50 protein-coding genes and 2 pseudogenes (1 of these 52 only partly in view) are annotated in these 56,706 nt (G+C 64.9%); 26 read left to right on the top strand and 26 right to left on the bottom strand.

From position 1 onward, the window contains the following. Window positions 1-895, top strand: a pseudogene (gene hsdR, locus ACVJ19_RS11915) (EcoAI/FtnUII family type I restriction enzme subunit R) (its annotated part extends 1,400 nt beyond the left edge of the window); the annotation flags it as partial. A 79-nt stretch (window positions 896-974) separates the two neighbouring features. Next, window positions 975-1,757 (top strand): DMT family transporter, encoded by a 783-nt coding sequence (locus tag ACVJ19_RS11910; protein WP_453948968.1) that lies wholly within the window; start codon window positions 975-977, stop codon window positions 1,755-1,757. 11 nt (window positions 1,758-1,768) lie between these two features. Here ACVJ19_RS11910 and ACVJ19_RS11905 read toward each other — a convergent pair whose 3' ends face one another. From ACVJ19_RS11905 to ACVJ19_RS11895, 3 genes are all read right to left on the bottom strand, one after another. Further along, window positions 1,769-2,983 (bottom strand): EAL domain-containing protein, encoded by a 1,215-nt coding sequence (locus ACVJ19_RS11905; protein ID WP_453948969.1) that lies wholly within the window; start codon window positions 2,981-2,983, stop codon window positions 1,769-1,771. Window positions 2,984-3,268: 285 nt separating this feature from the next. Further along, entirely contained in the window at window positions 3,269-3,694 is a 426-nt protein-coding gene (locus ACVJ19_RS11900; RefSeq protein WP_453948970.1) for a hypothetical protein, read from the bottom strand. Between the two features lie 353 nt (window positions 3,695-4,047). Further along, window positions 4,048-5,211, bottom strand: a complete 1,164-nt coding sequence (locus ACVJ19_RS11895) for a hypothetical protein (RefSeq protein WP_453948971.1) — start codon at window positions 5,209-5,211, stop codon at window positions 4,048-4,050. Window positions 5,212-5,548: 337 nt separating this feature from the next. Between ACVJ19_RS11895 and ACVJ19_RS11890 the strand changes: the two genes are divergently transcribed. Beyond that, on the top strand, window positions 5,549-6,172 hold the full coding sequence (locus tag ACVJ19_RS11890) for a LuxR C-terminal-related transcriptional regulator (protein ID WP_453948972.1): 624 nt from the start codon (window positions 5,549-5,551) through the stop codon (window positions 6,170-6,172). Between the two features lie 57 nt (window positions 6,173-6,229). Here ACVJ19_RS11890 and ACVJ19_RS11885 read toward each other — a convergent pair whose 3' ends face one another. The 5 genes from ACVJ19_RS11885 to ACVJ19_RS11865 all read right to left on the bottom strand — a co-directional run bounded on the left by ACVJ19_RS11885 (window position 6,230) and on the right by ACVJ19_RS11865 (window position 9,197). Further along, window positions 6,230-6,478: a hypothetical protein gene (locus ACVJ19_RS11885; RefSeq protein WP_453948973.1), complete on the bottom strand. Its 249-nt coding sequence runs from the start codon at window positions 6,476-6,478 to the stop codon at window positions 6,230-6,232. A 194-nt stretch (window positions 6,479-6,672) separates the two neighbouring features. Continuing rightward, on the bottom strand, window positions 6,673-7,050 hold the full coding sequence (locus ACVJ19_RS11880; protein WP_453948974.1) for an Hpt domain-containing protein: 378 nt from the start codon (window positions 7,048-7,050) through the stop codon (window positions 6,673-6,675). Window positions 7,051-7,198: 148 nt separating this feature from the next. Next, complete coding sequence (locus tag ACVJ19_RS11875; protein ID WP_453955107.1) at window positions 7,199-7,897, bottom strand: Crp/Fnr family transcriptional regulator; 699 nt, start codon at window positions 7,895-7,897, stop codon at window positions 7,199-7,201. A 187-nt stretch (window positions 7,898-8,084) separates the two neighbouring features. Further along, complete coding sequence (locus ACVJ19_RS11870; RefSeq protein ID WP_453948975.1) at window positions 8,085-8,795, bottom strand: Crp/Fnr family transcriptional regulator; 711 nt, start codon at window positions 8,793-8,795, stop codon at window positions 8,085-8,087. A gap of 108 nt (window positions 8,796-8,903) precedes the next feature. Continuing rightward, window positions 8,904-9,197 carry a hypothetical protein gene (locus ACVJ19_RS11865; RefSeq protein ID WP_453948976.1) on the bottom strand — a complete coding sequence of 98 codons (294 nt, stop codon included), beginning with the start codon at window positions 9,195-9,197 and terminating at the stop codon, window positions 8,904-8,906. Between the two features lie 131 nt (window positions 9,198-9,328). Between ACVJ19_RS11865 and ACVJ19_RS11860 the strand changes: the two genes are divergently transcribed. From ACVJ19_RS11860 to ACVJ19_RS11830, 7 genes and pseudogenes are all read left to right on the top strand, one after another. After that, a complete protein-coding gene (locus tag ACVJ19_RS11860) occupies window positions 9,329-9,736 on the top strand; it encodes a response regulator (RefSeq protein ID WP_453948977.1) in 408 nt (135 codons plus the stop codon). Between the two features lie 380 nt (window positions 9,737-10,116). Further along, window positions 10,117-12,901: pseudogene (locus ACVJ19_RS11855) on the top strand (hybrid sensor histidine kinase/response regulator). A 27-nt stretch (window positions 12,902-12,928) separates the two neighbouring features. After that, entirely contained in the window at window positions 12,929-13,402 is a 474-nt protein-coding gene (locus ACVJ19_RS11850) for a chemotaxis protein CheW (protein WP_453948979.1), read from the top strand. Between the two features lie 32 nt (window positions 13,403-13,434). After that, on the top strand, window positions 13,435-13,809 hold the full coding sequence (locus tag ACVJ19_RS11845) for a response regulator (RefSeq protein ID WP_453948980.1): 375 nt from the start codon (window positions 13,435-13,437) through the stop codon (window positions 13,807-13,809). Between the two features lie 72 nt (window positions 13,810-13,881). After that, window positions 13,882-14,760 (top strand): CheR family methyltransferase, encoded by an 879-nt coding sequence (locus ACVJ19_RS11840; protein ID WP_453948981.1) that lies wholly within the window; start codon window positions 13,882-13,884, stop codon window positions 14,758-14,760. A 2-nt stretch (window positions 14,761-14,762) separates the two neighbouring features. Continuing rightward, window positions 14,763-15,080, top strand: coding sequence for a hypothetical protein (locus tag ACVJ19_RS11835; RefSeq protein WP_011083221.1), 318 nt, complete (start codon window positions 14,763-14,765; stop codon window positions 15,078-15,080). A gap of 138 nt (window positions 15,081-15,218) precedes the next feature. Next, window positions 15,219-15,722 (top strand): response regulator, encoded by a 504-nt coding sequence (locus ACVJ19_RS11830; RefSeq protein ID WP_453948982.1) that lies wholly within the window; start codon window positions 15,219-15,221, stop codon window positions 15,720-15,722. 51 nt (window positions 15,723-15,773) lie between these two features. Here ACVJ19_RS11830 and ACVJ19_RS11825 read toward each other — a convergent pair whose 3' ends face one another. After that, window positions 15,774-16,091 carry a hypothetical protein gene (locus ACVJ19_RS11825; RefSeq protein WP_453948983.1) on the bottom strand — a complete coding sequence of 106 codons (318 nt, stop codon included), beginning with the start codon at window positions 16,089-16,091 and terminating at the stop codon, window positions 15,774-15,776. Between the two features lie 150 nt (window positions 16,092-16,241). Here ACVJ19_RS11825 and ACVJ19_RS11820 point away from each other — a divergent pair, with 150 nt between their 5' ends. Next, window positions 16,242-16,877: a response regulator transcription factor gene (locus ACVJ19_RS11820; RefSeq protein WP_020608024.1), complete on the top strand. Its 636-nt coding sequence runs from the start codon at window positions 16,242-16,244 to the stop codon at window positions 16,875-16,877. Between the two features lie 133 nt (window positions 16,878-17,010). On the opposite strand, the gene ACVJ19_RS11815 is transcribed toward ACVJ19_RS11820, so the two are convergent. Then, on the bottom strand, window positions 17,011-20,607 hold the full coding sequence (locus ACVJ19_RS11815; protein WP_453948984.1) for a PAS domain S-box protein: 3,597 nt from the start codon (window positions 20,605-20,607) through the stop codon (window positions 17,011-17,013). Next, window positions 20,585-21,004, bottom strand: a complete 420-nt coding sequence (locus ACVJ19_RS11810; protein WP_453948985.1) for a response regulator — start codon at window positions 21,002-21,004, stop codon at window positions 20,585-20,587. Before ACVJ19_RS11810 ends, ACVJ19_RS11815 begins: the two co-directional genes overlap by 23 nt. Before the next feature lie 395 nt (window positions 21,005-21,399). On the opposite strand from ACVJ19_RS11810, the gene ACVJ19_RS11805 reads away from it, so the two are divergent. Then, window positions 21,400-23,541 carry a HAMP domain-containing methyl-accepting chemotaxis protein gene (locus tag ACVJ19_RS11805; protein ID WP_453948986.1) on the top strand — a complete coding sequence of 714 codons (2,142 nt, stop codon included), beginning with the start codon at window positions 21,400-21,402 and terminating at the stop codon, window positions 23,539-23,541. A 205-nt stretch (window positions 23,542-23,746) separates the two neighbouring features. Here ACVJ19_RS11805 and ACVJ19_RS11800 read toward each other — a convergent pair whose 3' ends face one another. Beyond that, window positions 23,747-24,460 carry a GntR family transcriptional regulator gene (locus tag ACVJ19_RS11800; protein ID WP_453948987.1) on the bottom strand — a complete coding sequence of 238 codons (714 nt, stop codon included), beginning with the start codon at window positions 24,458-24,460 and terminating at the stop codon, window positions 23,747-23,749. 97 nt (window positions 24,461-24,557) lie between these two features. Between ACVJ19_RS11800 and ACVJ19_RS11795 the strand changes: the two genes are divergently transcribed. The 6 genes from ACVJ19_RS11795 (at window position 24,558) to ACVJ19_RS11770 (ending at window position 30,934) form a co-directional block, all read left to right on the top strand. Further along, window positions 24,558-25,574 (top strand): ABC transporter substrate-binding protein, encoded by a 1,017-nt coding sequence (locus tag ACVJ19_RS11795; RefSeq protein WP_453948988.1) that lies wholly within the window; start codon window positions 24,558-24,560, stop codon window positions 25,572-25,574. Continuing rightward, entirely contained in the window at window positions 25,574-26,335 is a 762-nt protein-coding gene (locus ACVJ19_RS11790; protein ID WP_453948989.1) for an ABC transporter ATP-binding protein, read from the top strand. Before ACVJ19_RS11795 ends, ACVJ19_RS11790 begins: the two co-directional genes overlap by 1 nt. 11 nt (window positions 26,336-26,346) lie before the next feature. Next, window positions 26,347-27,210, top strand: coding sequence for an ABC transporter permease (locus tag ACVJ19_RS11785; RefSeq protein ID WP_453948990.1), 864 nt, complete (start codon window positions 26,347-26,349; stop codon window positions 27,208-27,210). Continuing rightward, the gene (gene araD / locus ACVJ19_RS11780) at window positions 27,207-28,946 is read left to right on the top strand and encodes an L-arabinonate dehydratase (RefSeq protein WP_453948991.1); all 1,740 of its coding nucleotides are present in this window, start codon (window positions 27,207-27,209) and stop codon (window positions 28,944-28,946) included. Before ACVJ19_RS11785 ends, araD begins: the two co-directional genes overlap by 4 nt. 102 nt (window positions 28,947-29,048) lie before the next feature. Then, on the top strand, window positions 29,049-29,768 hold the full coding sequence (locus tag ACVJ19_RS11775; RefSeq protein ID WP_453948992.1) for a ribonuclease activity regulator RraA: 720 nt from the start codon (window positions 29,049-29,051) through the stop codon (window positions 29,766-29,768). A gap of 74 nt (window positions 29,769-29,842) precedes the next feature. Next, window positions 29,843-30,934 (top strand): SMP-30/gluconolactonase/LRE family protein, encoded by a 1,092-nt coding sequence (locus tag ACVJ19_RS11770; RefSeq protein ID WP_453948993.1) that lies wholly within the window; start codon window positions 29,843-29,845, stop codon window positions 30,932-30,934. Window positions 30,935-31,153: 219 nt separating this feature from the next. Here ACVJ19_RS11770 and ACVJ19_RS11765 read toward each other — a convergent pair whose 3' ends face one another. Then, window positions 31,154-33,259, bottom strand: a complete 2,106-nt coding sequence (locus ACVJ19_RS11765; RefSeq protein ID WP_453948994.1) for a S9 family peptidase — start codon at window positions 33,257-33,259, stop codon at window positions 31,154-31,156. Between the two features lie 227 nt (window positions 33,260-33,486). On the opposite strand from ACVJ19_RS11765, the gene ACVJ19_RS11760 reads away from it, so the two are divergent. Next, window positions 33,487-34,923, top strand: coding sequence for an MBOAT family O-acyltransferase (locus ACVJ19_RS11760; RefSeq protein WP_453948995.1), 1,437 nt, complete (start codon window positions 33,487-33,489; stop codon window positions 34,921-34,923). Next, on the top strand, window positions 34,923-36,032 hold the full coding sequence (locus tag ACVJ19_RS11755) for a hypothetical protein (protein WP_453948996.1): 1,110 nt from the start codon (window positions 34,923-34,925) through the stop codon (window positions 36,030-36,032). The genes ACVJ19_RS11760 and ACVJ19_RS11755 overlap by 1 nt, the downstream gene beginning before the upstream one ends. Window positions 36,033-36,057: 25 nt before the next feature. Here the strand turns inward: ACVJ19_RS11755 and ACVJ19_RS11750 are convergent, their stop codons facing one another. From ACVJ19_RS11750 to ACVJ19_RS11735, 4 genes are all read right to left on the bottom strand, one after another. Then, entirely contained in the window at window positions 36,058-37,014 is a 957-nt protein-coding gene (locus ACVJ19_RS11750) for an IS481 family transposase (RefSeq protein ID WP_453948408.1), read from the bottom strand. A gap of 251 nt (window positions 37,015-37,265) precedes the next feature. After that, window positions 37,266-38,453, bottom strand: coding sequence for a pyridoxal-phosphate-dependent aminotransferase family protein (locus ACVJ19_RS11745; protein WP_453948997.1), 1,188 nt, complete (start codon window positions 38,451-38,453; stop codon window positions 37,266-37,268). A 105-nt stretch (window positions 38,454-38,558) separates the two neighbouring features. Then, entirely contained in the window at window positions 38,559-39,281 is a 723-nt protein-coding gene (locus ACVJ19_RS11740; protein WP_453948998.1) for a thermonuclease family protein, read from the bottom strand. Window positions 39,282-39,525: 244 nt separating this feature from the next. Then, a complete protein-coding gene (locus ACVJ19_RS11735) occupies window positions 39,526-41,253 on the bottom strand; it encodes a hypothetical protein (protein WP_453948999.1) in 1,728 nt (575 codons plus the stop codon). A gap of 421 nt (window positions 41,254-41,674) precedes the next feature. Between ACVJ19_RS11735 and ACVJ19_RS11730 the strand changes: the two genes are divergently transcribed. After that, a complete protein-coding gene (locus ACVJ19_RS11730; RefSeq protein ID WP_183248859.1) occupies window positions 41,675-42,526 on the top strand; it encodes a caspase family protein in 852 nt (283 codons plus the stop codon). 174 nt (window positions 42,527-42,700) lie between these two features. Here the strand turns inward: ACVJ19_RS11730 and ACVJ19_RS11725 are convergent, their stop codons facing one another. From ACVJ19_RS11725 to ACVJ19_RS11710, 4 genes are all read right to left on the bottom strand, one after another. Beyond that, entirely contained in the window at window positions 42,701-43,594 is an 894-nt protein-coding gene (locus tag ACVJ19_RS11725) for an efflux RND transporter periplasmic adaptor subunit (RefSeq protein ID WP_453949000.1), read from the bottom strand. Between the two features lie 179 nt (window positions 43,595-43,773). After that, a complete protein-coding gene (locus tag ACVJ19_RS11720) occupies window positions 43,774-43,944 on the bottom strand; it encodes a hypothetical protein (RefSeq protein ID WP_453949001.1) in 171 nt (56 codons plus the stop codon). Between the two features lie 69 nt (window positions 43,945-44,013). Next, on the bottom strand, window positions 44,014-45,138 hold the full coding sequence (locus ACVJ19_RS11715; protein WP_453949002.1) for a lactonase family protein: 1,125 nt from the start codon (window positions 45,136-45,138) through the stop codon (window positions 44,014-44,016). 127 nt (window positions 45,139-45,265) lie between these two features. Beyond that, window positions 45,266-45,403 carry a hypothetical protein gene (locus tag ACVJ19_RS11710; RefSeq protein ID WP_453949003.1) on the bottom strand — a complete coding sequence of 46 codons (138 nt, stop codon included), beginning with the start codon at window positions 45,401-45,403 and terminating at the stop codon, window positions 45,266-45,268. A gap of 161 nt (window positions 45,404-45,564) precedes the next feature. On the opposite strand from ACVJ19_RS11710, the gene ACVJ19_RS11705 reads away from it, so the two are divergent. Both ACVJ19_RS11705 and ACVJ19_RS11700 read left to right on the top strand, forming a co-directional pair. Beyond that, complete coding sequence (locus ACVJ19_RS11705) at window positions 45,565-45,741, top strand: hypothetical protein (protein WP_453949004.1); 177 nt, start codon at window positions 45,565-45,567, stop codon at window positions 45,739-45,741. 96 nt (window positions 45,742-45,837) lie between these two features. After that, on the top strand, window positions 45,838-45,960 hold the full coding sequence (locus ACVJ19_RS11700; protein ID WP_271580850.1) for a hypothetical protein: 123 nt from the start codon (window positions 45,838-45,840) through the stop codon (window positions 45,958-45,960). Between the two features lie 159 nt (window positions 45,961-46,119). Here ACVJ19_RS11700 and ACVJ19_RS11695 read toward each other — a convergent pair whose 3' ends face one another. Both ACVJ19_RS11695 and ACVJ19_RS11690 read right to left on the bottom strand, forming a co-directional pair. Continuing rightward, window positions 46,120-47,817 carry a GMC family oxidoreductase gene (locus ACVJ19_RS11695; RefSeq protein WP_453949005.1) on the bottom strand — a complete coding sequence of 566 codons (1,698 nt, stop codon included), beginning with the start codon at window positions 47,815-47,817 and terminating at the stop codon, window positions 46,120-46,122. A 123-nt stretch (window positions 47,818-47,940) separates the two neighbouring features. Beyond that, on the bottom strand, window positions 47,941-48,297 hold the full coding sequence (locus ACVJ19_RS11690) for a hypothetical protein (protein WP_453949006.1): 357 nt from the start codon (window positions 48,295-48,297) through the stop codon (window positions 47,941-47,943). A 317-nt stretch (window positions 48,298-48,614) separates the two neighbouring features. Between ACVJ19_RS11690 and ACVJ19_RS11685 the strand changes: the two genes are divergently transcribed. Further along, window positions 48,615-49,130: a Spy/CpxP family protein refolding chaperone gene (locus tag ACVJ19_RS11685; protein ID WP_453949007.1), complete on the top strand. Its 516-nt coding sequence runs from the start codon at window positions 48,615-48,617 to the stop codon at window positions 49,128-49,130. Window positions 49,131-49,394: 264 nt separating this feature from the next. On the opposite strand, the gene ACVJ19_RS11680 is transcribed toward ACVJ19_RS11685, so the two are convergent. Both ACVJ19_RS11680 and ACVJ19_RS11675 read right to left on the bottom strand, forming a co-directional pair. Beyond that, window positions 49,395-52,055, bottom strand: a complete 2,661-nt coding sequence (locus ACVJ19_RS11680; protein WP_453949008.1) for a bifunctional diguanylate cyclase/phosphodiesterase — start codon at window positions 52,053-52,055, stop codon at window positions 49,395-49,397. Window positions 52,056-52,314: 259 nt separating this feature from the next. Further along, on the bottom strand, window positions 52,315-53,007 hold the full coding sequence (locus tag ACVJ19_RS11675) for a hypothetical protein (protein WP_453949009.1): 693 nt from the start codon (window positions 53,005-53,007) through the stop codon (window positions 52,315-52,317). A gap of 183 nt (window positions 53,008-53,190) precedes the next feature. Between ACVJ19_RS11675 and ACVJ19_RS11670 the strand changes: the two genes are divergently transcribed. Next, entirely contained in the window at window positions 53,191-54,210 is a 1,020-nt protein-coding gene (locus tag ACVJ19_RS11670; RefSeq protein ID WP_453949010.1) for a LysM peptidoglycan-binding domain-containing protein, read from the top strand. A gap of 321 nt (window positions 54,211-54,531) precedes the next feature. Next, window positions 54,532-55,800 carry a Spy/CpxP family protein refolding chaperone gene (locus ACVJ19_RS11665; protein WP_453949011.1) on the top strand — a complete coding sequence of 423 codons (1,269 nt, stop codon included), beginning with the start codon at window positions 54,532-54,534 and terminating at the stop codon, window positions 55,798-55,800. Here ACVJ19_RS11665 and ACVJ19_RS11660 read toward each other — a convergent pair whose 3' ends face one another. After that, a complete protein-coding gene (locus ACVJ19_RS11660; protein ID WP_453949012.1) occupies window positions 55,801-56,628 on the bottom strand; it encodes a hypothetical protein in 828 nt (275 codons plus the stop codon). Between the last annotated feature and the right edge of the window lie 78 nt (window positions 56,629-56,706).

Raw genomic sequence — 56,706 nt, 5'->3', positions numbered from 1 at the left:
TGATCTGGTTGCCGAAAATCAACGCTACGTCATGCGCATCACTGGAAGCGACAAGGAGGGGCAGGATCAGCTCGGTAATTTCATCGATCCTGAATCGAGATATCCGGTGCTGGTCACAACCTCGCGGCTTCTCTCGACAGGCGTCGATGCCCAGACCTGCCGCCTGATTGTGCTCGACCGCGCCGTGGGTTCAATGACCGAGTTCAAGCAGATCGTCGGGCGCGGCACCCGCGTCCACGAGGATACCAAGAAGTTCTATTTCACGCTGATTGATTTTCGCGGCGCGACCGATCATTTCGCCGACCCCGATTTCGACGGCGAGCCAGTGCAAATCTATGAGCCGGGTGAAGGCGACCCAATTGCGCCGCCCGATGATGACGACATCGAAGACAATGACCAGTCATCCTACCGGTCGGATGGCGGCGAAGAGACCATTATTGATCAGCCAGCCTTGCGTGTTGTGCCCGGTGATCGCGCGCAAAAAATCTATGTCGATGGCGTTGGCGCTCGCATTTTGGCTGAGCGCGTCGAGTATCTCGACGAAAACGGCAAGCTTGTCACCGAATCGCTGCGCGATTTCACCAAGGCGGCTCTGAAGAGGCGCTTCGCAAGTCTCGACGATTTTCTCAAGCGCTGGAAAGCGGCCGAGCGCAAGCAAGCGATCATCGAGGAGCTGGAAGCTGGGGGTCTCGCGCTCGATATCGTCGCCGACGAGCTCGGCAAGAACCTGGATCCCTTTGATCTGATCTGCCATATCGCCTTCGACAGGAAACCGCTGACGCGGCGAGAGCGGGCCGATAATGTCAAGAAGCGCGATGTGTTCAGCAAGTATGGTGGGCAGGCCCGTGCGGTGCTCGACGCGTTGTTGGTGAAATACGCCGACGAAGGCGTGCTCAGGGCTCACATAGCCGAGAGTTTTCGGCAACGGGCTTCTCGGCGTCATTATCTTCAGCGGCTCGCTGCCGGCGACGCGCGTGGCCGTCGGCGGCTTCTCCGCGCTGTTCCTGACCTCGGCGCGCGCGGTCATTGCCGCGCTGATCGGTGCGGCCGTGCTCGGCCTGCTTCGTCAGGCGCGGCCGGAGCGGCGTGATCTCGCCTCGCTCGCCATCGTCTCGATCGGTGTCGTGGTCGGCTTTCCCTTGCTGACGGCGCTCGCGCTCCAGCACATCACCTCCGCGCATTCGATCGTGTTCATCGGCCTGTTGCCGCTGTCGACCGCCGTCTTCGCCGTGCTGCGCGGCGGCGAGCGGCCAAGGCCGCTGTTCTGGCTGTTCGCGATCCTCGGCAGCGCCACGGTGGCCGGCTTCGCCCTCTCCAGCGACGGCTCCGCCTCGCTCACCGGTGATCTCCTGATGGTCGCGGCGATCGTGCTGTGCGGGCTCGGCTATGCCGAGGGCGCCGCGCTGTCGCGCCGTCTCGGCGGCTGGCAGGTGATCTCATGGGCGCTGCTGCTGGCGCTGCCGCTGATGGTGCCGGTCGTGGCCCTGACCTGGCCGCCGGCATGGAGCGGCATTGATGCGCCCGCCTGGATCGGGCTCGCCTACGTCTCGATCTTCAGCATGTTCGTCGGCTTCATCTTCTGGTACCGCGGGCTTGCCATTGGCGGCATCGCCCGCGTCGGCCAGCTGCAGCAGCTGCAGCCGTTCTTCGGCCTCGCGCTCGCCGGCTTCCTGCTGCACGAGCCGGTCGCCTGGAGCATGATCGCCGCGACCGCGCTCGTGGTCGTCTGCGTCTTCTTCGCGCGGCGGTTCGCCTGAGGCTGAAAGCCTCAGGCCTGTCCCATCACCGTCCGTGCCAGCGCACTCTTCGCGAACTTCTTCAGCGGCATCGGCTTGCCGAACAGAAAACCCTGCACGAGGTCGAAGCCGAGCTCGTTGGCGGCGACGAGATCGGCGCGGCTCTCGACACCTTCGGCGATGGCGCCGACGCCGTAGCCTTGTGCAAGCTCGACGATGTGGCGGCACACCGTGCGCTTCAGCCGATCATCGCCGCTGCCGGTGACGAAGTGCCGGTCGGCCTGCAGCTTGATGAAGGGGATCTTGCCGAGGTCCATCAGCGAGGGCCAGTTGGCGCCGAGATTGGCGATCGACAGGCCGATATTGTGCAGGCGCACCTCGCGGGCGACCTCGACGAGGAGATCGAGGTCGCGGATCGCCTCCTCGCTGTCGATCTCGATCGTCAGTCCGCCGAAGGCCGGATGCGTCGGCACACGGCGGCAGAGATCGCGCACGGCCTGCGGCTCCTTCAGGTAGGAGGCCGGCAGGTTGATCGAAAGATCGACCGGGCCTTGCCGCTCCAGCAGATAGTGCCAGTCCTGGACGGCGCGCTCGATCACGAATTCCGAAAGGCTGCGCAGATGCGGATCGTCCGCTTCGGGAATGAAATAGGCGGGCGGCACCACGCCCCAGGTCGGATGCCGCATCCGCACCAGCGCTTCGGCGCCGCTGCGGATCAGCGTCCTCGCGTCGATCTTGGGCTGGTACCAGAGCTCGAGCCAGCCGGCATGCAGGGCCTCGCCGACATGCACGGCCGGGCTCGGCGCCGGCTCCTCCGGCAGCAGCATCGCGACGCGCTCGCGCAGCGTCTCCGCGGCAAAGGGCGTGGTCAGCGGCGGCAGCATCGCAAGGCCATATTCCTCGCCGACCTGCTGCACGGCCCTGACGATGATCGACTCGCGGGCGCCGACGGCGAGAACCTTGCCGTCGAAGGCCTCGCGCACCAGCGTCTCCAGGAATTTCCCGGGCTCGATGCCGTCGGCGGAGATGCCGAGCAGGATCAGGTCCGGCAATTCACTCGTGAGGATCGTTTGCAGCTCCTCCGCGCTGGCGCATTCGCTGGTGACGAAGCCAAGGTCCTCCAGCACTTCAGCGAGGAAGGCGCGCAGATGGCGCTTGCCGTCGGCGACGCAAGCGCGCGGCGTCATCTTTCGCCGGCCGAAGGTTTTGCGCCTTCGTCCGGCGAGCTCAACAATCTCATCGTTCATCTCAAGCCACTCCCGTTCCGCGACAGGTGTTAGCGACGGGAGCAGTTTCAAATATGGAGAGCTTCAGCCGATTGTTGAATTATCTGGGTAACGTTAAAGCGCGCACCACGACTAAAATTGTCCGGATCTCGTTGGAGAAGTTTTTACGTCTCACCGCACATGACGGCCGCGTGACACCGTCATCGCGGAAGAATCTCGAACGACGCGGCCAGTTGCTCGCGCGAAGTCGGTGTCCTGCAATAGGACGAAGCCGTTCGCGTTTCGCCCAATTGAATAACGGCGGTATCAGTTGCCGGTGGCCTTGTCGTGTTGAGCCATCCCAACCGCCTTGTAGTCGTAGGTCGGATAGAACTCGGTGCGGTAGGGACCCCACGCGGTGTCCTCGACGACGCGGTTGATCTCGCGCAGCCGCGAGGCCGGCAGGCGCAGCGTGACGACCTGGCCGATGCCCATCATCACGTACCAGCTCACGACCTCGATGCCGGGCGGCGGAAACGCCTTGCGGAAGCCCTGCTTGTCGAGCTGCGCATTCAATTCGCTCAGCGGGCGCGACTGGTCGTGCTTGAAGAAGATGGTGAGCAGCACCGCGTTATCAGCGGTGGGCGCCGCATCGCCCTGCGGCGGCGAGGTCTGCGCCATCGTCGTCGATGTCAGCGTCAGCGCGACCGTCAGCAGGGCGGCCATCGTCAATGCCCGTCGGTTCGATATCATCGTGGCTTCCTTCCCATGCTCGTGCGATGGACCGGAGCATAGAAGCGAGGCATGCGGCGGGAGAATTCATATTCGCGCGATGCGCGCATGTTCCGCCATCGCTCGTGACGGTTCTGCGACAATGCGCGCGGGCGCGACGGCGCAAATGTGAAGCACATCACATGTGGATTGCCGCACCTGCGCTATTGCTCCGCTCAGCCGGTGGTGGGCTGTGTTTAGGATTGCAGCTATGTCGATGCGGCGAATGATGTATTGGTGGTTCAGGTTCGTGCTGTCGGGGCGATTTATGGATCGCTTCCTGTGCCTGTCGCGTTAGCCGCGCTGCGCAACGGCCCTTTGCGGCCGGATGAGCACTAGCTCTGCCCGATCAATTTCCGAAACGCGGCCGCGCCGTCCTGCACGGCGTCACGGCCCTTCCAGGCGAGGTAGGAGAGCTTGCCGCCGAGCGTGTCGTGGCTGCGCAGCCGGCGCGAGCCGAGGATGTGGCCGACATTGGACGGGAAGCGGCTCACCTCGGCGGACACCAGCGCTGCGATCGCGTCCATCAATTGCTGCAGGCGGATGCCCCACTCGCTGGCCTCGATGCCGTCGACGCGGACCTTGAGCGCATATTCGGTGTCGTAGATCTCGGCGAGCAGGTCGCGGGCGACTAGCACCCGGTTGTGCCGGAGCGCGATCCGCAAGGCCAGGCGCTTGTCGTCGAGCCGGTCGAGCACCATGGGCACGACGCTGGAATAGGGCGTGGCGGCGACGTCGGCCGCGGTCTTGGTCGCGGCGGCCTTGGTGGCGAGGCGTACCAATTGCCAGGGCGTCTTCAGCCGCCGCGCCACCAGCGCCAGCGCAAAGGGCAGCGCCTCGGGATGTGACTTCCTGAAAGCATCGAGCTGAGCGGTGATCTGGGCCACCTGGCCGTCGTCGAATTTCGCGATCTTCTCGGGCAGCTTTTCGTTGAACTTCGGCAGCGCGTTGCCGGCGCGCAGCACATGCTGCATCTTCCTCACGTCATCGAAGGCGGTGCGCGAGGCCGTGTATTGCGCGAGCTTGCCGCGGGCGAGCTCGGTGCTCTCCACTGATGCGAGGGTGTTCTCGAGCACCTTGATGACCTTGGTCTGGAAGCTCGACGCGATCTTCTGCACTTCCTTCGGGTTGTTGGCGGCGACCTGGTCGTTGATCGCCTTGATGTAGTCGCGCGCCATGGTCGGCAGCAGGTCGCGGCAGATCCACTCCCAGATCGGGGTGAGGGTGTTGCGCGAGATGCGTCCCGCATTGGCGTGCTCGGGCGCGCCGTCGATCAGCAGCAGCTCGAGCGGTGCGAAGAAATAGCGCGAGGGGCTGGTGGCGCGCGCCTGGGTCGATCCGTCCTTGCGAAATTCGGCGCGCAGGTGCGCCTGGATCTCGGCCGAGCCGGGCATGTCGATGCCGCACAGCTCGAGGCGTTCGAGCTCGCTGAGCAGACAGCTGCGCGACAGCGGCGTCAGCCTCTGCAGGAATTCCGACAGCCGATCGATCTCGTTCATGGCACGCAATCTTCCGCAACGATTCCAGCTGGCCTACCGGCCCAATGCATGGAGGCATTTGCGCGCTCTCAATCGTGACCTAGAGAAGCAAGTCGCCGTTAATTAATCCGTAAAATCCGGGGGGCGGGCGTCCGGCTGGGGCGGCGGTTAAGCAGGCTCAGGCCTGTTTGCCCGGGATCTGGGCGAAGTTCTCAACCCTTGCATGGTCGAGACAAGCCTCGCGCAAGCATAAATTGTGCCGATGTCGACGTTTTAGCGCAAAACTGCCAAAATCACCGTAGTCATACGGAGCAAAAAGTTAACCACAGACCGGCCCCGGTTCCGCTAAACAGGTCACATGGGGTCACAGAATGATACGGCTGCCGATTCGCGGCCGTCGGAATGGTACGAAAGCAGCACCGCTCCAGCTGAAGAGCTCGATTTCGTCCGCCTGAACGCCGCCCGGGCCAGGGCGGCCGACGAAATGGCGGCCGCCATCGCCCGCGAGCTCAACGGTCCCCTGACTGCGCTCCTGCTCTATATGGGCGAGATCAAGCATCACAGCGATCAGCTCGCGCCTGTCACGGCCGACCGTGCCTATCTGCAGCGGGTGGTGGAGAATGCGCTGACGCAGACCGAGCGCGTCTGCGGCCTGGTCAAACAGCTTGCCGGTCCCCACAAGGGTGCCTCGCCGATTTCGTCCCGGATCGAAGACGCAGAACTGAGCGCCCCTCGGGCGCCGCAGCCGCAGCGCCTGCCGAGCGCCGAGCTGCTGGGCCTGTCGGGCCAGAAACGGTTGACCAAGCGCGAACGCGAGGTGCTCCGCCTGATTAGCGAGGGGTATTCGAACAAGCAGGGTGCGCTTCGGATGCAGATCAGCCCGCGCACCTTCGAGAGCCATCGCGCCGAGGCGATGCGCAAGCTCGGTGCGCGCAACACCGCGGATCTCGTCCGCGCGGCGCTGCTGCATTCGATCGATTGAGGTTCTCGTCTTGCGCCGCCGCCGGCGGCGCGGGGGGCCGGCGGAGCCCGATCGCGGTCAGAAATAATCTTCAGCGAAGGGACGCGCGCGCGATGAGGGCCGCAGCGGCTCGAGCTCTTCCTTCGGCGCGTTCGGGATGATCGTGATGGTCCAGCGCGGAGGGGTGCTCGATTCCTGCTCCAGCACCGAGCGTACGAAGCCAGTCACCGTCGACTCGCCGGATTTCACGGTCGCCATCCGACCGTTGAACTGGGCAATGCGGAAGCGACGGACCTCCTTCTGGTCCGCAGTCTCATAGGTGAACATGGAAACCCTCCTGGTTTCCCGCGACTATCGCCACCTATGATTAGCCATCTCTAAAAATCACCAACCGTAGAAGTACGGCGGGTTTAGCCCGCGCTGAAGCATGATCCGGAAAAGTGCGAAGCGGTTTTCTGGAAAGATCATGCGCAAACAACAACCTGAAGCGCGATGACGATTCGTTCAAATCTCATCGCGCTTTAGGTCTGCGGCTCCTGTGCGCGCGCGGCGGCGTAGGCGGCATCCATCCGGTCGAGGAGATCGCGGAATTCGGTCTCGCCGAGGCTCTCCGCGGTCTTCTCCAGCCGCAGCGCCAGCGCCGCTAGCCTGACATAGCCGAACGTCCCGGCCGCGCTCTTCAGCGAATGCGCCTCGCGCGCGATCTTGGCCTGCTGCTGCGCCAGCGAGAGCGCGCGGAACAGTTGCAGGCGCGCGCGGGTCTCGCTCCAGAATACGGCGCGCACTTCGCCGGCGCCGTCCTCGCCGATCTCGCGCACCAGCGCCGCGTACGCGCCCGGCTCGCGCACAGGCTCGGCATCGAAGGCTCCCTGCGCGGGCGCAAGGGTCGCGTCAAACATGGTCCCGCCTTGGTCACGGTTCGTTTGGTCCGCGCGGCGCATGCGGCGCGCGGCTCGCTCCGTGTCTACGGCACTTGCATTTCAGTTCCGGTAGCAGGACGGAAGGTGTTTGCTGGCCGTCATTAGCCGCAGGTTTACCACGTGCCGCTCAGCGCTGGCCGAGCAGCCGGTCGTACTGGGTCTTCACGGTGCCGTAGCACTCGCACGCCGTCTGGCGCAGGCCGTCCAGGTTCAGGATCTGGATGTGCCCGCGGCTGTAGTGGATGAAATTGGCATGCTGCAGGGTGTTGGCGACCAGCGACACGCTGTTGCGCCGCGCGCCGATCATCTGCGCCATCGCCTCCTGGGTTAGCAGCAGCCGGTAGTCGCCGGACAGATCATGGGTGTGCAACAGGCAGCGCGACAGCCGCGATTCCACCGGATGGGCGGCGTTGCAGCCCGCGGTCTGCTGGACCTGCGCATAGACCGCCAGCCCGTGGCGCGTGAGCAAGGTGCGCAGGGTCCCGCTCTGATCGGCCGCGAAGCGCAGCCGGTCGAGATCCATCACGGATGCGGTTCCGGGAACCAGCACGATCGCCGTATTCAGTGCGCATGCATCGCCCATGGTCGAGAGCGCGCCGAGCACGCTGTCGCGGCCGATCATGGCGACCTGCACATGCTCGCCCTTGGCGAGCTTCACCACCAGCGAGATGACGCCGCGATGGGGAAAGTAAGCGCGCTTGAGCGTCTCGCCGGTCTCGACCAGCACGGCCTCGTGCGGCAGCTCGATCGTGCGCAGGTGCGGGCGGAGCAGGTCAAAGTCGTCCGCCGACAGCGCGGACAGGAAACCGTTGGAAGGGCGCACGATCGTTTCCAAAGCTGCCTCCCATCTCCCGCATCGAGGAGTCGCGGCAAGCAAGATTGCTCCCGGCACGGGTAAGTTCCATCATGTTCACGTCGGGATATATTGGCAATTGGGACAAGTTGTCCGGGTGCAGTGATCGTTCCCGGCGCTGTGTTCACCACGGCATGTAGGTGGCCGCAGCCGGCTCGCGTCACTGCGGCGCTCCGAGCAGGCGCGAATACGACGCCTTGACCGCCGAATAGCAGTCGCAGGACGTCGCTTTCAGCGCGGGCAGATCGATGATTTCGATCTGCCCGCGGGTGTAGCGAATGATGCCGGCACGCTGCAGCGCATGCGCGACCATGGAGATGGCGTTGCGCCTCACGCCCATCATCTGCGCCAGCGCTTCCTGCGTCAGCGGCAGGCTTATGCTGTCGGACAGATCGTGGGCTCGCAACAGCCAGCGCGCCAGGCGCGCCTCGACCGGATGCAGCGTGTTGCAGAGCAACGATTGCTGCGCATGCGCAAGCATGACCTGCTCATGGCGCATCATCAGGCTTCGAAACGGCAGGCTTGCGGCGGCGATCGTCCGGAATGCCGCGATTTCCAGCGTGGAAGCCGTGCCGGGGAAGAGCACGACCGCGTCCGCCGGTGCGATGCCGTCGGCAAGCGCCGCGCCGCCGCCGACGACGCTGTCGCGTCCCAGCATCGCGACCTCGATCGTCTGTCCTTCGGACAAGCTCACCGAGATCGACACGGAACCGCCGTGCGGGAAGTAGACGTATCTCAGGGCAGTACCGGCCTCGCCCAGGACAGATGCCCTGACCATTTCAACCGTCGCCAGATACGGGCGCAGCCGGTCGAAATCTGCCGCGTCGAGCATTTGCAGCAATTGATTGGGCGGGCGGCCGCTCGCGGTCATGCAGAATCTCATACGTTCAAGCTACGATCGGAGCCGCGCCCTTTCTGTCACGCAGTTGCACGGCGGATAAATTCTATTCTAGAGGTTGTGGAAGTGTCCATATACCCGTTAGGGGGCAGACACGCCGGCGTGTTTGCGGCCGGAAATAAGAGTTGCGTGCTGATTCGCGCACGCGGCTGGCGTGCAGTCAATGTCGCCAGTCGGGAAGAACCGGCAGGGGGCCTTGATGAGCCGGAAGCTTTCGGTCGGCGGCAGACGTCGGGCGATCCGCACATCCTCCCCTGCCCACCAACTCATATCAATCGTCAGCGATTGCTTCGCGCCCTTCTGTGACGCCGCCACATATTTCGCGTTCGTCGTTGCCTTTTTCCTGGCTCCGCCACCGGCGTTCGCAACCGTCAATACTTTGATCCAAACCAGAGGAGAACGGCGTGTCCCACGGTTCAATTGTTGAATCGCCGAAACGGGAATTTCAAACGGGGACAGAAAGTCTGCGCCATATTCTCGTTGTCGACCACGACCCGATGGTGTGCATGGCCATCGAGGTCTACCTCCAGCGAAATCATTTTCGGGTGACGATTGCCGACGGAGGTGAAGCAGGACTGCGGGCCCTCGAACACGAACAGTTCGATCTGATGTTCGTCGACATTTTCATGCCGCACATGCGCGGCTTCGAATCGATCAGGGTCTTCCACGAGCGCGCGCCCGCCATTCCGCTGATCGCGATGTCCGGCTGCGCATTCGCAAATCTGAATTCGCCGGCGCCCGACTTCCTCCGGATGGCGCTCGAGCCCGGCGCGGCACGCTGTCTGCGCAAGCCGTTCACGCCGCACGCGCTGCTCGCCGCCATCAACGATGCCTCGCGGAGCACCGTCCCGACGCTATCGCCTCGGCCGCGCGCCTCGGTTAGCGCGGCACCGGTTGCATCGACGCCAGGGTAAGCGTTTTTTTACCACAAATGCGGATCCTGCCGATCGCGGCAGGGCACGAAGCGATGATCGCGCGAGCACTCCCGGCCGTCGCCGATCTCACGCGAGCGGTGCCTATCGTCCTTCACGGGCAGAGCTTTTTCGCGCGCAGCGTGCCGCCTTTGTCGGCACGTTTACCCAACGTTTTCCTCCCGTCACGGCTCGGCGCCGGTCTTGCCGACAAGCGTTGGCGCGTCCGATCGAAGCGCAAACTTCTCTTCAATATCCGTATTAGCACGGAGGATGAAATTAACGGGACCGTGAAAGGGGTTGTCTAACGATCTAAAGCGAAGACTTCCGCCCACTCCAGGCGCGGTCCAGGCGTCGAAGTCCAGTTCAGTAAGGCGTACCCCATGGATGATCTGTTGCGGGAGTTCTTGACGGAGACCAGCGAGAGCCTGGACACCGTCGACAATCAGCTGGTGAAGTTCGAGCAGGAGCCGAACAACGCCAAGATCCTGGATAACATCTTCCGCCTGGTCCACACCATCAAGGGTACTTGCGGCTTCCTTGGCCTGCCGCGGCTCGAAGCGCTGGCGCATGCCGGCGAGACGCTGATGGGCAAATTCCGCGACGGCATGCCGGTGACCGCCGAAGCGGTGACGGTGATCCTGTCCTCGATCGACCGCATCAAGGAGATTCTGGCTGGGTTAGAGGCAACCGAAGCCGAGCCCGAAGGCAACGACCGCGATCTCATCGACAAGCTGGAGGCGATGGTCGAGCAGGGCATGGCGGCGATGGCCGCAGGCAGCTCGGCTCCCGTTGCTGAGGCGCCGCCGCTGGTGCCGGAAGCACCAGTTGCCGCTGCACCCGCAAAAGAGATGACCACGGGCTCGCTGATCGATCAGACGCTGGAGCGCCCCTTGCGTCCCGGCGAAGTCTCGCTCGACGAGCTCGAGCGCGCCTTCCGCGAGACCGCGATCGAAGCGCCGGTCCCCGTACCTGTTGCCAAAGCCGAGCCCGCGCCCGTTGCTGAAGCGCCGGCGCCAGCTGCGAAGGAAGCGGCCAAGCCCGCCAAGGAAAAGGCCGCGCCGAAGAAGTCGATGGCCGACGAGACCGCCGTCGAGGGCGACCGCATTGCTAACCAGTCGATCCGCGTCAACGTGGATACGCTGGAGCATCTGATGACCATGGTCTCCGAGCTGGTCTTGACCCGCAACCAGCTGCTTGGAGATCTCAAGGCGCAACGAGGACACCGAGTTCAAGGTGCCGCTGCAGCGCCTCTCCAACGTCACCGCCGAGCTGCAGGAAGGCGTCATGAAGACGCGCATGCAGCCGATCGGCAATGCCTGGCAGAAGCTGCCCCGCATCGTCCGCGACCTCTCGAGCGAACTCGGCAAGCAGATCGAGCTGGAGATGCACGGCGCCGACACCGAGCTCGACCGCCAGGTGCTCGACCTGATCAAGGACCCGCTCACCCACATGGTGCGCAACTCCGCCGATCATGGCCTCGAGACCCCCGCCGAGCGCCTGGCCAGCGGCAAGGGCGAGCAGGGCACCATTCGCCTGTCCGCCTATCACGAGGGCGGCCACATCATCATCTGCATCGCCGACAACGGCCGCGGTCTCAACACCGAGAGGATCAAGGCCAAGGCCATCTCCTCAGGTCTCGTCACCGAGGCCGAGCTCGAGAAGATGAGCGAAGCCCAGATCCACAAGTTCATCTTCGCGCCGGGCTTCTCCACCGCAGCCGCCATCACCTCGGTCTCGGGGCGCGGCGTCGGCATGGACGTGGTGCGCACCAATATCGACCAGATCGGCGGCACCATCGACATCAAGTCGGTGGCCGGTGAAGGCTCAAGCGTCACCATCAAGATCCCGCTGACCCTCGCCATCGTCTCGGCGCTGATCGTCGAAGCCGCCGGCGACCGGTTTGCCATCCCGCAGCTCTCGGTGGTCGAGCTGGTCCGTGCCCGCGCCAACTCGGAGCACCGCATCGAGCGCATCAAGGACACCGCCGTCCTCAGGTTGCGCAACAAGCTCCTGCCGCTGATCCACCTGAAGAAGCTGCTCAAGATCGACGACGGCGCCGCCTCCGATCCCGAGAACGGTTTTATCGTGGTCACCCAGGTCGGCAGCCAGACCTTCGGCATCGTCGTCGACGGCGTGTTCCACACCGAAGAAATCGTGGTCAAGCCGATGTCGACCAAGCTGCGTCACATCGACATGTTCTCCGGCAACACCATTTTGGGCGATGGCGCCGTCATCATGATCATCGACCCCAACGGCATTGCCAAGGCGCTCGGCGCCGCCGGCTCCTCGGCCCATGACATGGGCGACGAGAACGGCGCGCATCACATCGGCTCGGGCGAGCAGACCACGTCGCTCCTCGTGTTCCGCGCCGGCTCGTCGCAGCCCAAGGCGGTCCCGCTCGGGCTGGTCACCCGCCTCGAGGAGCTGCCCGCCGACAAGATCGAGTTCTCGAACGGCCGCTACATGGTGCAGTACCGCGAGCAGCTGATGCCGCTGGTGGCCATGGAAGGCGTCACCATTGCGAGCCAGGGCGCCCAGCCGATCCTGGTGTTCGCCGACGACGGCCGCTCCATGGGCCTCGTCGTCGACGAGATCATCGACATCGTCGAGGAACGCCTCAACATCGAGGTCGGCGGCTCCAGCCAGGGCATTTTGGGCTCGGCCGTGATCAAGGGCCAGGCCACCGAAGTGATCGACGTCGGCCACTTCCTCCCGATGGCGTTCGCCGACTGGTTCACCCGCAAGGAGATGAAGCCGTCGATGCACTCGCAGTCGGTGCTCCTGGTCGACGACAGCGCCTTCTTCCGCAACATGCTGGCACCCGTGCTGAAGGCGGCCGGTTACCGCGTCCGCACCGCGCCGACCGCGCAGGAGGGCCTCGCGGCATTGCGCGCGCAAAACTTCGACGTGATCCTGACCGACATCGAGATGCCCGACATGAACGGGTTCGAGTTCGCGGAAGTTGTCCGCTCCGACAACAACCTCGCCGCGACGCCGATCATCGGCCTGTCGGCGCTGGTGTCGCCGGCGGCGATCGAGCGCGGCCGTCAGGCCGGCTTCCACGATTATGTCGCCAAGTTCGACCGTCCCGGTCTGATCGCGGCGCTGAAGGAGCAGACCGCGGGCGCCGCCGGCGCCTCCGAGCTGAGCCGGGCCGCGGCGTAAGCAGGACAGGGATCAGGAGATACGCTTATGACCAAGAAGACCCAGTCCGCCGAAGGCGCCATGGTCGAATACGTCACCGCGATGATCGGCGGCCAGCTGTTCGGCCTGCCGATCTCCCGCGTCCAGGACGTGTTCATGCCCGAGCGCGTCACCCGCGTGCCGCTGTCCTCGCGCGAGATCGCGGGCGTCTTGAACCTGCGCGGCCGCATCGTCACCGTCGTCGACATGCGCTCGCGTCTCGGCCTGCCCAGGGACGAGGACGGCAAGACCCCGATGGCGGTCGGTGTCGACCTGCGCGGTGAATCCTATGGCCTGCTGATCGACCAGATCGGCGAGGTGCTGCGCCTGCCCGAGGCCGGCATGGAAGAGAACCCCGTCAATCTCGATCCCCGCATGGCCAAGCTTGCCGGCGGCGTCCACCGCCTCGACGGCCAGCTCATGGTCGTGCTCGACGTCGATCGCGTCCTCGAGCTCGAAACCAAAGTGCAAATGGCAGCGTAAGCCAACGAAAACATCGAAGCCGGAGAACCAAAATGAAAACGTGTTTGGTGGTCGATGATTCCAGCGTCGTACGCAAGATCGCGCGCCGGATCCTGGAAGGCCTGGAATTCGAGGTCACCGAGGCCGAGGACGGCTCGAAGGCGCTCGAGATCTGCCAGCGGCAGCTGCCCGATGCGGTGCTGCTCGACTGGAACATGCCGGTCATGGACGGCTTCGAGTTCATGGGTCACATGCGCCGCCTCCCCGGCGGCGACCAGCCCAAGGTGGTGTTCTGCACCACGGAGAACAACGTGGCTCATATCGCCCAAGCGCTCAGCGGCGGCGCCAACGAGTACATCATGAAGCCCTTCGACAAAGACATTATCGCCGACAAGTTCGCTGAAGTTGGTTTGATCCCGGTCGGATAAGCCATGGTCTGAGTGTGTCTGGCCCGGGTGTTGGGCCAGAGTGTTCCAGTACAGCTTTCTGAGAGGCCATCCGTGACCCCGACCGAGTACGAGTATCTGCGTAAGTTTCTGAAGGATAATTCCGGTCTCGACCTGTCCGCAGACAAGCAATATCTGATCGAAAGTCGCCTGCTGCCGCTCGCCCGCAAGGCCGGACTCTCCGGCATCGCCGAGCTCGTGCAGAAGCTGCAGGCCGGCTCGCGCACGTTGATCACCGACGTGGTCGAAGCCATGACCACGAACGAGACCTTCTTCTTCCGCGACAAGGTCCCGTTCGATCATTTCCGCGACACGATCATGCCGGAGATCATCAAGGCGCGCGCCGGCAAGCGCAGCGTGCGGATCTGGTGCGCTGCCGGCTCGACCGGGCAGGAGCCCTATTCGCTGGCGATGAGCCTGAAGGAGATGGGCGCGGCCCTCACCGGCTGGCGCGTCGAGATCATCGCCACCGACCTGTCGCAGGAAGTGCTGGAGAAGGCCAAGGCCGGCGTCTACAGCCAGTTCGAGGTGCAGCGTGGCCTGCCGATCCAGATGCTGGTGAAGTATTTCAAGCAGATCGGCGAGACCTGGCAGATCAATCCCGAATTGCGGGCGATGATCCAGCACCGGCAGCTCAACCTGCTGCACGATTTCTCCCAGCTCGGTACGTTCGACGTCATCTTCTGCCGCAACGTGCTGATCTATTTCGACCAGGACACCAAGATCAACATCTTCAACCGCCTGGCGCGCCAGATCGAGCCCGACGGCTTCCTGGTGCTTGGCGCGGCGGAAACCGTGGTCGGATTGACCGATACGTTCAGGCCGCTTCCGGACCGGCGCGGCCTCTACAAGCCGAACGATCCGCGTGCGGCGGTTGCCAAGCCGGCTCTCGCCGGCGTGGCGCCGCGCATGGCGGTGATGGCAGGACGATAGGCATGGCCGAGGATGGCAAGGGCGCCGAACGCGTGACGTTCAGCCGCGGCTATGATGTCTGCATCATGGCCATCGACGGCACCTGGCGTCGCGACTGCAAGCTCAACGCCATTTCCGACACCGATGCCATCCTGACGGTTGAAGGCTCGATCCAGGGCTTGAACCTGAAGGAGTTCTTCCTGCTGCTGTCGTCGACCGGCCTTGCCTACCGCCGCTGCGAGCTGGTGCGGGTCAACGGCGCCGAAATGGACATCCAGTTCCTGCGCGGCAAGAACCGCAAGAAGCGCGGCGCAGCCGGCGGTCACGACGCGGCGGCCTGACCGGCGCGTGGTGCCCGGCGTTTTCCGCCACGTTGCTTTATATTTGCTGAAACATCCGAATGAATTTGCCGCAGCGGCTTTACGTCGCCTAAGCGCGCGCCGTGTATCCATTGCCCGTCTCAATCTCAGGATCCGGCAATGCCCAGAAGTTCCCTCTCCCCCGTCACATCGAACCTGCCCGACGTCGCCGAGCGGCGTGCGCTTCAGCTCCTGGTCGTCGACGACGACGCCACGCAGCGCAGCCTGATCACGGTCGCCGCCAGGCAGGCCGGCCACGAGGTCACCGTGGCGCCGTCGGTGGCGGAGGCGATCGAAAAGCTCCGCGCCGCGCGCTTCGACTGCGTGACGCTGGATCTCGTGCTGGAGGATGGCGACGGCATCGACGTGCTGCGCGAGATGGCCGAGGCGAAGTTCGCCGGCGCGGTGATCGTCATCAGCGGCATGGACGGCAAGCGCCGCAGCGCTGCCCGCAGCTTCGCCCGTTCGGTCGGAATCGAGCTCCAGAGCCTGCCCAAGCCGCTCGACCTCGCAGCCCTGCGCATCAGCCTCGCCAATCTCGGCAAGACCGCGATGGGACTGCCGGCGATTCACACCTGGGGTGGTGTTGCGACCGACGCGATCGTGGAGCGGCACCGCGCCTAGACCGCGGAACTGCCATGCGGTGCGGCGCGGCAGATGGCGCGCGATTGCGGTTTACGGACTGTCCGATGCCGACAGCTGCTGCAGGGCGTGGTCGAGCTCCGCCCGACAGGCGTTGAGGGCGGCGCTTGCCGTGGCAAAACGGGGCGTGACGTCGTCGAGCACGAAAATCTCGTTGGAACCCGCGATAGCGCTGTCGTCCTCCGGCTCCATGTCTTCCGGGGTCATGTCGTCCGAGGTCATGGCCGCGTCGATCAGACGCATACTGAGGTCGATGCGCGCGATCAGAGAGCGAAGTTCGGCTGCGATCAACTGACGGCTGTCGGCGTCAGCCATCGCAGCGAGCGGGGGTGTGCCTGCGTAATTTAGCATGGATATTCTCCGTCCCCCGCAATAAGGCACCCTGCCGCTACTTGTGCGTTAAGTCCATGTCCCGTACAAATACGGGTGGGCCGAATCCGCGCCGAACGCCAATAACGGGAGGCGCGGACGCGAGTCCTTCATGCCAACTGGATGTGGCACATGGCCGAACAAAGCTCTCGCGGTGAAATCTTCGTGGTCGACGACGACCCTGCCGTTCGCGACACCTTGTCGATGGTGTTGAAGGCGGCGGGCTATGAGGTGATTTGTTTTGCGGACGGCGCAGCACTGCTCTCCGTCGCGCGAAACCGCACACCGGCTGCGATCCTGCTCGACGTGCACATTCCCGGAAAGTCGGGTCTCGACATTCTGAAGGAGTTGCACGGCGAGGATTATCCGGCGCCGATCTTCATGATCTCCGGGCAGGGCGACATCACGATGGCGGTGAGCGCCATCAAGAACGGGGCGCTCGACTTCATCGAGAAGCCGTTCCGTGGCAGCGAGATCGTCGGCCGTCTCGACGAGGCGATCGGCGCCTATGCACGCCGGCAGGCAGAGAACGCGTCGCCGAAATTCGGCTCGCTGCATTTCCCCGGACGCGAGCCGTTGACGCGCAGGGAGCGCGAGGTGCTCGAGCAGTTCGCCTCCGGTGCGTCCAACAAGGAAGCCGGCCGCACCCTCGGCATCAGCCCGCGCACCATCGAGGACCACCGCGCCAACATCATGAAGAAGCTCGGTGCGCGCAATGCCGCCGACCTGATCCGCATCGTGATGACCGCGGCGCAGCGCGCGTCGTAAGGTCGGTTGCATCGCGGACGTTTCTTCGTCATTCCGGGGCGATGCGGAGCATCGAACTATGGTGCGCGATTGCGCACCTGAGAATCTCGAGATTCCGGATCGCACTACGCGCGTCCGGAATGACTCCCAAACCTCACCCGTTGAGCGCCTTGCGGATGATCCGCGCCAGATCCGACTTGCGATAGGGCTTTGCCAGCAGCAGGACGCCGGAATCCAGGCGGCCGTGATGGATGATCGCGTTCTCGGTATAGCCTGACGTGTAGACCACCTTGAGATCGGGGCGCGTCTTCATCAGCTCGTCGGCGAGCTGCCGCCCGTTCATCTTGCCGGGCATGATGACGTCGGTGAACAGCAGGTCGAACGGCTTTCCGGCGGCGACGATCGCGAGCGCCTCCGCGGCGTTCGCGGCCTGCAGGGTGACGTAACCGAGCGCATGCAGTTGCGCCAGCACGTAGTCGCGCACCAGGCGGTCGTCCTCGACCACCAGGATCGTCTCGTGTCCGCCTTCGATCGTCGCGGGCGTCACGCCGTCGCCGACCGCCGTCGCGGTCTTGCCCGGCGGCAGGTACATCTTGATCGTGGTGCCGTGGCCTTCCTCGCTGTAGATCTTGATGTGGCCGGCGGACTGCTTGATGAAGCCGTAGACCATGGAAAGCCCGAGCCCGGTGCCCTTGCCCGGTCCCTTCGAGGTGAAGAAGGGATCGAACACCCGCGCCAGCATGCTGGATGGAATGCCGGTGCCGGTATCGCTCACGGCGATCAGCACGTAGTGTCCGGGCCTGATATCGTTGACGCTGGCATAGACCTCGTCGAGATAGGCGGTGCCCGTCTCCACGATCAGCTTGCCGCCGCCGGGCATGGCATCGCGGGCATTGAGCGCGAGGTTGAGGATCGCCGTGGTCAGCTGGTTGGGATCGACGATCGCGACGCAGCTCTCGTCCTCGAACACCGATTCGATCTGGATCTGCTCGCCCAGCGTCGGTCGCAGCAGCTTTGCGGTGTCGATGATCAGCGAGTTGATGTCGATCTCGCGCGGTTGCAGCGGCTGCTTGCGCGCAAACGCAAGCAGGTGCTGGGTCAGCTCGGCGCCGCGTCCGGCCGCCTCGTCGATCATCCTGGTGATCGCCCCGAGCTCGGGTTCCTTGGCCACCGCGTCGCCGAGGATTTCGATCGTCCCGGTGATCACGGTGAGGATGTTGTTGAAGTCGTGCGCCACGCCGCCGGTGAGCTGGCCGACGGCCTCCATCTTCTCGGCGTGGCGAATGCGCTCCTCGGACGCGATCTTGTCGGTGAGGTCGCGGTAGAAGACGTTGAACAGGATGCCTTCGCGACGCTTCAGTGCCGTCACGCTCAGCTCGGCCTTGAACTCCTTGCCGTCGCGGCGGCAGCACATCAGCTCGCGGCGGCGGTTGAGCGTCTGGCCGTCCCTGGAATCGAGGAAGCGCGCGAGGCCTTCCCTGACCCTCTCACGCTCACCGGGAGCGACGATGAGGTCGATCGAACTGCGGCCCAGCGCTTCGTCGCGGCGCCAGCCGAACAGCTCTTCGGCCCGCGAGCTCCAGTTCAGGATGATGCCTCGCTCGTCGGTCTGGACGAAGGCGTCGAGCGCGGTCTCGACGATGTTGCGCGCGAGCTGCTCGCTCTCGCGCAGGGATTCTTCCGCGTGCCGAGCCTCGGTCATGTCGCGGCCGACGAAGAAGAAGCGCTTGGCCTTCTCGGACCAGTTGCCGAGCCAGGACAGCCAGACCTCACGCCCGTCCTTGTGCAAGCAGCGGGTGTCGGCAAGCTTCGGGTGCTCGCCGCGCCTGAGCGCGCGCATCTCCTGGCGGGATCGCTCGAGATGGGCAGGGTGGATGAAATCCGCGCCGCTGCAGCCGATCATCTCGTCCGGCCGGTAGCCGAGGATGGCCTCGCAGCTCGGGCTGATCTGCACGACATGGCCCCGCGAGTCCATGATCATGATCAGGTCCTGCGAGGCGTCGAAAAGCTGGCGCCGCTCCTCGAGCTGCTGTCGTAGCGCCCGCTCGGCCCGCCGCGCCTCGGTGAGGCTGCGCGCGCTCCCGGAGACGCCGACGATCTCGTCCGACGCGCCCCTGATCGGCGAGAGGCCGAGCGAGATTTCGACCGGCGTGCCGTCCTTGCGCAGGCGTATCGTCTCGAAGCGTTCGATCGGCTCGCCCCGGGCGATCCGTCGCAGATAGTCCTTGCCCTGCTCGCGGCGGTCGGGCGGCACGATGATCGCAGTGGATTGCCCGATCGCCTCGCTCGCCGCATAGCCATAGAGACGTTCGGCGGCGGGATTCCAGCCCGTGATGACGGCATCGAGCGATTGCATGACGATCGCATCGTCGGATGATTCGACGGCCGCGCTGAATAATTGCTCGCGCGCCGCATGATGGCTTCGTGCCGCCTCGGTGCGGCGATGCTCCCGGACCTCGCGCTCGAGCGCGGCCGTCTTCGCCTGCGTCTCCTCGACCATCCGGGCAAAAGCCCGCGCCAGCACGCCGGTCTCTCCGCTCGCATCGACGGGAATGTCTGCGGGTCGCCCGCTGCCGATTGCCTCCACCGCCGCGGTCAGACGCCCGATCGGACGGGTCAATGAGCGCGCCAGCAGCACCGCGAGCGCGGCCGCGGCGAGCACGGCAAGTATGCCGACGAGAAGGGACGTCTTTTGAATGGCGGCCGGCACGCGACCGAAGACGGACGGGGGAATGGTCACGATGATGGCGACCCATTCCTTGCCCGCGAGCAGCGTCGGCGCCATCGCCGCGCCGCTCGGCCGGCCTGACTGATCGGTTGTGAGCCGCGTGGCGACATCCGGCGTGCCAGCCAGCGCCGAGAAGAACGGAAAGTCTTTGCGCCAATCGGTGGGATGGCTGCGCAGCGAGCCGAATTCCCGCGTGCGGTCGGGATGGACGAGATAGTCGCCGCGCGAATTCACGACGTATATCTCTCCTCCCGAGCTCGTGGTCGAGCGGACGCGGTCGAGCGCCGGACGCATGTCGATATTGGCGATGACGATCCCGAACGGCTTGCCGTCCGACGTGAACAGCGGCATCGCGACGCGAAGAGTCGGAATGTGGAGGCCCGTCGTACCGCCCTGGCGGGTAGCAAGATCGATAGGCGAGACATAAATCTCGCCGGGTGGCAGCCGTATCGTTTCCTGAAAATAGGTTCGCTCGCTCTTGTGCTCCAGTTCGCCATCGGGGACGATCCGTACCGTTCCATTCGGGCCGGAGCGATCGACGCGGACCAGCTCGCGCTGGTTATCGTCGAGACCGATGATGCGAAACTGCGCATAGCTGGGCTTGGCTTCGATCTCGGCTACGAGCCGCGCCGCGATGCGCTCGCGCCAGGTTTGCTCTGAAACGCCGTCGGAAGCGTCAATGCCTCCACCGAGGTGAGCGCGGATCAGCCCGTTGATGGCTGCGGCGGAGCGATAGCCGGTCAAATCGCCGCGAGCGCCGGCGACGTAGGATTCGAGATTGGTGGCCAGCAGGCGTGACTGGGCCTCGACGCGTTCGAGGACTCGCGGAATGACCGCTTGTGTGGTGTTGCGATAGCCCAGCCAGCCGACGGCGGCCACGGTCACCGCCACCAGCAGGATCATCGCGATGGCCAGGCGCGTTGCGAGCGTCATGCGGATGTTCGCAGGACCTGCCGGATGGCCGCGCCTGCTCCGGTCCGGTGCAGAGAGGAGGGGCTCGTCATCGGCGGCCGGAGTTGACATTGGATTCTTCCGGCTCGCCCGCCTTCAGGCAGCCATCGACCGCGGCGAGCAGCACATCGGGCCGGAACGGCTTCTGAAGGCTCGCCACTGCGCCGAGCTTGGTTGCCATTTTCAGGAAATCCGGTTCCGCATAAGCGTCCGGCGAGATCGAGCGCCCGGAAATGACGATGATCGGAATGGCCGGGGCGAGCCTCCGGATGTGGCGCATCGTCTCCAACCCGTCCATGCCGGGCATGAAGATGTCGAGAAACAGCAGGTCGAATGGGCTGGCCTCGAACAGCGCGAGTCCCTTGTGGCCGTCGCCGGCGACAGTGACGTGATGGCCGGCCCTTTCCAGAAGCAGCCGGATCGTGATCTGCACGGCCGGGTCGTCATCCACGATCAGGATGTTGGCCACGTCTGAAATCCTCCGGGTCGGATGGGACGTTCCAGCGACCTCAAATCAAGGCAGCAAATGCGAAATTGTTGCGCGGATTCTGTCTGCGCCGCAAGCGCCTCGGCGTCTGCTGCGATTGCCCTTTCCTGGCGCGCCGGGCGGCAAACAGCTTGCACATCATACGCACTCTTGCGTGCATATGAGTTCGAATTCCGGTTCCGAATGCCGTAACCCGTTTCAGAAACGAGAGATATTATTCTCGCCGTAGTTGTACGGAACCTCGGCCTTCATTATCGATTAAAGGCCGCGGTCTACAATCTCCGATAGTTTCCGAGCCTGTATTTCGCGCATTTCATTTCCGCATTCTGGCAACCGACGAAGCCGTCCCCCCAACCGGCATCAGCACGAGAGCTCTCATGTTCAAATCGATCGCGAACACCGGAATTCGCACCCGGCTGCTCGGCGGCTTTGCGTTGATCTGCATTCTGCTCGCGGCGACCGTGATCTACACCGTTGCCGCCGTCTCGGACATTTCGTCGCGGATCAGGGCGGTCGTGGACCAGCGTGCGCCGGTCGCGATCGCGAGCACGGAACTCGTCGGCAATCTCTATTCCACGCTTTCGACGCTGCGCGGCTATCTCTTGACGGGCGATGCGCAGGGCAAGCGCGACCGGGCCGCCGTCTGGGCCGAGCTCGATCGCACCGCCGCCGCGGTCGACCGCATGGCGGAGGGCTTTTCCAACCCGCAGAACAAGACCAATTGGAGCGAAGCCAGGGCGTTGATGGCGGAATTCCGCCAGGCCCAGGACAAGGCCGAGCTCGCCGCCTTCACCCCATCGGCCTATCCGGCGAGCGAGCTCCTGGCGAAAGAGGCCGCGCCCCTGATCGCGACCATGTTCGCCGAGATCACCGCGATGATCGACGAGGAGGAGGCGCTGGAGGCGACGCCGCAGCGCAAGCGCCTGCTCAAGACCTTTGCCGACGTACGCGGCAATCTCGCCGCCGCAGGATCGCAATTGCGCCTGTACGTGGCCTCGGGCGAGGCTGCCGATCGTGACAAGTTCGAAAAGCCGCTGGCGACCTTCAGGGCCGCGCTCGCATCGGTTGGCACCCAGGCGGATCTGCTCACCGAACGGCAGGCGACCGCTTACCGGGCCATCGCCAAGGCGAACGAGGCCTTCACCCCGCTGCCGCAGAAGATCTTCGCAATCCGCCAGACCCCGCAGTGGAATATGCCGGTCTTCATCCTGTCCACCGAGGCCGCGCCGCGCGCCGCCCGCATCCTCGATCTGCTCGACGGCCGGAAGGACGCCGAAGGCAGGCGCTCGGGCGGTCTCAAGAGCGACCAGCAGTCGAAGCTCGCTGACGACGCCCGCAGCGTGGCCGATGCGGTCGAGAGATTGCTGCTGCTGCAATGGATCCTGCTCGCCGCGGGGCTTGCGCTCGCCACAGTGATTGCGATCCTGGTTGCGCGCTCCATCACCCGTCCGATCGTCGAGCTGGTGGGCGATTCCGCGCGCCTGTCCGGCGGCGACACCAGTGTCGAATTCAGGACCGCCGAGCGCGGCGACGAGATCGGCGTGGTCTCGCAGGCGGTGGCCAAATTCCGCGACAATGTGATCGCCCAGCAGCAGGCGGCGGCGTCTCTCGCGCGCGAGGCGGAAGCGCGCGATGCCGCCAACCGCAACATGGAGGACGCGGTCGAGGACTTTCGCGCGACCTCGCGCGACCTGCTCGCGCTGGTCGGCGAGAATGCGGGCACCATGCGGCAGACCGCGGAGAGCCTCGGCGGCATCGCCAACCATGCGACGAGCCAGGCCGCGTCCGCGGCGACCGCCTCCGAACAGACCGCGGTCAACGTCCAGACCGTCGCCGCGGCGGCCGAGCAACTTGCGGGCTCCATCGTCGAGATCGGCCGGCAGATCGAACTGTCCAACAAGACCGTGCGCTCCGCGGGCGAGGTGACCGCGCGCTCGGAGAGCGAGATCGAAGGGCTCGCGCACGCCGCGCAGAGCATCAGCTCGGTGGTCGATTTGATCCAGGCGATCGCGGCCCAGACCAACCTGCTGGCGCTCAACGCCACCATCGAGGCCGCACGCGCCGGCGAGGCCGGTCGCGGCTTTGCCGTGGTCGCGTCCGAGGTCAAGGCGCTGGCCGACCAGACCCGCAATGCGACGCAGGAGATCGCCCAGCACATTGCCGCGATCCAGAACTCGACCGGCAGCGCGGTCGCCTCCGTGAAGGAGGTCGCAACCGCCATGCGCCGGATCGACGAGGTGACCGCGGCGATCGCCAGCGCCGTGGAGGAGCAGGGTGCGGCCACGCGGGAGATCTCGCAGAACGTCCAGATGGCGGCGTCGGGAACGCAGACGCTGGCAAGCAGCATCGGCACCGTCTCCGGCGCCATTGCGGAAACCAACCGCTCGGCCGACGACGTGATGGGGGCCGCGAACCACGTCTCGGGGGCGGCCGAACGCCTCGCCACCGAGGTTCAGGCCTTCTTCGTCAGGCTGCGCACAGGTCCGATGGAACGGCGCAGCGGCCGCGACGCGGCCTAGAACGGAATGGCCTTGGCTGAATCGATTGCCGCGGGCTCGTTCACCTCTCCCGCGTGCGGGAGAGGTCAGCGCGAAGCGCCGGGTGAGGGTTCTCTCCACACAGGGGTTCTCACTTGCGGAGACACCCTCTCCCCAACCCTCTCCCGCAAGCGGGAGAGGGAGCCCACCTCCGTCGTTGCAGCGATCGAGCTCATCTCATCGCGGTTTAGTCGGTCAAATACTCCGGGTGGCGGCTCCGGATCTTGTCGAGCTCGCTCAAGGTGCCCGACAGATGCTTGCGCAGATGTTGTTGCGCGGCGTCGGGGTCGGCGGCCTCGATTGCGCGCGTGATCAGCTTGTGGTGGCGCACGATGTTCTGGGCCTTGCCGGGTGAGGGCAGGTGCAGCCGGCGCAGCCGGTCGATATGTCCGCTGCGGCTGCGCACCAGCGCCCACAGATCCTGCTTGCCGGCCGCCGCATAGAGCTGGGCGTGGAAGTCGTTGTCGGCGGCCATGAAGGCCTCGAACTCGCCGGCCTTGGCAAATTGCTGCTGGAGCGCGATGGCGTGGTCGAGGCGGATGACCAGGGCTTGATCAGGTTGCTCCGCGAGCAGCCGGACGATCTCCAGTTCCAGCGCCTGACGCAGGAAATGCGCCTGCTGGGCGCGGCCGATGTCGATCCGGCTGACCACGGTCGCGTGCTGCGGAAACACGTCGACCAGACCCTCTTCCTCGAGCCGCATCAGGGCATCCCGCACCGGGGTCGAGCTGATTCCGAACTGGCCGGCGAGCTCGGCGCGCGACAGCGGGGCGCCGGGCGGCAGCTCCAGCGCGATGATCGCATTGCGCAGCCGCTCGAACACCTGCGGCGCGGCCTGGCGGGCGCGGTCGAGCCGGGCGGGTCGTGACGCCGCGCGCGGCGCGGTATGGGCTGCTTCCATAAGTCGGGTCCCGCGAGCTTGCCTTTGATGCACTAATATATTAGTGCATCACTGGGGTCAACGCAGCACGACGCGCACCCGGAGGAAACACACAACAATGATCCAGCATCTTCGCAGCAAGCTTGCGGCCGCCGCCGTGACCGCCGCCGCCCTCTTGGCGCCCGCGGCGCATGCCCAGCAGAAATCCGAGATCGCGCTGTCGCGCCAGCCCGGCATTTTCTACATGCCGAGCCACATCATGGAGAAGCAGAAGCTGATCGAGAAGCACGCGGCAGCTCTCGGCGTTCCCGGCGTCACCACCAAGTGGATCACCTTCTCCGGCGGCGGCGCGCAGACCGATGCGCTGCTCGCCGGCGGCGTCGACATCCTCAACACCGGCACCGGCAATCTTCTCTTGCTTTGGGACCGCACCCGCGGCGGCGTGAAGGGCATCGTCGCGACCTCGGCGCAGCCGATGACGCTGATCAGCCGCGACGCCAACATCAAGTCGATTAGGGATTTCGGCCCCAGCGACAAGATCGCGGTGCCGACCGTGAAGGTCTCGACCCAGGCGATCGTGCTGCAGATCGCGGCCGCCGAGGCGTTCGGCGCCGACCAATGGTCGAAGCTGGATGCCAACACCGTGCAGCTCGGTCATCCCGATGCCTATGCGGCGCTCGCCAATCCCAAGCACGAGGTGCACAACCACTTCTCGATCCCGCCGTTCACCTTCCTGGAATTGAAGAACGTGTCGGGTGCGCATGTCGTGCTGTCATCGCCTGACGTGATGGGCGGCCCGCTCAGCCAGGCGCAGTTCTTCACCACGACCAAGTTCGCCGACGCCAATCCGAAGATCATCCAGGCCGTGCGCGACGCCACCAAGGAAGCGCAGGATCTGATCCGCAGCGACACCAAACAGGCGGTCGAGATCTACAAGGAGATCACCGGCGACAAGACCTCGGTCGAAGAGCTGCTCGATCTGCTGAAGGAACCCGGCATGATGGAGTGGAATCTCGAGCCGCAGGGCACGATGAAATTCGCGGCACATCTGTTCAAGACCGGCACGCTGAAGAACCAGCCCAAGGCGTGGACGGATTACTATCTCCCCGTCGCGCATGACCTGAAAGGCAACTGATGGCGCTGCTCGACGTCAGCGGCGTGACGCTGCGCTACAAGACCTCCAGCGCAGTCGTCACCGCCACGGAAAGAGTCTCTTTCACGGTCGACAAGTCCGACCGCTTCGTGCTGCTGGGACCGTCCGGCTGCGGCAAGTCGACTTTGCTCAAGGCCGTCGGCGGCTACATGACGCCGAGCGAGGGCCGCATGACGATCGGCGATCGCGAGATCCACGGTCCGGGCGCGGATCGCATGATGATCTTCCAGGAGTTCGACCAGCTGCTGCCCTGGAAGAGCGTGCTCGCCAACGTCATGTTTCCCCTGCTCACCGCGCGAAAACTGTCGCGCAAGGACGCCGAGGCGAAGGCGCGGGCCTATATCGAGAAGGTCGGTCTCACCCGCGTGGTCGATGCCTATCCGCACACGCTCTCCGGCGGCATGAAGCAGCGCGTCGCGATCGCGCGCGGCATGGCGATGGAGCCGGACATTCTGTTGATGGACGAGCCGTTCGCCGCGCTCGACGCCCTGACGCGCCGGACCTGCCAGGACGAGCTGCTCCAGCTCTGGAGCGAGACCAAGTTCACCGTGCTGTTCGTGACCCATTCGATCGCCGAAGCGATCCGCATCGGCAACCGCATCCTGCTGCTGTCGCCGCATCCCGGCCGAGTCAAGGCCGAGGTGGTCGATGTCGACAAGGTCTCCAACGAAGACGGCAGCGCCGGCCGGCTGGAGAAGGAGATCCACGATCTCCTGTTCGCCGGCGAAGCCACCGCGCACTGAAGGAGCCTCTCATGGGCGAAGCGAGAATATTGCTGCGTGACGCGCCGGTCGCCGCTGCTGGAGGTGCGGACGAGGTCGAGCGCAAGCTCAGCGTTGCCGAGCTGCTCTGGAACGACGGTTTTGTCCGCAAGACTGTCATCATCCTGTTCCTCGCGGCGGTCTGGGAAGTCTACGGCGTCGCGCTCGACAATCCCCTGCTATTCCCGACGCTGCACGATACGGCCGCCACGCTCTACGACCGCGTCAAGGACGGCACCATTCCCATGCGCGCCTGGGCCTCGCTCAAAGTGCTGTTCATGGGCTATTCGGCCGGCATCGTACTGGCCGCGATCTTCACGATCCTCGCGATCTCGACCCGCATCGGCACCGATTTCCTCGAGACGGTGACGGCGATGTTCAACCCGCTGCCGGCGATCGCGCTGCTGCCGCTGGCGCTGATCTGGTTCGGCCTCGGCAATGGCAGCCTCGTCTTCGTGCTGATCCATTCGGTGCTGTGGCCGGTCGCGCTCAACACCCATTCCGGCTTCAAGAGCGTGTCCAACACGCTGCGCATGGTCGGCCGCAATTACGGCCTGCGCGGCCTGCCTTACGTCGCCAAGATCCTGATCCCTGCGGCGTTCGGCTCGATCCTCACCGGCCTCAAGATCGGCTGGGCCTTTGCCTGGCGCACGCTGATCGCGGCCGAGCTGGTGTTCGGCGTGTCCTCAGGGCAAGGCGGGCTCGGCTGGTTCATCTTCGAGAACCGCAATCTCCTCGACATACCTGCGGTCTTCGCAGGCCTCTTGACGGTGATCATCATCGGGCTCTTTGTCGAGAACCTGATCTTCCGCGCCATCGAGCGGAACACCGTCCAGAAATGGGGCACCCAATCATGACCAAGAAGAAAATCACGCCCGACCGGCTCCGCAGCGCGCGCTGGTTCGCGCCCGACGATCTCCGCTCGTTCGGTCATCGCTCCCGCACCATGCAGATGGGCTACGCTCCCGAGGAGTGGAAGGACCGCCCGATCATCGCGATCCTCAACACCTGGTCGGACGCGCAGCCCTGCCACATGCACTTCAAGTCGCGCGTCGACGACGTCAAGCGCGGCATCCTGATGGCCGGCGGCCTGCCGATCGAGCTGCCGGCGCTGTCGCTGTCGGAATCGCTGCTCAAGCCGACCACCATGCTCTATCGCAATCTGCTGGCGATGGACGCCGAGGAGCTGCTGCGCAGCCATCCCGTCGACGGCGTGGTACTGATGGGCGGCTGCGACAAGACCACGCCGGCGCTGCTCTTGGGCGCGACCTCGATGAACATCCCGGCGATCTATCTGCCGGCCGGCCCGATGCTGCGCGGCAACTGGAAGGGCAAGACGCTGGGCTCCGGCTCCGACGGCTGGAAATATTGGGACGAGCGCCGCGCCGGAAAGATCTCCGACAAGGACTGGCTCGATATCGAAGCCGGCATCGCCCGCAGCTACGGCACCTGCATGACCATGGGCACGGCCTCGACCATGACCGCGATCGCGGAGGCGATCGGCATGACGCTGCCCGGCGCCTCCTCGATTCCGGCTGCCGATGCCAACCACATCCGCATGGCCAGTGAATGCGGCCGCCGCATCGTCGAGATGGTGTGGGAGGATCTGACGCCGAAGGTGATCCAGACCCGAAAAGCCTTCGAGAACGCGATTGCGGTCGCGATGGCGATGGGATGCTCGACCAATGCGATCATCCATCTGATCGCGCAGGCGCGCCGCGCCGGCCAGGACATCGGGCTCGACGATTTCGAGATCGCCAGCCGCAAGGTGCCCGTGATCGCCAACGTCCGGCCGAGCGGCGATGCCTATCTCATGGAGGACTTCTTCTATGCCGGCGGCCTGCCGGCGCTGATGGGTGAGATCAAGCAGCACCTGCATCTCGACTGCATCACCGTTACCGGCCAGACTCTCGGTGAGAACATCGCGCATGCCGAGGTCCACAATGACGACGTGATCCGCTCGGTGGACAATCCCATCTACAGGGAAGGCGCGCTCGCGGTGCTCAAGGGCAATCTCGCGCCCGACGGCTGCGTCATAAAACCCTCCGCCTGTGCGCCGCGCTTCCTCAAGCACACCGGGCCGGCGCTGGTGTTCGACGACTATCCCGCGATGAAGAAGGCGGTCGACGATCCCAATCTCGACGTCACCGAAGATCACATCCTGATCCTGCGCAATGCGGGGCCGCAGGGCGGACCGGGCATGCCGGAATGGGGCATGCTGCCGATCCCGACCAAGCTCGTGAAGCAGGGCGTGCGCGACATGGTGCGCATCTCCGACGCGCGCATGAGCGGCACCAGCTACGGCGCCTGCATCCTGCACGTTTCGCCGGAGTCCTATATCGGCGGCCCGCTGGCGCTGGTGCAGAACGGCGACCGCATCACGCTGGATGTTGCCGCCCGCACCATCAATCTCGATGTCCCCGAGGCCGAGCTCGCAAAACGCCGCGCCGCCTGGAAGCAGCCCGAGCGCCGCTTCGAGCGCGGCTATGGCTGGATGTTCACAAAGCACATCAAGCAGGCCAATGACGGCTGCGACTTCGACTTCCTTGAGACCGATTTCGGCGCGCCGATCGGCGAGCCGTCGATTTACTAGTTTCACCGTCGTTCCGGGGCGATGCGAAGCATCGAACCCGGAACCTCGAGATTCCGGGTTCGCTTCGCGCCCCGGAATGACGACCAACGAGAGAGCACGCCAATGCCCAAACTTTCCGAAGCCACCCGCAACAAGCTCAAATCCGTCTCCACCGCCACGGTCGCAACCGCGCTGTTCAAGCGCGGCCTGCGCATCCAGATGATCCAGGATGTGTATCCCGTGGGCCCTGACCAGCCGACCATGGTCGGCGAAGCCTTCACGCTGCGCTACATGCCGGCGCGTGAGGACCTCAACACCATCGACGTCTTCAGGGATCGTTCCCATCCGCAGCGCAAGGCGGTCGAGGATTGTCCGGCAGGCGCCGTGCTGGTGATGGACAGCCGCAAGGACGCGCGCGCGGCCTCGGCCGGTGCGATCCTGGTGACGCGGCTGATGAAGCGCGGCGTTGCCGGCGTCGTCACCGATGGCGGCTTTCGCGACTCCGCCGAGATCGCCAAGCTCGGCATTCCCGCCTATCACCATCGTCCCAGCGCGCCGACCAATCTGACGCTGCACCAGGCGATCGAGATCAACGTTCCGATCGGCTGCGGCGATGCGCCGGTGTTTCCCGGCGACGTCATCCTCGGCGATGCCGACGGCGTCATCGTGATCCCCGCCCATCTCGCCGACGAGATCGCCAGCGAAACCTTCGAGATGACCGCGTTCGAGGATTTCGTCACCGAGGAAGTCGGCAAGGGCCGCGGCATTTTTGGTCTCTATCCGGCGACCGATCCGCAAACGCTCACTGATTTTGCGGCGTGGCGGAAGAAGAACGGCCGCTGAGACCAGACGAGTTCACGACTAGAAACGAGCCGGCGCATCAAGCGCCGGCCTTTTATCAAGCAGGGAGGACTTTTATGAATTTCACGCGACGTAACCTCATGGCCGGCGCCGGCGCTGCGGCTGCTTCGACGTTTCTGGCACGCGCCGCCGGCGCCCAGTCGTTCGCGTTCACGCCCAACCAGCGCTACCCCGATCCCGCCGTCCAGATCCTCGACCCCAGCTTTGCAAAGTACCGGCTCTATTCCTCGACGGTCGAGCAGGTCGCGACCGGCATGCGCTGGGCCGAAGGTCCCGCCTATTTCCCCGAGGGCGGCTATCTCCTGTTCTCCGACATTCCCAACAACCGGATCATGCAGTTCGACGAGAAGACCGGGCAGACCAGCGTGTTCCGCGCCAACGCCAATTACGCCAACGGCAATGCGCGCGACCGCCAGGGTCGCCTCGTCACCTGCGAGCACTCGGTGACCCGCCGCATCACCCGCACCGAAAAGGACGGCAAGATCACCGTGCTGGCCGACACGTTCGAGGGCAAGCGGCTGAATGCGCCGAACGACATCGTGGTCAAGTCGGACGACAGCATCTGGTTCACCGATCCCTTGTTCGGCATCAACGGCGAGTGGGAAGGCAAGAAGGAGAAAGCGGAGCAGGCGACTACAAACGTCTACCGCATCGCCAAGGACGGCAAGATCAGCGCCGTTCTCACGGACCTCGTCAATCCGAACGGCCTCGCCTTCTCGCCGGACGAGAAGAAGCTCTATGTCGTCGAGTGGAAGGGCACGCCCAACCGCAGCATCTGGAGCTACAATGTCGGTGACGACGGCTCGCTCAGCGGCAAGACCAAGCTGATCGACGCCGCCGATCAGGGCTCGCTCGACGGCTTTCGCGTCGATCGCGACGGCAATCTCTGGTGCGGCTGGGGCTCCAACGGCGCGCTGCAGGGCGAACCGACCGACATCGGCGGTCGCAAGGTGTTTCAGCTCAGGGGCAAGTCCGAAGATCTCGACGGCGTCATGGTCTTTAACCCCGAAGGCAAGCCGCTCGCCTTCATCAAGCTGCCCGAACGCTGCGCCAATCTCTGCTTCGGCGGTCCGAAGAACAACCGGCTCTACATGGCGAGCAGCCATTCGGTGTATGCGCTGTATGTCGAGGCGCATGGGGCGGCGTGAGTGATGCGATCGGTTGTGGCGATAGCTCGCCCCATAACCCCGGCTGTCGTCCCGGCGAAGGCCGGGACCCATAACCCCAGGGCGTAGTTTGGCGAAGACTTGCAGTTAAGAAGCCTTGGTCGGTACTGCGACAGCACGTCCTCGATAGATCACGCGGTATGGGTCCCGGCCCCCCGCGCGCAATTGCGCGCTAGGCCGGGACGACGGCGGTGGGTGTGGCTACACCTCGGCCTCCGCCATCCCCGCCGCCCACAGCGCGAACGCATAGACGATCGCGACTTCATCGAGCCGGTCGAACCGCCCCGATGCGCCGCCGTGGCCGGCGCCCATATTGGTGCGCAGGAGAACCGGGCCGCCGCCGCTCATGGTGGCGCGCAGGCGCGCGATCCATTTGGCGGGCTCCCAATAGGTGACGCGCGGATCGGCCAGGCCGCCCATCGCCAGGATCGCCGGATAGTCCTTGGCCGCGACATTGTCGTAGGGCGAGTACGACAGGATGGTGCGGAAATCCTTCTCGCTCTCGATCGGGTTGCCCCATTCCGGCCATTCCGGCGGCGTCAGCGGCAGTGTGTCGTCGAGCATGGTGTTGAGCACGTCGACGAACGGCACCTCGGCGACGATGCCGGCGAACAGCTCGCCAGCGCGGTTGGCCACCGCGCCCATCAGCATGCCGCCGGCCGAGCCGCCATGGCCGACGATGCGCTTGGCGCTGGTGTACTTCGCATCAATCAGCGCGCGTGCGCTTGTCGCAAAATCGTCGAACGAATTCGTCTTCTTCTCGCGCTTGCCGTCGAGATACCAGCCCCAGCCCTTGTCGGCACCGCCGCGGATATGGGCGATGGCGTAGACGAAGCCGCGGTCGACCAGCGACAGGCGGTTGGTACTGAACGAGGCCGGCATCGCCATGCCGTAGGAGCCGTAGCCGTAGAGCAGCAGCGGTGCCGTGCCGTCGAGCTTCAGCCCGCGGCGATGGAGGATCGAGACCGGCACCTCGGCGCCGTCCTGCGCCTTCGCCATGATGCGCGTGGTGACGTAGTCGGCCGCGTTATGGCCTGACGGAATCTCCTGCCGCTTGCGCAGCACGCGGGTTCGTTTCGCCATGTCGTAGTCGTAGACTTCCGACGGCGTCGTCATCGACGAATAGGCAAAGCGCAGATTCGTCGTCTCGAATTCGTAGGAGCCCATCGTATCCAGCGAATAGGCAGCCTCGTCGAAGGCGATGGCGTGCTCGTCCTGGCCAGCGAGATCGCGGATCACGATCGACGGCAGCGCGTTGGCGCGCTCCAGCCGCACCAGATGGCCGGCATAGAGATCGAGGTCGATGATGTAGATGCCCGGACGATACGGGATCAGATCGCGCCAGTTCTTGCGCTCGGGTGAGCTGAGCGGCGCGGTGACGATCTTGAAATCGATGGCATCGTCGGCATTGGTGAGGATGAACAGCTCGTCGCCGCGGTCGGCCAGCGAATATTGCACGCCCTCCTCGCGCGCCGCGACAAGGCGCGGCGGCGCTTCGGGGTTGGCGAGATCGATCAGCCGCTGCTCGCTTGTCTCGTGATCGCCGCCCGCGATCACGCAGAAGCGGCCGCTGGTGCTCTCGTGCAGATGGGTGAACCAGCCGGCATCGGGCTCCTCATAGACCAGCGTGTCGTCGGCCTGCTTGGTGCCGAGCCTGTGCCGCCACACCTGCATCGGGCGGTGATTGTCGTCGAGCTTCACATAGAAGAAGCTTCTGCAATCCGCACTCCAGACCACGCCGCCGTCGGTCTCCTCGACGAGATCGTCGAGATCCTTGCCGCTTCCCCAGTCGCGCACGCGGATCGAGAAATATTCCGAGCCCTTGGTGTCCGCGCTCCAGGCCTGCAGCTTGTGATCGTACGAGTGCCGGCTGCCGCCGAACTTGAAATATTTGTGGTCTTTTGCGAGCGCGTCGCCGTCGAGCACGATATGCTCGTCACCGCTATCTCGCGGCATGCGTCCGAACAGCTCGTGCTGCCCGCCCTCGCGGAACCTGCGGAAATAGGCGAACGGTCCGTCCGGCGACGGCACGCTGGAATCGTCCTCCTTGATCCGCCCGCGCATCTCGCCGACCAGCGTCTTCTGCAGCGACGCAGTATGGCCGAGCAGGCTCTCGGTGTAGACGTTCTCCTCGTCCAGATATTTGCGGATGTCTGGGTCGATCACTCCGGGGTCGCGCAGCACCTCCTGCCAATTCTCGTCCTTCAGCCAGGCATAGTCGTCGGTCACGGTGATGCCGTGCCGGGTGAATGAATGCGGCCGGCGCGGGGCGACGGGGGGCTTCGAAGGCGTCTTGGCTTGTGTCACTCGGTCCTCGTTCAACTACGTGTCGCGGCGCTCCTTCTTCACCTCTCCCCGCCCTTGTCCGCCGAAGCCTTGGCGAAGGCGGATGCGGGGAGAGGGAGAAGAAGCAGGCGCGTTCCCTTATATCGTCCTGATTCCGCGAATTGCCAGCGTGCCTGCGCCAAGTCGCCGGGTTGTTGACCCGTCCCTTGTATGCTTTAGGCTCCATATCCCGCCGCCGGTCCAGCCTGATGCTGTTCAATTCCTACCCGTTCATCCTGCTGTTCCTGCCGGTCGCACTAGCCGGCTATTTCTGGCTTGGGCGACGCAGCAGTCTGACGCCGGTTATCTGGCTGGCGCTGGCTTCGATCACCTTCTATGCGATCGGCAGCTGGCAGTTCGTGGGTCTGCTGCTGATTTCGATCGCGTTCAACTACGGCGTCGGCCACCTCCTGATCGTGGCGGAGCTCGCGCCCAAGCAACGCAAGGCGGCGCTCGCATGCGGCCTCGCCGGCGATCTCCTCGTGCTCGGCATCTTCAAATATGCGGGCTTTGCCGCCGACAACATCAATGCGGTGTTCGGCGCGCACCTCGCAGTCCACATCCTGCTGCCGGTCGGCATCTCCTTCTACACGTTCACGCAGATCGCGTTCCTGGTGGACGCGTATCGCGGCCAGGTCGCACGGTACGCCTTGCCGCATTACGCGCTGTTCGTGACCTATTTCCCGCATCTGATCGCGGGGCCGATCCTTCACCACAAGGACATGATCCCGCAATTCGAGCACGAGGACTCAAAGCGCCCCGATGCGCATCTGATCCTGTGCGGAATCATCATCTTCGCGATCGGCCTGTTCAAGAAGACCTGCCTTGCCGACGGCATCCAGCCCCTGGTCGCGCTCGCATTCGAGGCGCGCTCGCCGAGCTTCGACCAGGCCTGGTGTGGGGCGCTCGCCTACACGTTCCAGCTCTATTTCGACTTCTCCGGCTATTCCGACATGGCGATCGGCATATCGCTGATGTTCGGCATCTTCCTGCCCGTGAATTTCAACTCGCCTTACAAGGCTTTCAGCATCGTCGAGTTCTGGCGCCGCTGGCACATGACCTTGTCGCAGTTCCTGCGCGACTATCTCTACATCCCGCTCGGCGGCAATCGCCGTGGCCGGGTGCTGCGCTACGTCAATCTGATGCTCACGATGCTGCTCGGCGGGCTCTGGCACGGCGCGGCCTGGACGTTCGTGGTGTGGGGCGCGCTGCACGGCGCCTATCTCTGCGTCAATCACGCGTTCAACGCGCTGGTGCCGAACGTTCCCTCGCCGCTGGCGCGGCCGGGTCGCATGCTCGGCGCCGTGCTGACCTTCCTCGCCGTCGTCATCGCCTGGGTGTTCTTCCGCGCCGAGAGCGTCGCCTGGGCACTGCGGGTTCTGCATGCGATGGCTGATCCCGCAAACATCGTCTTCGGCCGCGAGGAGATCGCAGCATTGGTGCAGGTCGTGGTCTATGCCGCGCTGGTGTGGCTGGCGCCGAACACGCAAGACATCATGGGCTACGATCACGGCAATCGCCGGGTCGGCGAAGCCTTGCGGGCAGGGCGCATGCGGCCGCTGGCCCTCTATGCGGCGTCGCTGGTGCTCGCGTTCGGCATCCTGGGCATCCAGAGCCACAGCGAATTCATCTATTTCCGGTTCTGATGCGCGCATCGTTCACCAGCCTGAAGCGTCTTCTCCTCGCGAGCATCGTGTGCTTGCTGGGTGCAGCAGTGCTCACCTACGTCGTCGATCCCCTGCAGCTGTTTCGTCCCTCGCGCCTCATGGCGGCGTTCTATTCCGACGACACGCGCGTGCAGAATGCCGGGCTGATCCGCAGCCAGTCGTTCGACACCGCCTTCATGGGCACCTCGCTCGCGATCCATTTCCGCCAGAGCGACATCGATCGTGCGCTCGGCGTGCATTCGCTCAAGCTCGCGATGACCGGCTCCAACTCGCGCCAGCAGGCCTTCGTGCTGGAGCAGGCGATCGCCCGAGGCGCCAGGGGCGTGATCTGGGCGATGGACGATTTCAGCTTCGTCGATGCGGCCGATATCGAGGCCGACCCATATCTCTCCGTCGATCTCTATCGCGGGACGGCCAGGGGGATCGCGTCCTACGTCTTTAGCGCGGCGATGGCCAAGGAATCGCTGTTCACGGTGATGCGGTCTGTCCCGCCGCTGCGGGAGCCGCTGACCCGCGCGGCACCGTTTCTCCCCGTCAAGTTCGCGCTGGAAAATGTCGACGACATCTACGCGCTGCCGCGGAATTTCGACATCGCGCGTGACTACAATGCGAAGAAGACGCTAACTGCCTTCGCCTACATCACCGCCCCCGCACGCAGCCGGTTCCTCGGCGAAGGCTATGCTTACGAGGCCATGGTCCGGCATTTCGAGCGCGACGCCGTCGGCCTGATCACGCGTCATCCGCACGTGACCTTCGATATCTACTTCCCGCCCTATTCGATCCTGCAATTCGTCGCGATGCGCGATGCCTCGCCGGAGACGCTGAAGATCGTCACCAATCTCACGGCGCATATCGCGCAGCGATTGACGCAGTTTCCCAACGTGCGCCTGCACGATTTCCGCGCGATCAAGGCGGTAACGCACGATCTCGATAATTACAGCGACGTCATCCATCATTCGCCGGTGGTGGACGCGATGGTACTGAAATGGCTGGCGAGCGGGGAGTATCGAGTCGATCCGAGGACGCCGACGGCGGCGCTGGATCAGCTGAAGGCGCAGGTGGAAGCGTATCGCGTGCCGCAGCCCTAGCCAAACATTCCGCTGTCGTCCCGGCCTAGTTGTGGAGCCTCAAGAGGTTGTCCTCGGTCAAACCGAGCCTGCTGATCGGCGTTTGAGATTTTATACCACCGTGGGGCCGGTGCCAGTTGTATTGGTGCAGCCAGAACGGCAGCTCTTGGGCGCGCCGATCTGATGTTGGATAGGCTTTGGCATAAGCCCATTCGCGAAGCGCGGTTTGGATGAAGCGCTCGGCCTTGCCGTTTGTTCTGGGTGTATAGGGCTTGGTGCGAATATGCTTGATGCCGAGGTCCCGGCAAGCGTCGCGGAAGGCGAAGGACTGGTAGCAACTGCCATTGTCGGTCATGACGCGCGTGACGGTGACGCCGAGGCTTTTGTAATAAGCCACAGCCGCCTTGAGAAAAGGAACAGCACTGTCCGCGGTCTCGTCGGGCTTGATCTCGGAGAACGCGACGCGGGAATGGTCGTCAATGCAGACGTGGACGAAATCCCAACCAGCGCCACGGCTCTTGTTCGGACCACTCGGATCGCCGGTGATGCGGTGGCCCACACGCTCGAAACGCCCGAGCTTTTTGATGTCGATGTGGAGCATCTCGCCGGGCGTCTCGCGCTCATAGCGGCGCTCCGGTTCGGCCGGCTCCAGGTCGCGTATCCGGTTTAATCCCAAACGGCGCAGGATGCGGCTGACGGTGGCCGGTGACACCTCGACCTCGGCAGCGATCTGTTTGCCGGTGTGGCGCTGCCGGCGCAACGCCTCCACAGCGGTGCACGTGGCGACCGGGGTTTGGCTTGGCGATGAAAGGGGCCTGGAGGAGCGATCACGCAATCCCTCCACACCTTCCGCGCGGAACCGCTTGACCCATTTGGCGACCGTCTTCGGCGTCGTATTGAACAGGTCGGCCGCGCCAGCTTGGCTCAGCCCGCCTTGCACCACGCTTCGGACCATCGCCTCTCGACCTTTGGGCGTCAAAGGCGCATTCTTGTGCACGTTCATCTGGTCTCTCCTTGGAACACTGAAGCTTCGCAACCTCAGCTTCCTCGGTTCAGACCAGATGGACAACCTCCTGAGAGACCACACCTAGTGCGCAATTGCGCACGGGAGCCGGGACCCATAACCACAGGGAGAAGTTTGGCGAAGACTCGCAGTGAAAAGGTCGGTACCGCGGCCACGCCTTATCGATGGATCACGCGGTATGGGTCCCGGCTCCCGTGCGCAATTGCGCACTAGGCCGGGACGACAGTGAACTACGCCGCCACTTCCTCGCCGAGATACGAAACCGCCGCCTCGAGCCCGCCCTTGCCATGCGGGATCTTCAGCGCGTTCAGGCCCACCTCGATCACCCCGAGCGTGCCGAGCAGCATCGGCGCGTTCACATGGCCCATATGGGCGATACGGAAGGCTTGTCCCGAGAGATCGCCGATGCCGGTGCCGAGCACGACACCGCACTTGTCCTTGCAATAGCGTTGCAGCACCGCCGGATCATGGCCGTTGCTCATGGTCACCGTGGTCACGGTGTTGGAGCGCTCGCTGGCTTCGGCGACATTGAAGCCGAGCACCTGGCCTTCCGACCACATCGCAACTGCGCGACGCGCGGCTTCGCCGAGCAGGCTGTGGCGGCGGAAGGCGTTCTCCAGGCCTTCCTCGTGCAAGAGGTCGATCGCCTTGCGCAGCGCGAACAGCAGATGTACCGGCGCGGTGCCGGCATATTTGCGATAATTCTCGGTGCCCTCGCGCTCGCTCCAGCTCCAATAGGGCGTCGACATGTTCGCCTTCTTGTGCACCTCGAGCGCGCGCGCATTGGCGGCGACGAAGCCGAGGCCGGGCGGCGTCATCAGGCCCTTCTGCGAGCCGGACATCGCGACGTCGATGCCCCATTTGTCCATCTCGAACGGCATGCAACCGAGCGAGGCGACAGTGTCGACCATGTACAGCGCAGGATGGCCGCTTGCCTTGATCGCCTTGCCGATCGCCTCGATGTCGTTCTGCACGCCGGATGCGGTGTCGACCTGGACGACCACGACGGCCTTGATCTTGTGCTCCTTGTCGCGGCGCAGGCGCTCCTCGACCTCGTGCGGCCGCACCGCGCGGCGCCAGTCGCCCTTGAGCACCTCGACCTCGGCGCCCATCAGCGCCGCCGCATTGCCCCAGCCGATCGCGAAGCGGCCGCTCTCCAGCACCAGCACCTTGTCGCCGCGCGACAGCACATTGCTCAGCGCCGCTTCCCAGGCGCCGTGACCGTTGGCGATGTAGATGTAGGACTTGCCCTTGGTCGCAAACAGCTTCGAGATGTCGCTGAGCAGGCTCTCGGTCAGATCGAGCATCTCTTTGGAGTAGATATCGATCGCCGGACGGTGCATCGCCCGCAGCACCTCGTCGGGCATCGTGGTGGGCCCGGGGATGGCCAGAAATTCCCGGCCCGCGCGAACGGTCATTGCATTGGTCCTTGTTGCTTGAGAACAGGATGGTGGGTTGCTGAGTCTCACTTTTACGCGGCGTTGGAGGCCAAGAAAAGCGCGCAAAACGCAGGTCTGGGGCTCTTATCTCTTGGTCTCGCGACACCCGGCCGCTTCGGCCTCTTCGACCGAGCAGAACCAGCGGGTGCCCTTGCTGATCTTCATCTTGATCTGGGTGTACCAGCGGCTGGTCGGCTGGTGATAGATGCACTCGCCGGCGCTGTTCACATTGCCCTTGATGGTGCAGTCGGGCGAGGGCGCGACCGGCCCCGAGGCCGAGGCCAGCAGCACGGCATGCGCGCCCTCCGGCGGCTTGGTGGCGCCCAGGATGGCGGTCTTCTTGTTGCGCACGCGCCAGTCCCAGGGCGCGATGAAGGCGCCCTGCCACATGCCGGCTTTTGCCTCGCGCGCGGCGGCTTCGTCGGGTTCGTAGTCGTGCGAGATGCGGGTGTAGGCCAGCGCCCAGCCGTTGCGTACCAGCCATTTCTGGATGTCCTCGCCGCCGACGTCGCAGCGCGCGACCGTGCGGCCGCGCCGATCGATGGCGCGGGTGTGGCAGACCCAGGTCTTGCCTTCGGTGTATTTGGCGAGTTCCTCGCGCGCGGCCACGCCACAGGTCCAGCGCTCGCTCTTGGTGTTGAGACAGAGCTGGTCGGATGACGGCGCGTCGATGCCGCCGAGCCGGATCCGCGTGTTTCCGATCACGACGGAATCGCCGTCGCGGACCTTTGCCGTGCCGGTGATGTCGGCGGCCTGGGCAAGCGAGGGGGCGAGCAAAGACAGCGCAATCAGGAATTTTCGCAACATGCCGGTCCGGGTGCTTAGGAAAATCTCGATAAGCCGCGCAATTGTGGTCGGCTTTTGGCTTCCGGGCCAGCATATGCCTAACAGATGGGCTTTCAACTTCCTGTCATTGTGGGAGGTCTCGTAGGGTGGGCAAAGCGAAGCGTGCCCACCATGGCTAGCGTCGCGAAAGATGGTGGGCACGGCGCGCGAAGAGCGCGCCTTTGCCCACCCTACGAGGCCGACGCTCGGGGCACGAGAGCCGGGCTCACCCCCGCGTCATCGCCCGCTTTGCCACCGCCAGTCCCATCAGCACGAACGCCGAGGTCACCTCCGGACCGCCGACCAGGATCCGCGTCGGCGTCTTCATCTTGTTCCATTCATAGGCGCGGAACGGGCCGCGGCGGCCGCCTTCGCCGAGGCTTGCGATGATGACGTTCAGCGCCGGGGCAAAGGCGCGCGGGTCGGCGCCGAGATGGCCGAGCGCGATCAGCGCCAGCGCGGCGTCGAACACGTTCATCTCCGCGGCCATCAGCTCGCCCTTGACGTAGGAGAGCACCCGATGGCGGATGAAATCGAAATCGCCGTCGGGATCGATCGCCGCCTGCGCCGCCAGTGGCAGCGCAAGGAACGCCGCATAGCAGCGGCCGAAATAGGCGCTGTAGAGTTCCGGCAGATAATAGATGTGCGAGCGCGGATTGGCGAAGGCACCGCTCGCCGCCAGCCGTTTCTGGAAACCGATGATCCGATGCACGGTGGCGAGCCGCCCCGGCGTCTCCAAAACCTTCCAGCGCGCGAGGTTACGAAAGCTCACCTCGAGAACGTCGAGATTGAGCGTCGGATCGAGATCGTTGCCGTAGGGGCGCTCGCCCTTGAGATTGTCGATCCAGGTGGCGACGCCGCCTTCATGGTCGATATTGTCGTTGAGCGGCACGGTGACGCGCGGCGCGTTGACACCCGCACGCACCTGGTAACCGGCGTAGAAATCCAGCAGCGGCTGGTCGATGATCGCATCAAGGCAGCCGGCCTGCGTCGCCGCCGAGATCGAGCACGCCGTGGTGTCGCAATCCGGCACATAGATGCCGAAGCCGAGTTCCTGCTTGATCTGCGCGAAGAAGCGCGAAAAGCGCGGATGCGGCGCCGGCGCCAGCGCCGTGATGACGTTGAAGCGCGCGCCATCGATGCCCTCGACCTCTTCGCGGCTGATGTTGACGCAGAAATCGACCATGTCGGCGATGGCGCGCTCCGCCGCGATCTTGTCGGCCGGCGAGGCGAGCCCGGTCTCGACATAGCCGAGCAGCGCCTCGATGAAGAACGCATCGTAATAGGCCGAGCGGTGACGGATCTGCACCGGCTCCCACATCGGCTCGGCGATGCCTTTCCAGGGCGGATTGACCACGGCGCGCGCGTGCGAGCGTGCGATGAAGACGCGCGCGAGGTTGAACAGCAGCGAGGAGTTCTTGTAGCCGCGCGCGTTCAGCCCCGTCAGCGCCATGATCAGCTCACGTCCGCGGACATCAGGGTCGCCGATCAAATTAAAGGCGGCATAGGTCGGCAGGAAGCCGTTTCGGCGGTACGAGCCGAGCAGGTGCTGCGCGCAGTCGCGGATCACGCCGTCGATCTCAGCGGTTTGCGGCATGGTGCCCGTGAACATTGCCGGCGGCGGCTTCGGGTGGTCGAGCGCGATGCTGTCGACGAGATCGGCGACGGGCTGGCCGACCGCCGCCCAGTCCGGCTCGGCATCATCGCGGGCACGCGTGAGCGCCTCGCGCAGCCGGGTCAGCCTCGTCTCGTCGCGCAGCTCGGGCAGCCCGGCGCGCCGCAGCAGCATCCGCAAAGCGGGATTGCCGAGCGCGGTCTTGTAGAACTTTGCCAGATGCGGGTCGCCGCTGGCGCTAGCCGCCAGCACGGGATCGCAGACCTCGTAAAGAGAGGGGCCGTCCTTCCGCGCCGTCAGCGCCCGGCAGGCGGCGCCGGCAAAATAATGAAAGCTCATGAAATACCTGGTCGCGGGGCCTTGCCCGGAAACGGCGAGCGCGCACCCGTTCGCCGCCACCCCCTACAAGTCCTTGAAAAGTTACCCGGATTCGCAGAAAAAACAAACGTGATGGACGTCACGGAAATATCAGGCACGAGGCCTGCATGCTCAGGCTCCGAAAGGCTTCGGGGATGTCATAAATCGAGAAAATCGGCTTGGAGAATTAACCAACAATTTCAGCGACTTAGCTCAAATTTTGGGCGATCTATTGCCGGCACGGCGATATCCGGTTAAGGGTTTGTTTGGTGCGGCGCCGCAAATTGCGCGCAATTCGGGGGCACTTCCCCGGCCAATCCCTCAAACCTAAAGACGCTATCGCGCTACTCAAACAGTGTGCGCGCGCTTGGCTGGTCTTTGGCACTGACAGGAATGAACCGAGATGAATGTAAGGCAGCTCGACATTTCCCGACGCACCATCGCGGTGGCCGCAGCCCTCATCGGCACGGTGTCGCTGGTGATCGGCGCCCATGCTGCCCTCAACATGCGCGCGCTCGATGCTGCCAAGGCCGTGACGACCGACCAGATCACCGGCTCGATCGGCCAGACCTCGCGCCTCGCCCTCGTCATCGGCAATGGACATTATCCCGACGCCAGCGCGCCGCTGACGCAGTCGATCAACGACGCCCGCGCGCTGTCCTCGTCCCTGCGCAAGAACGGCTTTGACGTCGACATGGTGGAAGACGCGACCAAGGACGACATGGTCCGCGCCGTCAATCGCCTGAAGTCCCGGATCAAGCGCGACACGGTCGTCATGCTGTTCTTCGGTGGCTTCGGCGTGCAGGCCGGACGCGAGAGCTACATGCTGCCGGTCGACGCCGTGATCTGGAAGGAAAGCGACGTCCGCCGCCACGGCGTCTCCATCGAGGGCGTGCTCGAGATGATGAAGGAGCAGGGTGCCAAGGCCAAGCTCGTCGTCGTCGACGCCTCGCGTCGTAATCCCTACGAGCGCCGCTTCCGTTCCTACAGCCATGGCCTCGCGCCGATCAGCGCGCCCGACAATGCGCTGATCCTCTCCTCGGCCTCGCCCGGCAAGGTCGTCGACGACGGCAAGGGCGAGCACAGCGTGCTGGTCGGCGAGCTGCTCGGCAATCTCAATGCGCAGAGCGGCAGCGCCGAAGCCGTCTTCAACAAGACCCGCGTCGCCATCTCCCGCGCCTCCGAGGGCGGCCAGGTCCCGACCGTGTCGTCATCGCTGCTCGAAGACGTCCATTTCGGCGAAGCCGGCAGCTAGTTTCTCGCGGCAATCGTAGGGTGGATTAGCGAAGCGTAATCCACCACGTCTCTCTCATCAGCGCAGCTATCGTAGGGTGGGCAAAGGCGCAAAGCGCAGTGCCCACCATCTTTCCAACATCTCGATAGAAGACGTGGGCACGCTTCGCTTTGCCCACCCTACGAGACTTGTCGGCTACTTCCCCGCTTCCGCGCTCGCCATCGCCGGGCGCACGGGATCGCCTTCGCGCAGCAGCGCGCCGGCGCGGGCGACAACGACGTCGCCTTCGTTGAGGCCGTCGCGGACCTCGATATTGCCGCCCGACATCAATCCGATCTCGACGCGCTTGGTCTCGACGCGATTGCGGCGGATCACCTGCACCACGGTGCCGGCGGACGAATATTGCACGGCGGTGAGCGGCACCGCGACGTTGCAGCTCTGGCCGGTCTTGATCAGCGCGCGCCCGCTCGCGTTCAGCAGCAGCCGCTTCTGCGAGGAGATGCCGATATAGACCATGCCCTGCTGGATGTTCGGCTCGACGGTGGGCCCGATGCGGCGAATCTTGCCCTCGATGTCGCCGGCGCCGGCGATACGCACGGTCGCCGGCTGGTTGACGGCCAGCTTGCGCACGTCGGTGGTCGCGACCAGGCCCACGAGATCGTATTCGCTGCGCGCCACGATGGTGAACAGCGCCTCGCCCTTGGCCGAGGCGAGATTGCCGATCTGGGCGGTGGAGGTCGCGATCACACCCGCCACGGGAGCGGTGACCTGAAGCGTGCCGCCTTCGGGCAGCGCGAGGCGCGCCAGCACCTGGCCGGCCGTGGTGGTGTCGCCGGCTTCCGCCAGCACCTCCGTCACCTTCAGGCCCGGACGTTCGGGCCGCACCGAGGTTTCCTCGCGTGCGATGATGGTGCCGGTGGCCTCGACGATGTCGGAGAAGCAGGATTTTGCGACCTTGAGCACCGTGACCGCCGGACCCTTGGGCGCGTCGTCATCGGCGGCTGCGGCCGGATATTGGCCGAGGACGAGCACTCCGGCGACGGCTGCGGGATACAGGCTTCGAACAACGGCACGTGACAAAGGGCGCATCGGAAATTCCACGGGGGCTATGCCTCCAATCGATAGCAGATGGCGGGAGCCCGGACTACGGCAGCGTTGTCCCAGAGCGGGATGCCGCGCCGCCCGGGCTGGCGCGGCAAGTCCTTGATTAGTCGCGGGATTAGGAAACAGGTTCGCTGTCGGCCGAGCCGGCCCCCCGAAGGGACGGCTCAGCTCCGGCGATCGCCGAGCAGCCTGCCGGTGGAACGGTCGATCAGGTGCAGCCGCGTGCAGGCCGGGCAGGGGACGGAAACGTGCGTGCCATCGGCCGGCGCGTCGCCGAGCCGATGCTGCACATTCATGCCGGTCTGAGGGCATTTGAAGAGGATATGGCGGTCCATGACCGCCATATGATGGCAACGCGGGGGCTTCCGAAATTACGGATGACTACGTAGGTCAGTCGCGGCCCCTCACGGCAGGCTCAGGAATTCCACCCAGTTCGGCTTCTTGCCGGTGGGGTAGGATTTCAGCTTGGCCAGCGCGCCGCTGCCCTGGTCGATCGCATAGACCGTCATGCCGTCGGAAAGCTCACCGACCGCGGCGAGGTAGCGCCCGCTGGGATCGATGTTGAAGCCGCGCGGCTGCTTCTCGGTCGGCACGCTGCCGATCGTGGTCAGCTTGCCGCTGGCTGCGTCGACCTTGTAGGCGGCGATCGTGTTGGTGGTGCGCTCGGAGGCGTAGAGGAAGCGGCCATCAGGCGTGATGTGGATGTCGGCGGCCCAGGGTTTTCCGGTGAACCCTTCGGGCAGCGCCGTGGTGCGCTGGATCTCGTCCCATGCGCCGCCCTTGGCCTCATAGGTGAACGCGGCGACATCGCCGTTCAGCTCGTGGATCAGGTAGACGAACTTGCCATTGGGGTGGAACACGAAGTGCCGCGGCCCGGATTTTTCCGGCAGCTTGTAGGTCGGCGGATCGCTCGGCGTGAGCGCACCGGTGGTAGGCTCGAACGCAAAGCTCAGCACCTGGTCGGAGCCGAGGTTCGTTGCGAACACGAAGCGGTTGTCGGGCGAAGGCAGGAAAGCGTGCGCGTTCAGCCCGGTCGGGATCACCTGCGTCGGTGCGCCCACCACGCCGTTCGCTCCAAGCGGATTGACCGCGACCTTGTTGCCGCCATAGGAGGCGCTGAACAGCACCTTGCCGCCGCGATCGGTAGCAATGTAGGCCATGCTGTCGGCGAGCGGCCCGTTGCCGATATGGCTGAGCTGGCCCGTCTTGGGGTCGATCGAAAAGCTCACCGCCTGGAACGGCTGCGAGCGGACGCCGGCAATCAGCACGCGGTGGTCGGGCGTGATCGCGAGCGGCGTCGAGGATCCCGGTTTTTCCACGCCGGTGAAGGCGGCGGTCTGCACCGGCGTCATCTCGCCGTTCTCGGCCAGCTTGAACACGCTGATGTCGTTGCTGTCGGCGTTGCCGACATAGGCAAAAGTCTCGGCCATACCGGCGCGGGCTCCCAAAGTGAGGGCAAGGAAGGTGAGAGTGGTAGCTATCGCGGCACGGGGTGTACTGGCTGCGATGCGGCGGGTCGGACTCGACATGGGCGTTCTCCTCTAGGCCAGTGCGGCGTTATCGTTTTGCCCGGGAGGATAGCGGGCGGCAGGTTGCCGCACCAAATTCCAATTGAGATCAATCGATGCCGAAATTGTATCGGTCGCACTGGAGTGGCTATCGCACCGCCGCCGTCACGTTGCGGGAGGGCAGGTGCGGGCCCGCCGGGCGGTCAGGCGGCCCGAGCACGGTCCACACCGCGACCGCGAGCAGGGCGCAGGTTAGAATCGTCCAGGCGACCAGTCGTTTTCGCATCAGGCCAAATCCCGTCTGTGCAAGGCCCGTCCGTCAAGGGCATGCGGCGACGCACGCAGGTACATCATGCACTGCAACGGACGACGCTCCTATGAACTCGTTCACAGGCGAAAACAGGGCAATGCCAGCGAACCAATGCCGCGCGCAGGCATTGACCCTGCATGCCCCGCGAAAACGATCTCGAAGGCAAGCCCGACATGGGCGGCAAGCACGGCGGTCAGGCCGGCCAGCCCAAGCTGCCGCCGCGCCCGCACGAGGGACCGCGCGATAAGGATGTCGTGGCAAAGCGCCACACCGGTCAAACCGATCGCACATCGCCGCCGACCAAATCCAAATAGCGCCTCGCCCGCATCGCGCTCGCGTCAGGAACGGCAGCCTCGCTTTGCCGTTGCCCTGATCCCGCAGACCGAGGACGCCAAAACGGAGGGTGGCACGTGTTTTGGATTTATTGGGACACCGCCTGGTCGATCATCATCAGCGGCATCATGTTCACCACCATCGTCACGCATCCCGACGCCGAGTTCGTCGAGATCCAGGCGGCCAAGCAGGTGAAATGAGCCGGTCAGTCTGTAGGGTGGGTTAGCCGCTCACGCCTGCGCTCGTTCCACAGCCGACAGTGCAAGGCGTAACCCACCACGCTCGAGGTGAGACCGGCGGTGGGTTACGCCCAGCGGACTGCGCTTCGCGCATCCGCAAGGCTAACCCACCCTACGAAATCACTGCACCATCGCCGCGGCAATCTTCTCCGCCGTCATCAGCACCGGAAAGTTCGTGTTGGCGCATGGCACCACCGGGAAGATCGAGGCGTCGACGACGCGCAGGCCCTGGATGCCCTTGACGCGGCCCTGGTTGTCGACCACCGCCATCGGATCGTCGGCGCGGCCCATGCGGCATGAGCACGAGGCGTGCCAGACGCCGATGGTGGCCTTGCGCACGAAGGCTTCCAGCGCCTCGTCGTCGTTGATCACGTCGGCGAAGGTGAAGCCTTCGACGACGAAATTGTCGATCAGATAGTGACGCAGCGCCGCCGGACCGTCCATCAAGGTTGCCGCGATCCTGGTCAGGATCTTGTTCCTGGTGTTGACCACGCCGATCTTGCGGACCTTGTCGGTATAGGCGGCCGGGAACGGCTTGTCCGTCACCTTCCTGACGATGTCGCTCATCTGCACCGCCGCCATCTTGCGGAAGCCGCTCATCAGGCGATCGAGGTCGCGCCGGTCCGACAGCAGATTGAACTCGACGATCGGCTCGGCCGAGGGATCGCGCGAGGCGAGCTTGACCTGTCCCGTCTCCGAATAGGTCTTGTTGACGAAGGTCAGCAGCGAGCCGATCTGCGCGCCGACCGCGTGCCAGGCGGATTTGCTGAGAACGACCACGAACATGTCGCCCTTCGGCACGCCGGGCAGACCCGAGGAATAGCGCAGGCCGAGTTGCATGTGGCGCCTGGTGTGCTCGTTCATGCGCGCGCCGCGGCGGACGAAGGACGACAGCGAGATCGAGGGATGATCCATCAGGCGCTGGCCGACGCCCGGCAAGCCCATCAACACGGGAATCCCGAAGTCCTTGAGGTGGCCGACCGGGCCGATGCCGGCGCGGAGCAGATGCGCCGGCGAGTGGATCGCGCCAGAGGAGAGAATGATCTCGCGTCCGCGGAAGTCCTGCTCGCGCCCGTCGACTACGGCCTTCACGCCGACGCATTGCGTGCCCTCGAACAGCAACTCCTTCACTTGCGTGTTGGTGGAGATGGTGAGATTGGCGCGCTGGCGCGTGCCGCGATCGAGATAGCCCATCGCGGCCGAGACGCGCTGCTCGGCCTGGTTGGAATGCGTCACCGGGAAATAGCCGTCGACGAACTCGCCGTTCTGATCGGCCACGAATGGATGGCCGGCCTGCTGGAAGGCCTGCGCGAACGCCTCGGAATGCCGAGTCCAGTGCTCCCTGGGAATTCTGCGGACCGGAATGCGGCCGTCCTTGCCGTGATAGGGCCCATCGAAATCGAGGTCGCGCTCGACCTTCCTGAAGAAGGGCAGCACGTCGTTCCATGTCCAGCCCTCGGCGCCGCGCGCATCCCACTCATCGTAATCGGTCGGCGCGCCGCGGTTGGCCATCTGGCCGTTGATTGACGAGCCGCCGCCCAGCACGCGCGCCTGCTCGTATTTGCGCAAGGGCGGACGCGTTTCGTTCGGATTGTTGTGGCTGACGACCTGCGTCGTGACCTTGAGCTCGGTCCAGTGGAAGCGCGGATCGAAATAGGCGGTGCCCGGATAGCTGTCCCTGATCTCGGCCGGCTCGTTGCCGGGTGGCGTGTCCTGTCCGGCTTCGCAGAGCAGGACCTTGTTGGCACTCTTCGCGGAGAGCCGGTGGGCCAGCACGGACCCAGCCGAGCCGCCGCCCACGATGATGTAGTCGTACACGATTGGCGCTTCCTCTTGTTCTTGTCGGAAGAGGGTAGCGTGGTTTTGTTGGGAGGTCACCTCACCGCAATCGTCGGTGCACCATGAGCGCCACGAATGGCCCGCGGCCCGCGAGCCCGGATCTCAAATCATGCTGCCCGGCATGAAGCAGCGGATCATGGCGCGGCCGTTGACGTAGTAGGGCCAGACGAAGGTGCGGCCGGCGCGGTTCGGCTCGGTGATCACGGCATCATCAGGCACGGTGACCCACTCGCCGAGAAGGCGCACGCGGTAATGTCCGTCCAGCGTGTCCCAGTCGACGTCATCGAGCGCGGTGCCGTCGGCGTCGGCGCAGCACGGACCTCCAGCCTTGCTGTGCAGGCTTTCGAACCAGCCCTTGAGCGGAGAGTTCGCGTAGCGACCGTCGTCGCGGGCCTGTGCGGGCGGGGCGATCATGACGATAGCCAGCAGAGGAAACATCCTGAAGGTCACGATCGCCATCTCGCCTCGCTCGATCCGCGCACGCGCGCAAGATCGCAGGCGCCAGTCGCCTGCGATGCGTGTGACGTGATGCCGGCTGACACTCGCCGGCCGCGGTTCCGGCCGGCTCAGCGGAGCGATAACTACGATCCGCAGCGTTTGATCCTATTTTGCGGAAAGGAGCCGGTTGTTGTGCGCAATGGCAGGAGGATCGATCGGCTTCTTGGCCTGCGCGCCACAATTCCTTCTCCGAGTCCCTTGATTTGAATCAATGTGACATCGCCCTGTCGACCATTGTTGGCGTGGTGCCTGGGGGCTACTCACCTAGGAGGTCGCCGATGATGAAAATAGTAGTGATCGGAACAGCCGCACTCCTTCTTGCCGCACCGTCGATTGCCAGCGCGCAAGCTCCGTCCCCTGCGACGCCAGAACGGCTAAACGCAGTGGACCGGAATACACTGATCGACATGCGGATCGATTTGACCAAGGCCGCGTTGCAGCTGACACCTGACCAGGAAAAGCTCTGGCCGCCTGTCGAGAGCGCCATTCGTGCCAGAGCGGAGGATCGGAAGGCCCGTGTTGCAAAAATCTCGGAAACAGTGGGTCGACGGGCCGACCAAAATGCCGTCGAAACCATGCGCAATCGTGATCCCATCGCCTTCCTGCAACGACGCTCGGAGGCATTGGCTCAACGATCTGCCGATTTGGATAAACTCGCCGAGGCGTGGCAGCCACTCTACAAGACCCTCAATCCCGAACAGCGGCAGCGCATGGGGGCCCTCGCGGTCCTTGTACTTCACGACATGAGCGATGTCGTGGAACGACGTCGGGCGCAGGCCGAGGATGAAGACTGATGCAGGATGTTGATTCATACAAGCCGCGTGATGGTCTGAACCTGCGCGGCTAACTAACTTTAAGCCTGGGGATGTCCCCTTTGCCAGGGACGACATCCCCAGGCTGCATTCAAAGTGCTGTAGCCGACCAACGTGGCGGCAACCCGCGGCAGCTTCAGTGTTCACATCGTCAGTCTCGCCGGAGGCGCATAGCCAAAGGCGCGAGAGGCCGCGTTCGTCCGGATTTTGTTCGAAATCTTGTCGTGTCCGAACAACATTGCTGGTCTAGGCCGCCGCCTGCGCCGACAGCAGCTGCTTCAGCTTTGCCGCCGGCACGGCCGGGCTGAACAGCCAGCCCTGCATCTGGCTGCATCCGAGCTGCCGCAGCACATCGCGCTGGGCTTCGGTCTCGACGCCTTCGGCCGTCGTCGCCATGCGGCGGGCGGCGGCCATGTGCACCACGGCCTGCACGATCGGCGAGGAATCCTCGGGCTCGCCGATGTCGCTGATGAAGCTGCGGTCGATCTTGATCTTGTCGAACGGGAAGCGGTGCAGATAGCTCAGCGACGAATAGCCGGTGCCGAAATCGTCGAGCGCGATGCGCACGCCGAGCTCGCGCAGCTGCTGCAGGATCGTCAGCGCCTCCTCGTCGTCGCGGATCAGCACGGTCTCGGTGATCTCGAGCTCGAGCCGTCCGGGTGCGAGGCTCGACTCGGCGAGCGCGGCTGCAACCTTCAAGGCCAGTGACCGAGAGCGGAACTGCACCGGCGAGACGTTGACCGCGATGTGGATATTGCCGGGCCAGCTGGCTGCCTCGGTGCAGGCCTGCTTCAGTACCCATTCGCCGATCTCGCCGATCAGTCCGGTGTCTTCCGCGACCGGGATGAAATCCGCCGGCGAGACCATGCCGCGCTCGGGATGGCGCCAGCGCAAAAGCGCCTCGCAGCCGGTCACGACATTGGCGGCGAGATCGACCAGCGGCTGATAGTGCACCTCGAACTCGCCGCGCGCGAGCGCCTGGCGCAGATCGAGCTCGAGCTGGCGCCGCTGCCGCGCCTTGGCGTCGTATTCGGGCACGAAGATGCGGAAGGTGCCGCGGCCCTCCGACTTGGCTGCGTACATCGCGAGATCGGCGCGCTTGAGCAAATCGTCGAGATTGTCGCCGTGGTCCGGCGCGATCGCGATGCCGATGCTGGCATCGGTCGGAACCTCCTGGCCCTTGCAGCTCACGGGCGCACGCAACGCCGACAGGATCGTGTCCGCCAGCGCCGTCAACTCGGCCTGATCGTTTGTGCCGGCCTTGACGATGGCGAATTCGTCGCCGCCGAGCCGCGCAACGAGGTCGTTGCCGCTGACGCAGGCGCGCAGGCGGTTCGCGACCTGGCGCAGCAGCTCGTCGCCGACCTCGTGTCCCAGCGAATCGTTGACGCCCTTGAATTCGTCGACGTCGATATAGAGGATCGCGAATGGCTTGCCCTGGCCAAGCTCTGCGACGCGGCGCTCCAGATGGCTGCGCATCAAGACGCGGTTGGGCAGGTCGGTCAGCGCGTCGTAATGCGCCATATGCGCGATGCGTTCGGCGGCACGGATGCGCTCGGTGACGTCGTCATGGGTCGCGAGCCAGCCGCCGGCGGCGCCGGGCTGGTTCTTGATCTCGATCAGGCGGCCGTCACCGGTCTCCACGATCGAACTGTGCGTCTGCTCGACGCTGCCCAGGATGCCGTCGCAATAGGCATCGACGTCGCCGTCGAAGGAGCCGGTGTCATGGCGGTGCTGGATCACGTCGCGGAAATGGGCGCCGGGCTTCACCACGTCGTTGGACAGGCGGTACATCTCGATGTAGCGCCGGTTGCAGACGATCAGGCGCTCGTCCTGGTCGAACATCAGAAGGCCCTGCGTCATCGTGTTCATCGCGGTGTCGAGCCGCTGCTTCTCGAGCGAGAGCCGGCGCGTCACCTGACGGAAGATCAGGAACAGCGTGAGCACGAGCAGGCCGATCGACGTCACGGCAACGGCGACGAAGAATTTCGTCTGCGTGCGCCAGGTGGCGAGCGTCGCGTCCAGCGATTTGGTCGCGACCACGACCAGCGGCTCGCCGGTCAAGAGGCGCGAGGCGACGATGCGATCCTTGCCGTCGATCGGGCTCTCGAGCTGCGTCGTGACGAAGGTGCGCTCGAACACCGCCATCTGCTCCGGCGTGCCCTTGCGAAAATTCTGCCCGATCATGGCATCGACATGCGGGATGCGCGCGAGCAATTGGCCGTTCTGGTGATGCATCGCGATCGAGGATTCTTCGCCGAGCCCGGTCGAGGCAAAGAAGGATTCGAGCTGTTCGGGCGCGAGCGCGCGCGAGACGATGCCGAGGAACTCGCCGTGCGGGCCGGAGACGCGCCGCGCGAACACGATCGCCGGTCCGTTGCCGACGCGTCCCGACACGACCTCGATCTCTTCCTGCGAGGCCGGGTCGTTCTTGAGGCGATTGAAATAGCTGCGGTCGGCGACCGAGACGTCGGCGACCGGCCAGCGCCGCGACGAGTTGATCAGGATGCCATTGGCGTCGAACAAATTGGCGCCGGCGACGTCGGACCAGCCGCTGGCTTTGGCGCGCAGCACCTCATGCATGGCCAGCGTGCCCATCTCGCTGCGGAAGACGTCAGCGGATCCGATGCCATGGCTTTCGAGCTCCGCGATGATGCCCTTCTGCAGCACCGCGAAATCCTCGAACTCGCGGTCGAAATGGCGGGCCAGCAGCCGCACCGAGTTTTCCAGACTATCGCGGCCGCTCTCGATCGCGTTCTGCCGGAAGCGGTCGACGGTGAGCGCGGTGCCGATTGCGGTCGCAAGCATCAGCACGAAGCCGCCGGCGATCAGCCATGTCAGCGGCGCCCCGCGCCAACGACGGAGCAGCGCGCGCATGCGCGCGGTCCATCGGATCGATGTGCCCATCCAGCCCTCCCGTGGGATGCAAGATGCAGCAAAACCGACAAGACCCCGTTACCATGGAGGGTTAGGAAAATATGAATCGGAGCGGAATCAGGGGGTTGGTTCCCTCACGCGCAGCAAGCCAGAAATCGTAGGGTGGGTTAGCCGAAGGCGTAACCCACCACTTCAATCTCCGCGGTGGCAGAAGTGGTGGGTTACGCCAAGGGACTGCGCTTCGCGCAGCCCGGGGCTAACCCACCCTACGAAGCTACGAAGCCGGCCATCACCGCCTGATCTCCCACTCCAGCGCTTCCGCGTTCGCCTTGGCGAACATTTTGGGCACGTCGAAGGTTCCGGTCTTGAGGTCGTAGCGGCAGCGCCAGTTGGCCAGTCCCTTCACGGCGACGTTCTTCGGATGCTTGTCCATTTCGCCCGACAGCGAGATCAGCAGGTAGCGGTTGTTGGGCCAGTCGACGCCGAGCCAGCGATAGCCGTCCTCCGTGCCTTTCACGAGATTGGCCGAGATGTGGTAGTCGAGCTTCATCTTCTTGGTGTCGGACCGGCTGTGAAAATACGCCCAGGCGAGATCGCTGAGCGATTTCTTGGTCGCATTCACGAAGGCGCCGTTCTCGAAATGATAGAGAAACAGATCCTGCTCGCCCGAGCCGGTCTTCTGCATCCGCACCAGCCATTGCGAGTCGCTGGTGAAGCGGAAGCCGGCGCCATAGCCCTGCTCGGGCTTCAGCTCCGTCATCTGATCGCCGCGCCGCGCCCAGACCTGCCATTTGACGTCCCAATCGCCACTGTCCTTCATGTACTGCTCGAGCTTCGTGGCACCGTCGGGCGAGGTGAAGGCGAGATCGGCATTGTCGGTGAGGACGTAGCCCGGCGACGGGCCGGAAGCAGCGAGTGCGGGGGCGGCTGAGAGCGTCAAGGCGAGCGCCAGCCATGGCGCGGTGCGGATAAATGCGGTCACGGGAAAATCCTTAAAAAATAGCCGCCGTGCGACCTCGCTGTTTTGACTCCGTAAGGGCCACGCCGGTTCATCCGCGGCGGGTGGAAACGATGGATGATCATCCCATCAGCCGACTTGCTGCCGTAACCAAATCGGCGCAGGCTGCGGTCATCGGCTGATTTGCCAGCAAGGGTTCGACCTCTGATGATGACCGCAACCAAGGCTCTCATTGCGTTCTGTCTGCTCGCCGTGGTCGGCACTGTCCTTGTGATTGGTCCCGCCGAGCTGCGCCGGCTTTTGCCGGGCGGAGCGGGCACCGAGATCGCTGTCGCCGCCAAGCCTGAGGCCAAGAATGAGGCCAAGGGCGAGACCAAGCCCGCAACCAAGGCAGAGTCCAAACCCGAGGAACCGAAGCTCGCCGCCGCGCATGCCGCGCCATCCCCGGCGCCGGCCGCAGCGCCGAAGCCGGTGGCCGAAGCCCAGAAGCAGGTCACGGCCGCGCTCGCCGATCTCGCGCCGGTCAAGCCGCCGCCGGCCGCGACCGACGCCGGGCCCCGTTTCGACGTCGCCCGCATCGACGATCATGGCGAGGCGGCGGTGATCGCGGGCCAGGCCGCACCGGGGGCAAAGGTCGAGCTGCTGCGCGACGGCCAGCCGCTGCATTCGGTCACGGCCGATGCGTCGGGCCAGTTCGTCATGACGCCGCCGCAGCTTCCCGCCGGCAGCTACGAGCTGACGCTGCGCGCCAGGGCGCCCGATGGCACCGTCACGCAGTCCAGTCGGACCATGCCGGTGATCATTGCGGAGGCCGCGCCGCCGCCCGCGCGCCCCGTGCCGGTTGCAAAGCAGGCCGAGAAGGTGGACGACAAATCGGATGTCGTGGCGTCGCTGCCGTCGGCCGCACCGCGGCTGGCTTCGGCGCCTGACAGGCCCGCGGTTCGGCCCAGGATGATGGCAGCACCGAAACCGAGGAGCATGGCACGCGCGCCTGCCGCCACGACGATCGCATCGGCCTCACCGGCCGACGCCCTCAGCGCCACGCCGGCGGAAGCGGGCGGCAGCCGGGTGATCTCCCGCGGCGACAGCCTGTGGGCGCTCAGTCGGCTCGCCTATGGTGACGGCGCCCGCTATGAGGTGATCTTCAAGGCCAACCGCGACAAGATCCAAAATCCGAATCTGATCTATCCCGGCCAGACCTTCGTGTTGCCGCAGAAGCCGCAGTGAGCGCGGTCTCTCCTCTCCCTCTCCCCGTTCTTACGGGGCGCGACGAGCTTCGCTCGCGCTGAGAGGGTTGGGGTGAGGGGCCTCTCTCCACACGGGCGACTGTCGAGAGACCTGTACCCCCTCACCCGGATTGCATCTTCGATGCAATCCGACCTCTCCCCGCAAGCGGGGCGAGGTTAGCGCCGCTCCCCGCAGCGCTTTGCCCTGTCAACCTCCGGAACATTTGGTTCCCCTGCGCGTCATTGTGGGTGAGGCGCGTTGCGCGCTTCGTGCGGGAGGGAGGGCCAGGAAGTGGCCAAAGCGGCGGTTGGGTCAGCGGTCATGTCGGGACGCATGGGTCTGGTGCTCGCTGGCGCGACCCTCCTGATTGCGGCAGTGCTGCTGCCCGGCAGAGCCGAGGCCCAGTTCGGGTTGCGTGGCGGTCCGTTCGGTGTCGCCCGTTTCGCGGTCGGTCACGTGATCGGCCTGTCCCGCCTGCGCCACGCCCGCATGGCGGTGCGCGGTGGCCGCTACCGTTCCGCTGCGTTGCGGTCCCAGGACCCACGTGGTGCCGAGCGCGGGCAGCCTTCCAATCCTTACATCATCCGTGCGGCTCTCTCGGCGCAAGCCGCGCTCGCCGGCTGGCGCGGCGGCCGCAGCCCGCAGGGCTGGTGGCGTCATCCCGACGGCAGCTATGGCTGGGCCGGCCCGGTGTTCTGGCCGTTCGCACATGACGATCTCGCCAACGCGATCATCTTCGCCGACACCACCAGCATCTCGCTTTACGGCTATGGCGACATCTATGCCGCGATCTTCTCGCCCTATGCCGCCACGGAGCTCGCCGCCTACACCGCGCCGCAAGGCAGGCGCGCGCGCAAGATTCCATCGGCGCAGAACATCTGCGATGTCAGCGATCCCGCCGGCTTCCCTGCGGATCTCATGGCCGCCGCCGTGCAGCCCAACGAATTGCAGCGCACAGCGCTCGACGAGCTCGTGAACGCCTGGCAAGCTGCCCGCGACAGCATCCGCGCGACCTGCCCGGCAGAGGCGCCTGCGAGTGCATCGGAGCGTCTCGGCCTGATGCGCGAGCGCATCGCGGCCATGATCAAGGCGATGGATGCGATCGAAGCGCCGCTCGCAAAGTTTGCAGGTCTCCTCAACGACGACCAGAAAGCCAGGCTCAATTCCCTCGGCAATGATCGTCGCGCTGCGCTGGCGTCTCGCCAGCCCAAGGACGCGCAGGCCGCCGCCGCTTGCCGGCCGGACTACGATCCCCGCTACGACGAAAAGGCGCAGCGCCAATATGAGCAGCTCATGCAGCAGCAATGGCCCGCGGACGACATTGCGTCCACGCTCCGCCTCGACGAGACCGCCCGCGCCCGCCTCGAGGTGCTCCAGGACACCACGCTGCGCACCATGGAGACGCTGAGCGCCTGCCCTGCGGAGGCCGCCGCGACACCGCTGGCCCGCCTCGCGGCCGTGAAGGCACGGCTGGCAACGATGCTGCAAGCGGTGAACGGCGTCACTGATGCGCTCGACGATTTCGAGGCCGATTTGAGCGACGAGCAGAAGGCTGGCTTCGAGGCGATCGGGCCGAAGCGAGGAGCGTGATTACCCGCACGCCCAGTCGAACTTCATATCCTTGAAGTCGAACTGCGCGTTGCCGCCGCCGAAATTGTAGCCGCCGAAATATTCCTCGAACTCGACGTAGAACGGGCTCATCTCCGGCACCGCCTGGCACGGCCGCATGGTGCCGCCGAGATGATTGTGGGCGTGGTCCTTGCTCCAGTCGTGCAGGCGGAAATTGTCGCGGCCCGGCACGCCGCCGACATAATAGTAGTAAGGCTGATAACCGGTCGGCGGGCTCTCGCGCGTGTACTCGTCCTGCGGGCCCTTGCCGGCATTGGGATCGCTCGCGCGCGGCGATAGCGCGATCGCGCGGGTCTCGGTGAGATCGCCGCGCGGCGGACTGGCAAACATCTTGTTCGCGTAAGCCGGCGCGGCCTCGAAGAAGGCGCTGGCACCGCCGACGTCGAGCCAGCGCGGCCGCTCCGCCGTCGCCAGCGCAAGCGGCGCCGGCGGCATCGCGAATGCACCGTCGTATTCGCTCTTGGTCAGCAGCAGCGCGGCATATTCGTAGTCGAGAATGTCGGTCATGCGCGACAGCCGCGGATGCGATGGCCGCGCCATCACCGCCTCGCGGATCTCGGGATCGTCAGGCGCGCCGCCGTCATTGTGATCCGGCGCCGTGGCGAAGAATGAGACAGCGACGATGTCTGCGCCATGCACCCGATAATCCTCCGGCAGCAGCAGCGTAAAACCGTGCATCAGCGGATAGCCCGTGACGGGATCGAGCGGCCATTGCTCGCTCGAGATGCCCGGCGGCAGCCCATAGACCCAGCCCTGGTCGCGCGCACGGTCCGCGGGCCGGTCCAGCATCTGCAAATCATACGCACGCGAAGGCGGGGCAAAGGCCACAGGTCGTCTCCCACGAAATCCGCCTCGCCGTTGAGGCGA

This window comes from Bradyrhizobium sp. USDA 376 (assembly GCF_054063675.1).
The sequence above is the reverse complement of the archived record's forward strand: the minus strand, read 5'-3'. Positions and strand labels throughout refer to the sequence as shown.

Excerpts from the sequence above, each read along its gene's own strand:
- ACVJ19_RS11905 (WP_453948969.1), bottom strand. The coding sequence starts at position 2,983 with ATGAACGATGAGATTGTTGAGCTCGCCGGACGAAGGCGCAAAACCTTC.
- ACVJ19_RS11900 (WP_453948970.1), bottom strand. The coding sequence starts at position 3,694 with ATGATATCGAACCGACGGGCATTGACGATGGCCGCCCTGCTGACGGTC.
- ACVJ19_RS11895 (WP_453948971.1), bottom strand. The coding sequence starts at position 5,211 with ATGAACGAGATCGATCGGCTGTCGGAATTCCTGCAGAGGCTGACGCCG.
- ACVJ19_RS11890 (WP_453948972.1), top strand. The coding sequence starts at position 5,549 with ATGGGGTCACAGAATGATACGGCTGCCGATTCGCGGCCGTCGGAATGG.
- ACVJ19_RS11885 (WP_453948973.1), bottom strand. The coding sequence starts at position 6,478 with ATGTTCACCTATGAGACTGCGGACCAGAAGGAGGTCCGTCGCTTCCGC.
- ACVJ19_RS11880 (WP_453948974.1), bottom strand. The coding sequence starts at position 7,050 with ATGTTTGACGCGACCCTTGCGCCCGCGCAGGGAGCCTTCGATGCCGAG.
- ACVJ19_RS11870 (WP_453948975.1), bottom strand. The coding sequence starts at position 8,795 with ATGACCGCGAGCGGCCGCCCGCCCAATCAATTGCTGCAAATGCTCGAC.
- ACVJ19_RS11860 (WP_453948977.1), top strand. The coding sequence starts at position 9,329 with ATGGCCATCGAGGTCTACCTCCAGCGAAATCATTTTCGGGTGACGATT.
- ACVJ19_RS11850 (WP_453948979.1), top strand. The coding sequence starts at position 12,929 with ATGACCAAGAAGACCCAGTCCGCCGAAGGCGCCATGGTCGAATACGTC.
- ACVJ19_RS11845 (WP_453948980.1), top strand. The coding sequence starts at position 13,435 with ATGAAAACGTGTTTGGTGGTCGATGATTCCAGCGTCGTACGCAAGATC.
- ACVJ19_RS11835 (WP_011083221.1), top strand. The coding sequence starts at position 14,763 with ATGGCCGAGGATGGCAAGGGCGCCGAACGCGTGACGTTCAGCCGCGGC.
- ACVJ19_RS11830 (WP_453948982.1), top strand. The coding sequence starts at position 15,219 with ATGCCCAGAAGTTCCCTCTCCCCCGTCACATCGAACCTGCCCGACGTC.
- ACVJ19_RS11825 (WP_453948983.1), bottom strand. The coding sequence starts at position 16,091 with ATGCTAAATTACGCAGGCACACCCCCGCTCGCTGCGATGGCTGACGCC.
- ACVJ19_RS11820 (WP_020608024.1), top strand. The coding sequence starts at position 16,242 with ATGGCCGAACAAAGCTCTCGCGGTGAAATCTTCGTGGTCGACGACGAC.
- ACVJ19_RS11815 (WP_453948984.1), bottom strand. The coding sequence starts at position 20,607 with ATGTCAACTCCGGCCGCCGATGACGAGCCCCTCCTCTCTGCACCGGAC.
- ACVJ19_RS11805 (WP_453948986.1), top strand. The coding sequence starts at position 21,400 with ATGTTCAAATCGATCGCGAACACCGGAATTCGCACCCGGCTGCTCGGC.
- ACVJ19_RS11800 (WP_453948987.1), bottom strand. The coding sequence starts at position 24,460 with ATGGAAGCAGCCCATACCGCGCCGCGCGCGGCGTCACGACCCGCCCGG.
- ACVJ19_RS11795 (WP_453948988.1), top strand. The coding sequence starts at position 24,558 with ATGATCCAGCATCTTCGCAGCAAGCTTGCGGCCGCCGCCGTGACCGCC.
- ACVJ19_RS11790 (WP_453948989.1), top strand. The coding sequence starts at position 25,574 with ATGGCGCTGCTCGACGTCAGCGGCGTGACGCTGCGCTACAAGACCTCC.
- ACVJ19_RS11785 (WP_453948990.1), top strand. The coding sequence starts at position 26,347 with ATGGGCGAAGCGAGAATATTGCTGCGTGACGCGCCGGTCGCCGCTGCT.
- araD (WP_453948991.1), top strand. The coding sequence starts at position 27,207 with ATGACCAAGAAGAAAATCACGCCCGACCGGCTCCGCAGCGCGCGCTGG.
- ACVJ19_RS11775 (WP_453948992.1), top strand. The coding sequence starts at position 29,049 with ATGCCCAAACTTTCCGAAGCCACCCGCAACAAGCTCAAATCCGTCTCC.
- ACVJ19_RS11770 (WP_453948993.1), top strand. The coding sequence starts at position 29,843 with ATGAATTTCACGCGACGTAACCTCATGGCCGGCGCCGGCGCTGCGGCT.
- ACVJ19_RS11760 (WP_453948995.1), top strand. The coding sequence starts at position 33,487 with ATGCTGTTCAATTCCTACCCGTTCATCCTGCTGTTCCTGCCGGTCGCA.
- ACVJ19_RS11755 (WP_453948996.1), top strand. The coding sequence starts at position 34,923 with ATGCGCGCATCGTTCACCAGCCTGAAGCGTCTTCTCCTCGCGAGCATC.
- ACVJ19_RS11750 (WP_453948408.1), bottom strand. The coding sequence starts at position 37,014 with ATGAACGTGCACAAGAATGCGCCTTTGACGCCCAAAGGTCGAGAGGCG.
- ACVJ19_RS11745 (WP_453948997.1), bottom strand. The coding sequence starts at position 38,453 with ATGACCGTTCGCGCGGGCCGGGAATTTCTGGCCATCCCCGGGCCCACC.
- ACVJ19_RS11740 (WP_453948998.1), bottom strand. The coding sequence starts at position 39,281 with ATGTTGCGAAAATTCCTGATTGCGCTGTCTTTGCTCGCCCCCTCGCTT.
- ACVJ19_RS11735 (WP_453948999.1), bottom strand. The coding sequence starts at position 41,253 with ATGAGCTTTCATTATTTTGCCGGCGCCGCCTGCCGGGCGCTGACGGCG.
- ACVJ19_RS11730 (WP_183248859.1), top strand. The coding sequence starts at position 41,675 with ATGAATGTAAGGCAGCTCGACATTTCCCGACGCACCATCGCGGTGGCC.
- ACVJ19_RS11725 (WP_453949000.1), bottom strand. The coding sequence starts at position 43,594 with ATGCGCCCTTTGTCACGTGCCGTTGTTCGAAGCCTGTATCCCGCAGCC.
- ACVJ19_RS11720 (WP_453949001.1), bottom strand. The coding sequence starts at position 43,944 with ATGGACCGCCATATCCTCTTCAAATGCCCTCAGACCGGCATGAATGTG.
- ACVJ19_RS11715 (WP_453949002.1), bottom strand. The coding sequence starts at position 45,138 with ATGTCGAGTCCGACCCGCCGCATCGCAGCCAGTACACCCCGTGCCGCG.
- ACVJ19_RS11710 (WP_453949003.1), bottom strand. The coding sequence starts at position 45,403 with ATGCGAAAACGACTGGTCGCCTGGACGATTCTAACCTGCGCCCTGCTC.
- ACVJ19_RS11705 (WP_453949004.1), top strand. The coding sequence starts at position 45,565 with ATGCCCCGCGAAAACGATCTCGAAGGCAAGCCCGACATGGGCGGCAAG.
- ACVJ19_RS11690 (WP_453949006.1), bottom strand. The coding sequence starts at position 48,297 with ATGGCGATCGTGACCTTCAGGATGTTTCCTCTGCTGGCTATCGTCATG.
- ACVJ19_RS11685 (WP_453949007.1), top strand. The coding sequence starts at position 48,615 with ATGATGAAAATAGTAGTGATCGGAACAGCCGCACTCCTTCTTGCCGCA.
- ACVJ19_RS11680 (WP_453949008.1), bottom strand. The coding sequence starts at position 52,055 with ATGGGCACATCGATCCGATGGACCGCGCGCATGCGCGCGCTGCTCCGT.
- ACVJ19_RS11670 (WP_453949010.1), top strand. The coding sequence starts at position 53,191 with ATGATGACCGCAACCAAGGCTCTCATTGCGTTCTGTCTGCTCGCCGTG.
- ACVJ19_RS11665 (WP_453949011.1), top strand. The coding sequence starts at position 54,532 with ATGTCGGGACGCATGGGTCTGGTGCTCGCTGGCGCGACCCTCCTGATT.
- ACVJ19_RS11660 (WP_453949012.1), bottom strand. The coding sequence starts at position 56,628 with ATGCTGGACCGGCCCGCGGACCGTGCGCGCGACCAGGGCTGGGTCTAT.